Annotated in this window: 50 protein-coding genes and 1 tRNA gene (2 of these 51 running past the window's edge); 30 read left to right on the forward strand and 21 right to left on the reverse strand. The window is 71.3% G+C overall.

The annotated features are described in order from the left end of the window. Positions 1-985, reverse strand: the 5' portion of a protein-coding gene (locus tag ACZ5L9_RS16275; RefSeq protein ID WP_464529455.1) for an arylsulfatase. It extends 1,367 nt beyond the left edge of the window; only the first 985 of its 2,352 coding nucleotides appear in the window; its start codon is at positions 983-985; its stop codon lies off the left edge, out of view. Positions 986-1,117: 132 nt separating this feature from the next. Here ACZ5L9_RS16275 and ACZ5L9_RS16280 point away from each other — a divergent pair. From ACZ5L9_RS16280 to ACZ5L9_RS16290, 3 genes are all read left to right on the forward strand, one after another. Then, positions 1,118-1,191 (forward strand) — tRNA-Pro (locus tag ACZ5L9_RS16280). A gap of 199 nt (positions 1,192-1,390) precedes the next feature. Then, positions 1,391-1,945 (forward strand): hypothetical protein, encoded by a 555-nt coding sequence (locus tag ACZ5L9_RS16285; RefSeq protein ID WP_464529459.1) that lies wholly within the window; start codon positions 1,391-1,393, stop codon positions 1,943-1,945. Next, a complete protein-coding gene (locus ACZ5L9_RS16290; protein WP_464529463.1) occupies positions 1,939-2,607 on the forward strand; it encodes a potassium channel family protein in 669 nt (222 codons plus the stop codon). The genes ACZ5L9_RS16285 and ACZ5L9_RS16290 overlap by 7 nt, the downstream gene beginning before the upstream one ends. A gap of 935 nt (positions 2,608-3,542) precedes the next feature. On the opposite strand, the gene ACZ5L9_RS16295 is transcribed toward ACZ5L9_RS16290, so the two are convergent. The 4 genes from ACZ5L9_RS16295 to ACZ5L9_RS16310 form a co-directional block, all read right to left on the reverse strand. Continuing rightward, complete coding sequence (locus tag ACZ5L9_RS16295; protein WP_464529466.1) at positions 3,543-4,199, reverse strand: HIRAN domain-containing protein; 657 nt, start codon at positions 4,197-4,199, stop codon at positions 3,543-3,545. A 174-nt stretch (positions 4,200-4,373) separates the two neighbouring features. Further along, on the reverse strand, positions 4,374-4,583 hold the full coding sequence (locus ACZ5L9_RS16300) for a hypothetical protein (RefSeq protein WP_464529468.1): 210 nt from the start codon (positions 4,581-4,583) through the stop codon (positions 4,374-4,376). 260 nt (positions 4,584-4,843) lie between these two features. After that, the gene (locus ACZ5L9_RS16305) at positions 4,844-5,224 is read right to left on the reverse strand and encodes a hypothetical protein (RefSeq protein WP_464529470.1); all 381 of its coding nucleotides are present in this window, start codon (positions 5,222-5,224) and stop codon (positions 4,844-4,846) included. A gap of 431 nt (positions 5,225-5,655) precedes the next feature. Next, positions 5,656-5,793: a hypothetical protein gene (locus tag ACZ5L9_RS16310; RefSeq protein ID WP_464529472.1), complete on the reverse strand. Its 138-nt coding sequence runs from the start codon at positions 5,791-5,793 to the stop codon at positions 5,656-5,658. A 594-nt stretch (positions 5,794-6,387) separates the two neighbouring features. Between ACZ5L9_RS16310 and ACZ5L9_RS16315 the strand changes: the two genes are divergently transcribed. Next, the gene (locus ACZ5L9_RS16315; protein WP_464529476.1) at positions 6,388-7,128 is read left to right on the forward strand and encodes a GNAT family N-acetyltransferase; all 741 of its coding nucleotides are present in this window, start codon (positions 6,388-6,390) and stop codon (positions 7,126-7,128) included. Positions 7,129-7,278: 150 nt separating this feature from the next. Here the strand turns inward: ACZ5L9_RS16315 and ACZ5L9_RS16320 are convergent, their stop codons facing one another. Beyond that, a complete protein-coding gene (locus ACZ5L9_RS16320; RefSeq protein WP_464529481.1) occupies positions 7,279-7,758 on the reverse strand; it encodes a hypothetical protein in 480 nt (159 codons plus the stop codon). A 287-nt stretch (positions 7,759-8,045) separates the two neighbouring features. Here ACZ5L9_RS16320 and ACZ5L9_RS16325 point away from each other — a divergent pair, with 287 nt between their 5' ends. Together ACZ5L9_RS16325 and ACZ5L9_RS16330 are read left to right on the forward strand one after the other, a co-directional pair. Beyond that, on the forward strand, positions 8,046-8,807 hold the full coding sequence (locus ACZ5L9_RS16325; RefSeq protein WP_464529484.1) for an ABC transporter ATP-binding protein: 762 nt from the start codon (positions 8,046-8,048) through the stop codon (positions 8,805-8,807). A gap of 6 nt (positions 8,808-8,813) precedes the next feature. Further along, positions 8,814-11,318, forward strand: coding sequence for an ABC transporter permease (locus ACZ5L9_RS16330; protein ID WP_464529486.1), 2,505 nt, complete (start codon positions 8,814-8,816; stop codon positions 11,316-11,318). Between the two features lie 132 nt (positions 11,319-11,450). Here the strand turns inward: ACZ5L9_RS16330 and ACZ5L9_RS16335 are convergent, their stop codons facing one another. From ACZ5L9_RS16335 to ACZ5L9_RS16370, 8 genes are read right to left on the reverse strand one after another with little or no spacing between them, the layout of a single operon-like run. Beyond that, positions 11,451-12,884 (reverse strand): amidase, encoded by a 1,434-nt coding sequence (locus ACZ5L9_RS16335; RefSeq protein ID WP_464529489.1) that lies wholly within the window; start codon positions 12,882-12,884, stop codon positions 11,451-11,453. Further along, positions 12,881-14,593 carry a CocE/NonD family hydrolase gene (locus ACZ5L9_RS16340; protein WP_464529492.1) on the reverse strand — a complete coding sequence of 571 codons (1,713 nt, stop codon included), beginning with the start codon at positions 14,591-14,593 and terminating at the stop codon, positions 12,881-12,883. The genes ACZ5L9_RS16335 and ACZ5L9_RS16340 overlap by 4 nt, the downstream gene beginning before the upstream one ends. Before the next feature lie 4 nt (positions 14,594-14,597). Further along, positions 14,598-15,056, reverse strand: a complete 459-nt coding sequence (locus tag ACZ5L9_RS16345; protein WP_464529495.1) for a DUF3237 domain-containing protein — start codon at positions 15,054-15,056, stop codon at positions 14,598-14,600. Positions 15,057-15,079: 23 nt separating this feature from the next. Further along, entirely contained in the window at positions 15,080-15,898 is an 819-nt protein-coding gene (locus ACZ5L9_RS16350) for an ABC transporter ATP-binding protein (RefSeq protein ID WP_464529499.1), read from the reverse strand. Further along, positions 15,895-16,887, reverse strand: a complete 993-nt coding sequence (locus ACZ5L9_RS16355; protein WP_464529504.1) for an ABC transporter ATP-binding protein — start codon at positions 16,885-16,887, stop codon at positions 15,895-15,897. Before ACZ5L9_RS16355 ends, ACZ5L9_RS16350 begins: the two co-directional genes overlap by 4 nt. Further along, entirely contained in the window at positions 16,884-17,807 is a 924-nt protein-coding gene (locus ACZ5L9_RS16360) for an ABC transporter permease (RefSeq protein WP_464529508.1), read from the reverse strand. Before ACZ5L9_RS16360 ends, ACZ5L9_RS16355 begins: the two co-directional genes overlap by 4 nt. After that, positions 17,808-18,761 (reverse strand): ABC transporter permease, encoded by a 954-nt coding sequence (locus ACZ5L9_RS16365; RefSeq protein WP_464529511.1) that lies wholly within the window; start codon positions 18,759-18,761, stop codon positions 17,808-17,810. It lies immediately after the preceding gene. After that, positions 18,761-20,434: an ABC transporter substrate-binding protein gene (locus tag ACZ5L9_RS16370; RefSeq protein WP_464529513.1), complete on the reverse strand. Its 1,674-nt coding sequence runs from the start codon at positions 20,432-20,434 to the stop codon at positions 18,761-18,763. The genes ACZ5L9_RS16365 and ACZ5L9_RS16370 overlap by 1 nt, the downstream gene beginning before the upstream one ends. A gap of 158 nt (positions 20,435-20,592) precedes the next feature. Between ACZ5L9_RS16370 and ACZ5L9_RS16375 the strand changes: the two genes are divergently transcribed. The 8 genes from ACZ5L9_RS16375 (at position 20,593) to ACZ5L9_RS16410 (ending at position 30,630) form a co-directional block, all read left to right on the forward strand. Beyond that, a complete protein-coding gene (locus ACZ5L9_RS16375) occupies positions 20,593-21,183 on the forward strand; it encodes a TetR/AcrR family transcriptional regulator (RefSeq protein WP_464529515.1) in 591 nt (196 codons plus the stop codon). Positions 21,184-21,378: 195 nt separating this feature from the next. Further along, positions 21,379-21,942, forward strand: a complete 564-nt coding sequence (locus tag ACZ5L9_RS16380) for a PilZ domain-containing protein (RefSeq protein WP_464529517.1) — start codon at positions 21,379-21,381, stop codon at positions 21,940-21,942. After that, entirely contained in the window at positions 21,939-23,705 is a 1,767-nt protein-coding gene (locus ACZ5L9_RS16385; RefSeq protein WP_464529520.1) for a putative bifunctional diguanylate cyclase/phosphodiesterase, read from the forward strand. The genes ACZ5L9_RS16380 and ACZ5L9_RS16385 overlap by 4 nt, the downstream gene beginning before the upstream one ends. A 39-nt stretch (positions 23,706-23,744) precedes the next feature. Next, on the forward strand, positions 23,745-24,782 hold the full coding sequence (locus ACZ5L9_RS16390; protein ID WP_464529522.1) for a hypothetical protein: 1,038 nt from the start codon (positions 23,745-23,747) through the stop codon (positions 24,780-24,782). Positions 24,783-24,842: 60 nt separating this feature from the next. Beyond that, positions 24,843-25,709: an HpcH/HpaI aldolase/citrate lyase family protein gene (locus ACZ5L9_RS16395; RefSeq protein WP_464529525.1), complete on the forward strand. Its 867-nt coding sequence runs from the start codon at positions 24,843-24,845 to the stop codon at positions 25,707-25,709. Positions 25,710-25,785: 76 nt separating this feature from the next. Further along, the gene (locus tag ACZ5L9_RS16400) at positions 25,786-28,230 is read left to right on the forward strand and encodes a phosphoketolase family protein (protein WP_464529529.1); all 2,445 of its coding nucleotides are present in this window, start codon (positions 25,786-25,788) and stop codon (positions 28,228-28,230) included. Continuing rightward, positions 28,227-29,315 (forward strand): acetate/propionate family kinase, encoded by a 1,089-nt coding sequence (locus ACZ5L9_RS16405; protein WP_464529532.1) that lies wholly within the window; start codon positions 28,227-28,229, stop codon positions 29,313-29,315. The genes ACZ5L9_RS16400 and ACZ5L9_RS16405 overlap by 4 nt, the downstream gene beginning before the upstream one ends. Positions 29,316-29,430: 115 nt before the next feature. Then, a complete protein-coding gene (locus ACZ5L9_RS16410; protein ID WP_464529535.1) occupies positions 29,431-30,630 on the forward strand; it encodes a S1C family serine protease in 1,200 nt (399 codons plus the stop codon). Positions 30,631-30,637: 7 nt separating this feature from the next. On the opposite strand, the gene ACZ5L9_RS16415 is transcribed toward ACZ5L9_RS16410, so the two are convergent. Then, on the reverse strand, positions 30,638-32,452 hold the full coding sequence (locus tag ACZ5L9_RS16415) for a S53 family peptidase (RefSeq protein WP_464529538.1): 1,815 nt from the start codon (positions 32,450-32,452) through the stop codon (positions 30,638-30,640). Between the two features lie 193 nt (positions 32,453-32,645). Here ACZ5L9_RS16415 and ACZ5L9_RS16420 point away from each other — a divergent pair, with 193 nt between their 5' ends. From ACZ5L9_RS16420 to gcvP, 14 genes are all read left to right on the forward strand, one after another. Beyond that, positions 32,646-33,878: a hypothetical protein gene (locus ACZ5L9_RS16420; RefSeq protein WP_464529542.1), complete on the forward strand. Its 1,233-nt coding sequence runs from the start codon at positions 32,646-32,648 to the stop codon at positions 33,876-33,878. Positions 33,879-34,025: 147 nt separating this feature from the next. After that, positions 34,026-34,817: a spermidine synthase gene (locus ACZ5L9_RS16425; RefSeq protein WP_464529545.1), complete on the forward strand. Its 792-nt coding sequence runs from the start codon at positions 34,026-34,028 to the stop codon at positions 34,815-34,817. An 87-nt stretch (positions 34,818-34,904) separates the two neighbouring features. Further along, positions 34,905-36,260, forward strand: coding sequence for a hemolysin family protein (locus tag ACZ5L9_RS16430; protein WP_464529547.1), 1,356 nt, complete (start codon positions 34,905-34,907; stop codon positions 36,258-36,260). Further along, positions 36,257-37,342, forward strand: coding sequence for a hemolysin family protein (locus ACZ5L9_RS16435; RefSeq protein ID WP_464529551.1), 1,086 nt, complete (start codon positions 36,257-36,259; stop codon positions 37,340-37,342). The genes ACZ5L9_RS16430 and ACZ5L9_RS16435 overlap by 4 nt, the downstream gene beginning before the upstream one ends. Before the next feature lie 28 nt (positions 37,343-37,370). After that, the gene (locus tag ACZ5L9_RS16440; protein ID WP_464529555.1) at positions 37,371-37,985 is read left to right on the forward strand and encodes a CDP-alcohol phosphatidyltransferase family protein; all 615 of its coding nucleotides are present in this window, start codon (positions 37,371-37,373) and stop codon (positions 37,983-37,985) included. Beyond that, on the forward strand, positions 37,982-38,857 hold the full coding sequence (locus ACZ5L9_RS16445; protein WP_464529557.1) for a DUF881 domain-containing protein: 876 nt from the start codon (positions 37,982-37,984) through the stop codon (positions 38,855-38,857). Before ACZ5L9_RS16440 ends, ACZ5L9_RS16445 begins: the two co-directional genes overlap by 4 nt. Next, positions 38,854-39,186 (forward strand): small basic family protein, encoded by a 333-nt coding sequence (locus tag ACZ5L9_RS16450; RefSeq protein WP_464529561.1) that lies wholly within the window; start codon positions 38,854-38,856, stop codon positions 39,184-39,186. The genes ACZ5L9_RS16445 and ACZ5L9_RS16450 overlap by 4 nt, the downstream gene beginning before the upstream one ends. After that, positions 39,179-39,913, forward strand: coding sequence for a DUF881 domain-containing protein (locus ACZ5L9_RS16455; RefSeq protein WP_464529564.1), 735 nt, complete (start codon positions 39,179-39,181; stop codon positions 39,911-39,913). The genes ACZ5L9_RS16450 and ACZ5L9_RS16455 overlap by 8 nt, the downstream gene beginning before the upstream one ends. Before the next feature lie 47 nt (positions 39,914-39,960). Then, positions 39,961-40,347, forward strand: a complete 387-nt coding sequence (gene gcvH / locus ACZ5L9_RS16460; protein WP_464536898.1) for a glycine cleavage system protein GcvH — start codon at positions 39,961-39,963, stop codon at positions 40,345-40,347. 95 nt (positions 40,348-40,442) lie between these two features. Next, a complete protein-coding gene (locus tag ACZ5L9_RS16465; protein WP_464529566.1) occupies positions 40,443-40,937 on the forward strand; it encodes an FHA domain-containing protein in 495 nt (164 codons plus the stop codon). A 10-nt stretch (positions 40,938-40,947) separates the two neighbouring features. Next, on the forward strand, positions 40,948-41,706 hold the full coding sequence (ftsR, locus tag ACZ5L9_RS16470; RefSeq protein WP_464529568.1) for a transcriptional regulator FtsR: 759 nt from the start codon (positions 40,948-40,950) through the stop codon (positions 41,704-41,706). A gap of 32 nt (positions 41,707-41,738) precedes the next feature. Beyond that, on the forward strand, positions 41,739-42,206 hold the full coding sequence (locus tag ACZ5L9_RS16475) for a bifunctional nuclease family protein (protein ID WP_464529570.1): 468 nt from the start codon (positions 41,739-41,741) through the stop codon (positions 42,204-42,206). Between the two features lie 193 nt (positions 42,207-42,399). Further along, complete coding sequence (locus tag ACZ5L9_RS16480) at positions 42,400-42,999, forward strand: MerR family transcriptional regulator (RefSeq protein WP_464529573.1); 600 nt, start codon at positions 42,400-42,402, stop codon at positions 42,997-42,999. A gap of 102 nt (positions 43,000-43,101) precedes the next feature. Continuing rightward, positions 43,102-45,942 (forward strand): aminomethyl-transferring glycine dehydrogenase, encoded by a 2,841-nt coding sequence (gene gcvP, locus ACZ5L9_RS16485; protein WP_464529577.1) that lies wholly within the window; start codon positions 43,102-43,104, stop codon positions 45,940-45,942. 259 nt (positions 45,943-46,201) lie between these two features. Here gcvP and ACZ5L9_RS16490 read toward each other — a convergent pair whose 3' ends face one another. The 5 genes from ACZ5L9_RS16490 to ACZ5L9_RS16510 are packed head-to-tail and all read right to left on the reverse strand — an operon-like array spanning position 46,202 to position 53,921. Then, positions 46,202-49,120: an AAA family ATPase gene (locus tag ACZ5L9_RS16490; protein ID WP_464529580.1), complete on the reverse strand. Its 2,919-nt coding sequence runs from the start codon at positions 49,118-49,120 to the stop codon at positions 46,202-46,204. Continuing rightward, a complete protein-coding gene (locus ACZ5L9_RS16495; protein ID WP_464529582.1) occupies positions 49,120-50,337 on the reverse strand; it encodes an exonuclease SbcCD subunit D in 1,218 nt (405 codons plus the stop codon). The genes ACZ5L9_RS16490 and ACZ5L9_RS16495 overlap by 1 nt, the downstream gene beginning before the upstream one ends. Before the next feature lie 10 nt (positions 50,338-50,347). Further along, positions 50,348-52,831, reverse strand: a complete 2,484-nt coding sequence (gene pepN, locus ACZ5L9_RS16500) for an aminopeptidase N (protein ID WP_464529585.1) — start codon at positions 52,829-52,831, stop codon at positions 50,348-50,350. 55 nt (positions 52,832-52,886) lie between these two features. Then, entirely contained in the window at positions 52,887-53,168 is a 282-nt protein-coding gene (locus tag ACZ5L9_RS16505) for a Fe-S cluster assembly protein HesB (protein ID WP_464529587.1), read from the reverse strand. A 39-nt stretch (positions 53,169-53,207) separates the two neighbouring features. After that, positions 53,208-53,921: a peptidylprolyl isomerase gene (locus ACZ5L9_RS16510; RefSeq protein WP_464529589.1), complete on the reverse strand. Its 714-nt coding sequence runs from the start codon at positions 53,919-53,921 to the stop codon at positions 53,208-53,210. Positions 53,922-53,957: 36 nt separating this feature from the next. Between ACZ5L9_RS16510 and ACZ5L9_RS16515 the strand changes: the two genes are divergently transcribed. Continuing rightward, positions 53,958-54,842, forward strand: coding sequence for an LLM class F420-dependent oxidoreductase (locus tag ACZ5L9_RS16515; RefSeq protein WP_464529591.1), 885 nt, complete (start codon positions 53,958-53,960; stop codon positions 54,840-54,842). A gap of 13 nt (positions 54,843-54,855) precedes the next feature. After that, positions 54,856-55,251 carry an MmcQ/YjbR family DNA-binding protein gene (locus ACZ5L9_RS16520; protein ID WP_464529593.1) on the forward strand — a complete coding sequence of 132 codons (396 nt, stop codon included), beginning with the start codon at positions 54,856-54,858 and terminating at the stop codon, positions 55,249-55,251. A 42-nt stretch (positions 55,252-55,293) separates the two neighbouring features. On the opposite strand, the gene ACZ5L9_RS16525 is transcribed toward ACZ5L9_RS16520, so the two are convergent. After that, positions 55,294-57,312, reverse strand: partial view of a CocE/NonD family hydrolase gene (locus tag ACZ5L9_RS16525; protein ID WP_464529595.1) — the 3' portion only. 171 nt of this gene lie beyond the right edge of the window; 2,019 of the gene's 2,190 nt are visible here — the last part of the coding sequence; its start codon lies beyond the right edge, outside the window; it ends in the stop codon at positions 55,294-55,296.

Consider the following 57,312-nt stretch of genomic DNA (forward strand, 5'->3'; position numbering starts at 1 on the left):
TGTACTCGCTGAAGCCGGCGTAGACCTCCGCCATGCGGGCGAAGAGTCGCTTCTCGTCCTCGCCCAACGAGTCCCACGGCTTCACGTGGTCCATCGGCTGGGCAGCCTCACCGGGCAGCGGGTTGATGTCGGAGTAGGCGGTCCCCTCGGGGAGGATGCCGCGCTCGATCATCCGCGGCAGCACCCACTCGCGGTAGGCCTCGTAGCCATCGTCGAAGGCGCCCTCGTACTTGGCGATGTACTCCTGCGGCGCGTGGTGCGGGGCGTGGTTGGCACCCGGGCAGAACCACAGGTACCACGGCTTGTCCGGCGCGGAGGTCCTGCTGTCGGCGATGTAGGAGATCGCCTTGTCGGCGAGGTCCTTCGAGAGGTGGTAGCCGTCCTCCGGCCCGTAGGGCTGGTCGACGTAGTGGTTGTCCTCGGCCAGGCTCGGATACCAGTTGTTGGTCTCGCCGCCGATGAAGCCGTAGAACCGGTCGAAGCCCCGGGCGAGCGGCCAGTTGCGTCGGGTGGCGCCGACCGCCCACTCGTCCAGCGGGACGTTGTGGTTCTTCCCGACCCAGTAGGTGTTGTAGCCGTTCTCCCGCAGGACCTCGCCGATGGTGGCGTTCTCCATCGGGACGTGGCCGGTGTGCCCCGGGAAGCCCTGGGCGCCCTCGGCGATCTGGGCGAAGCCGTTCTGGTGGTGGTTGCGGCCGGTGAGCAGGCACGACCGGGTCGGGGAGCAGAGGGCAGTGGTGTGCCACTGCGTGTAGGTGAGGCCCTTGTCGGCCAGGCGCTGCATCGTCGGCATGTTGATCCGGCCGCCGTACGGCGACCAGGCCGCCAGCCCGGTGTCGTCGTACAGGACCACCAGCACGTTGGGGGAGCCGTCCGGCGCCGGCGACTCCCGGAACGGCGTCCAGTCGGGGACGGAGTCCCGGACATCGAGGTTGACGACTCCGCTGAACTGCTTGACCACGAGACCCTCCTGGGGCGACGACACGAGGTCTCCACGCTCACGCCGCCTCGCGTCGACCTGGATCCCCCGGAGCGGGTGAGGCAGCGGTAGACGGGCCCCGATTCTGAGTCGCCAGGGGCCTGCGATAGTCTTCGCGTGCTCTCTTTGGAGAGTGTTCGGGCTGTAGCGCAGCTTGGTAGCGCACTTGACTGGGGGTCAAGGGGTCGCAGGTTCAAATCCTGTCAGCCCGACAGGTAAAACAGCAGGTCAGGGGCCGTCCGCGAGGGCGGCCCCTGATGTGTTCCGTGGGTCGTGTCCCAATTCGTACCCCACCATCGCCGCCACGCACGCGACGTAGTGCGCTCATATCAGCCCCGCCGGAGGGGGATCTGCGGGTGTCACGGCGTGTCCCTGCCTCGCCGAGTGCGCGGGGCGCTCTAGCGTCCGGCTGTGGTCATTCTCGTCTCGCACTGGTGGGTGTCCGATGCTCCAACGTGGCTGAGTGCCATCGGCACGGTGGGCGCGCTCGGGGTCGCGATGGCGGTGCTGTGGCGCGAGCAGACGGATCGGCGGCGGCGCAGAGAGTTTGAGCGCCGCGCGCAGGCCCGACGGGTGTCGATCGGTGTACCCACGACGTCGGTCACACCGGGATACTTCGACAGCGAGTTCATAGACACCGCCGTCCGGCTGACGATCACGAACGGCAGTGACGAGGCAATCTCAAACTGCCGAGCGCGCTACCTCACCAAGATCACCGCCGCCGATGGTGCTCTACTGCCCGACGAAATCGGGACGATCCCCGCCGGGCGCTTGCTGCCGGGACAAGCCTCGGACTTCTCCCACGGCTTCAATCTGCCCACGCCGCTCCGACCCGACATCTTGGGCGGCGCAATGGCGTTTCTCATCTCGACCGCCGAACTGCGCTTCACCGACGCCGCCGGTATCCGCTGGCACCGAGACGCCGAGCACACGTTGCGCGAGGTCAAGGGAGCGGATCCGTGGTGACAGAGACGCGGCCCGCCGTCGAACGGTGGGAACGCCGCACGGAGATCCCGCTCATGCTGCTGGCCCTCGCGTTCCTCGTGGCCTACGCGTGGCCCGTGCTGGACCCGCGCATCAACCCCGACTTGCGGACGTTCCTCTCGGTCGTCTCGTGGACGGTGTGGGCGGCGTTCGCGCTGGACTTCGCTATCCGGTTGTTCCTCGCCCACGATCGCAAGCGCTACGCGGCCAAGCACTGGTACGACGTGGCCCTCGTGGTGCTGCCGATGCTGCGGCCCCTTCGGCTGTTGCGGCTGCTGGCGCTCATGCGGATCTTGGACCGCTCGGCGGCACGCAACCTCGCCGGGCGGGTGTTGGTGTACGTGTCCGGGGCTGCGGCGCTCGCCGTGTTCCTCGGGGCTCTCGCCGTACTCGACGCCGAAGAGAAGGTGCCTAAGGCCAACATCAAGACGTTCGGCGACGCGCTTTGGTGGGCAGCCACCACCGTGACCACCGTCGGATACGGCGACCATTCCCCGATCACGCTCCAAGGGCGGCTGGTGGCGGTGGTCTTGATGGTGATCGGGATCGGCGTCGTCGGGGCCGTCACCGCCTCGGTCGCGACGTGGATCCTCGGCAGGGTGGCTGATGAGCGAGCCGAGCGCGAGCGCCCCACCGACGAGTGATTAATATGAAGGCGAGTTGAATAAATGACCAAACAGACCGTTCCGTCCGATAGCGGCGATTCCGACAATAAACGCGTAGCATCAGGAATGATGATCCTGGCGTGCGCTGCGGTGCCGCTCGTCGGCCTATATGCGGCGTTCGTGACTCTTCGTCGGTCACGCCCGCGTGCTGCGCTCATCTATTTCATTTCGTCCATGTGTGGAATTATCCTTTGGGTTGCGTGGACGTCTCGCCATTAAGGCGTGAGCGAGCACGAATTGATATCGCTCGAATTGATTGCGATATGTGGCCGTCGCTAATTTATATCGCTGGAAACGATGGTGCGCCGCGACGGCGCTCATTTCTCGACCTTTCCGGTTCCGTGGCAGGTGGGGCAGGTGATCGTTTCGGGGGCGGCGGGTGCGGTGGCCCGGGGCGCGGGGCGCGGATACGTCTTGCCGTCGAGCCCGGTGGGAGGTGTCGCAAGATGCGACACGTCCCGCGACGCCGTCGCCGGGTGAACCCCCGCAGCCGATGCGGTGGCGCGAGAGGACAACCCCCACGCGGCGAGCGACTGGGAGGCGGCGCGGCGCTGTTCTCGGGGTAGTGTCCGGGATTACCCATCGCCGGGCTGTTCGGCGATCTACGGCCCGATTCTGTGGCTCTCGGGCCGATATCCGAGGCACGGGTGGCACAATCGCGCCATGGCGAAAGGCCACACCAACGCGTGGAAGCAACGCCGAGCCCGGTGGGCGCAACGGCTGTCCTATCCGTGCCGCCGATGCGGAGAACTGATTACCCTCGGGGAATTGTGGGACCTGGACCACACCACGCCGCGTGCGCTCGGCGGATCTGACTCCGGCGCTCGCCCGGCCCATCGATATTGCAACCGGGCCCACGGGGCGGAATTAGCGAAAGCGCTGCGGTCCCGCGTTGAGCGATAGCCACCCGACCGCTATATCGAGACGAGTGCGGCGAGATCGGCAGCCGAGCCGATCAGCAGGAAGCACGAATCGTCGTCGCGACCCGGTCCCGGGCCCCACAGCGATACCCCGGCAAGTGCCTCGCCAGCGTCCATGCGCTTAGCCAGCGCCGCGGCCCGAACACGCTGCACATAAGCGAATGGCTTCCTCGCACCCGGCGCGTGCAGGGCGATGGCGTTGCGGTCGTGCGGGTTATCCGGCTCGCGGCGCAATTCCACGGGGCGGCCCTTGCGCAGGTCCGCGGTGCGGAAGGTCGGGGCGTTGTGCTGCGCACCTCGCGCGTAGGTGGCAACCAAGCCGAAAGCCCGGAGCCCCGGACCCTTCGGGTTGAGCAGCGCACCGCCGGAGAGTGGCGACCAGATCGCCAGCCGGTCGCCCGCGTCGACCAATCGCAGCGTCGGCAGCCCTTGCGCATCCCGGGACAGGTATCGCGCCTCGGAATCCTTCGGCGCATAGTCGCTGCGGCGGACACTCGACTGCGGCGGAGGCTCTAGCTCTGGGTCGCCCTGCCACTCAGCCGCAGCTGCCTGCGCCTCGGCGAGAATCTCGTTGGTAGTGGCGGAGATGAACGCCGTCGACTCAGCCAGCCAGCGCCGCCGCCACTCCTCATCCGTCTCCTGGGTGGGCACACGCTCAACCTAAGGGCGCGGCGGCGCGCCCTTAGGGGAACGATTGGGTCAGCACGACGACACTCAACGGCGAAGAACCACACCACTTCCCGGGACGTCACCCTGCCCCCGGGGAGGTATTTGCTCCAGAGGCGCGCTCCCGTGGCCACGATGGCCTCTCAAAAACAGCCGCGCCTACGCTTTGCTGATCTGTTCGCGGCACTCGCTGATCGGTTGGCGGTCCCGTCTGACGGATCGTTGGTTGAGGGTGCTCGCGGTCGCGGCGATCAGGACCGCCACTGCGGACACGATCGCGATGAACCAGTCGCCGTTGTTCCTCGCAGCGAGGATGATCTCGAGGATGATCGTGGCGATACCGACGGGCACGCGGATCCATAGACTCACGGCGGGGATTGTGTCACGGCATCGAGGTCTGGGGTTCGTCGTGAGTCGTCGCGCTCCCTTCGTGTCTTTCGCGCTGGGTTTGGGTCCGTCCCCGGTGGTAAGTGCCAGCCGTTGCGTCGCCACCGGTCGAGCGTGGCGGTCACGTCCACGATGGCAGGGGTGGTGATGGTGGCGACACCTTCGGCGGGTAACGCGGTGAGCGACTGGTCCTCTTCGGCCTCGGTGTCGGCGGGGTCGTCGCCTTAGGAAGCGCGCTGCACCTACGACTTGTCGATCTCTCCGCGAGGGCGGGAACTGCTCCACCACCAGATCATCAGTGTCGCGAGGCCGACGGTGATCGTCATCGTGGAGACGGCCTCGATGGTGTGGGTCGAGACCGGACCGCCCTTCATCCCACCGCGAACGAGGGCTTGCAGGGCGGCGAGGATCGGGAGGATCCCGAGTGCGGTGATGACGATGCCGATGCGGTAGAGGTTGCGGTCGCGTCGGCGTTGGAGCCGCCCGGCGACGGCTGGGCTGTTGAGGATCGCTTTGATCTTGGGATCGGCCCACTGGTCGGCGAGGTCGCGGAGGATCAGGAAGACCAGCAGGATCAGGACGGCGATCGGGGCGACGATCAGCATCACGATCAAGTTCTCCACGGGGCGGGAGTCTATGGCGTGTGGGGGTGGGGCTCCTCATGACGGCGATGCGGGTCAGGTGGCTCGAGCTGGCACTGCCGAGGCCGCTCGCAGCGAACAGCGCCAAGTCGAGGCTGCCGTGGTCACCAATACCGAGGCAGGAAGCCCGGAGGCCGCAGCCGGTAGGGCTGGACGGCGTTGGTCACGGGCTGCGCTGTTGGCCGCGATGCTTCCGGTCGCACAGAGGCGGCAACAACGGCTCGTGTGACCGGTGTGGGGTTGGCGACAGCGCGTGCCACCGGTCCCGCTTGCCGGGCCAGGTCGGCGCGGATGGCGTCGAGTCGCGGGGTCTTGCTCGTGCCTCGGGTGCGGGCCGTCTCGTCGGTGATGGACTCCCGCACCCGGGCTTGTTCTCTGCGAAGCCACCTGAGCCGGATCGCGTGGTCGGAGAGTTAGGCGTTGGGGTGTGTCGGGCCGTATTCGCGCACGATCGGCACGTCTGGCCACTGCATGCGTTCGCCGGGGTTGAGCATCGTGTGTCCCGCGATCACCGGGTACTTGCCACCGCTGTCGATCAGGTAGATCCCCATGACCCCGAAGCCGTACCCCATTCCATACCCCAGTTCGTCCCGAAACCGGGGCAACCGTCAGAGTCCGTCGGGGTCTGATTCACGCTCGACACGGACGCCTGAGACCGTCAACGGGCACTTTGCCTGTCGCTGGGGGTCAAGGGGTCGCAGGTTCAAATCCTGTCAGCCCGACCGGACGAAAGCACAGGTCAGAGGGCACTGTGAGCACTGGAGACCAGGCTCACGGTGTCCTCTGCTTCTGTCGCCGACACGAGTTGTGACACCAGTCGCGCGCGTCCGCGCAGGAGATGCTGCCCTGGCGAGCGCGTCCTCGGGGCGAGCATTCCGACCCGACGAAAGGGCTTCAGGACGGCGCCATCGCCTTCTGGAACAGCCCCCGGGTGGTGGGCCAGGAGACAACGAGACGGAGGCCACGATGTCACCTACGTGTGCATTCAGCCCTGGTTTCCTTGCACGCCTCCGTCCCGAGGCAGCCTTCGGCCTGATCGCAGATCCTCTCCCTGTTCCGACAGCGCGTCGGGCTCAGCCAGCTCGGCGGACACGGGCGGGGATGGCGCTCCTCGGCGCCACGTCGGCGCTGGCTAGCCTGGCCCCATGGCCGTGCCGCGGGAGCTGACGTCGGTGGGCGCTGTGCGCGATGCGGTAGCGGGCGACGCGCTGCTGCGGTGGGCCGCCGGCACCGGCGCGGCCGGGGTGCGAGTGTTCCGCCTCGGCGCCGCGGCCGCCGTCGCCGCGCCCGCGCTCTCGGGCCGGGACCGACTGGCCCTCGCCGGTCCGCATCAGGAAGCCGCCGAGCTGGTCGGTGCCGTGCTGCCTCAGCTGGGTCCGACCTACCGTCCGGTGGGTGACGAGGCCATGGTGCGCCGGGTGGTTGAGCAGGTCCCGGGGTTGGAGCTCGTCGACTCCTTCGGTTGGATGCAGACCTCGGCGCTCACCGACGGTGGCGACGGTGCCGTCTGGCTCACCGCCTCTGACGAGGACGACGTCGAGGCCCTGCTCGACGCGGCGTTCCCCGGGGCCTACGCGCGCCCCGGTCGCCACGGGGTACGACGCTGGGCCGGCGCCCGTGACGGGGCCGGGACGCTGATGGCCTGTGCCGCCGATGCGTGGAGCGCGCCCTGTGTCGGCTTTCTTGCCGGGGTAGCCACCGCGGAGCGGGCGCGCGGGCGCGGCATCGGTGCGGCGGTGTGCGGCCTCGTCCTGGACGCGCTGGTCGCCGAGCACGGAACGGCGGCGCTGATGGTCGACGGCGGGAACACGGCCGCCGTGCGTCTCTACCGCCGTCTCGGGATGACGTGGCGGCCGTTCGCGGCGGCGCGGGTCGTCGGCGGCTGAGGCGAGAAGGCTTGACCGTCCGGGCAGTCGCACGCTGGCGGGTGAGGCGTCGCCGAAGTCGCGCCGAGCCGTGTCGGCGCAGCGTCGGGGTTGTCCGCTCGGGGCGCCGACGAGCGCCGCCGTGGCTGTCCTGGGCATCGGTTCGCTCGCCTAGGCGATCTGGTCCCACATCCCGGCCTCGGTGTAGAGCCGAGCGACCTCGTCCAGCTCGACCAGAGCCTCGTCCGCGCCGGTCACGACAGGGCCGGCCACCCACCAGTCCGCGCCAGGAAGGCCAGCGGACAGATAGGCACGCGCGCCGGGGTCCTGTGGCTGGTAGACCTCGCGCGCTCGGGCGACGACCTCGCCGTGCGCGGGCTCCCACAGCCTGATCCCGTCGACGTCACTGCCGAGCACGACGGCGTCGTACCACCGCCAGAGCACGACGCCGACGCCACCGGGTCCGGTGACCATGGCAACGCGATGCCCCGGCTGGACCCGCTCGGTCCGGGGTGCGGGAAACATCGGGGCGAACGGGACCCAACGGACGTCGCCGTCCACGCGCACCTCGCACTCCGCTTCGCGGACGCGCAGGACGAGGCCGGAGTACAGCTGACGATCAGTCGGATCGGGGCGGGTCTGATGATTCATGGGGCACACCTCTCGTGGGGTGGACCTCCTGCTGCTGCACGCGGTCAGTCAGCACAGGAGGCGCAACGGTCAACGCGGGACACGAACACGGTTTGTCGCACCTCCTCTCGATCTCGAAGCTGAACACTGCCACGTCGATCGGGTGACGGCCACCGATTTCCTCGACCCCCTGTGAGAGGCGCTTGCGTCCAGAGCCTTGGCCCGAACCGGGGGAGGGACGGGCCTCACCCGCCGTGTTCGATCGTTGCTGGCGCGACACGCGTGATGAGGACAGGACGAGGAGACCGATGCCCCCCGCTCAGGCCCCCCAGCAAGCCCCAGCTCGGTCCGCGGCTGCGCGCGCAGTCGACGCGACGAAGACCTACGGCACCGGTGAGGCCGCGGTCCACGCCCTCGCGGGCGTGACGGTCGACTTCCCCGAGCATGAGTTCACCGCGATCATGGGCCCCTCGGGCTCTGGGAAGAGCACGCTGATGCAGTGCGTCGCGGGTCTCGACCGGCTGACGTCGGGATCGGCCTACATCGGCGACACCGACATCTCGAAGCTGAACAAGACCCAGCTGACGCTGCTGCGGCGCGACCGGCTGGGATTCATCTTCCAGCAGTACAACCTGATTCCCTCGCTGACGGCGAAGGAGAACATCCTCCTCCCGCTCACCCTGGCCGGGACCAAGGCGGACGACGCGTGGTTCGGCGAGATCGTGCGGACCGTCGGCCTCCAGGACCGGCTCGGCAACCTGCCGAGCCAGCTCTCCGGGGGCCAGCAGCAGCGGGTCGCCGTCGCGCGGGCCCTGGTGCCGAAGCCGGACATCATCTTCGCCGACGAGCCGACCGGAGCCCTCGACTCCCGTACCGGCATCGAGATCCTGACGTTCATGCGCCGCGCCGTCGACGACACCGGACAGACGATCGTGATGGTCACCCACGACCCGCACGCCGCGTCGTACGCGAACCGGGTGCTCTTCCTCGCCGACGGGCAGATCGTCGACTCGATGGAGGCGCCGACAGCCGATCGGGTGCTGGACCGGATGAAGCGGTTCGAGGGCTGAGCCCGCATGATCAAGCTCGTCCTCAGCAGCGTGCGGCACAACCTCGGGCGCTACCTCGCCACCCTGGTCGCGATCATCGCCGGCGTCGGCTTCTTCGTCGCCGTCAGCGTGATCTCCGACGGCATCATCTCCTCCCTCGACGGCAACGTGGACGCCCAGTACGGCAACGTCGACGTCGCCGTCGTGCCCGATGACACCGCGACGGTGGGGAGCACCGGCGCCGCGCCCGAGCCGCTGAAGCTGCCGCAGCCGGCGGTCGACCGTCTGCTCGCTCTACCCGGTGTCGAAGGCGGCGCCGGCATCCTGACCGCACCGGTGGCGTTCCAGGCCGCGGACGGCAAGCCGTTCGCGACCTCGGCGACCGGGCGGCTCTGGATCACCGACAAGGAGCTCGATCCCCTCACCCTCACCGAGGGCAAGGCGCCGGAGGACAGCGGTCAGATCGCCGTCGACCGGGGAACGGCGCACGACCACCACCTCGAGGTCGGTGAGTCGTTGACGCTGCTGACACTCGCCGGGAAGCAGAAGGTCGAGCTGGTCGGGATCACCGCGTTCGGCGACACCGACGCCCTCGACACCGGAGGCACCGTCTCCATCAGCGAGCCCGACGCCTTCGCCTGGCTGAACGGCGGCCAACAGGAGTACGCCTCGTACTACCTACGCGGCGAGGACGCGAGCAGCCTGGCGGCCGAGGCGGGCACCGTGGTCCCGGACGGGTTCACCATCCAGACGGGTGCGGAGTTCCGTCAGGACCAGCGGGATGCGAGCGGCTCCTTCGCGCAGGGGCTGAAGAGGGCGCTGCAGGCGTTCGCGGTCCTGGCCCTGCTGGTCGGTGGTTTCGTCATCTACAACACCTTCAGCGTCATCGTGGCCCAGCGCCTGCGCGAGCTCGCCGTACTCGCCGCCATCGGTGCCACCCCTCGACAGCTCAAGCGCTCGCTGCGGCTCGAGGGGGTGGTGCTGGGGATCGTCGGCTCGGTGCTCGGCGTCGTCACCGGATATCTCCTGACGCTGGCGCTGGAGGGAGTCCTGAAGGCAGCCGGCAACACCCTGCCGGGCGGCCTGTCGGTGAGCACGTCCACGATCCTCAGCGGGCTGCTCCTCGGCACGATCATCACCGTCCTGTCCGTGATGGTCCCGGCCCGACGCGCCGGGCGCACGGAGCCGATCGAGGCGATGCGGGAGGCGGCCACCGAGTCCGCGTCCCTCGGACGGACGCGCGGCATCGTGTGTGTCGTCCTCGGTGTCCTCGGGCTGGCCGCCATGCTCGCCGGCTCCAGCCTGGTCGCCATCGGCCTGGGCGTGGTCGCCTTCGTGGCCTCGGTCTTCGTCGGGGCGCCGTACCTCGCCCGGCTCGGCGCACGCGCCTCCCGACCGCTCCTCGAGCGGTTCGGCATCGAGGGTCGGCTCGCCGTCGACAACTCGGTCCGGAGCCCGAAGCGGACCGCCACCACGGCGAACGCCCTCCTCATCGGCGTCTTCCTGGTGACCCTGGTCGCGGTGGCCGGGGCGAGCATCCGTGACTTCGCGATCCAGCAGGTCAACGACCTGCAGTCGGCCGACTACGTCGTGGTCAGCAAGGGCGGCACCATCGACCCCGCCTTCGTCGCGAAGCTGCGCGAGGTCAAGGACGTCAACGAGGTCGTCGCGTTTCGGCGTGAACCCGTCACCATCGACGGCAAGGCCTCGGTCGCGTCCGCCGGCGACGTCGCCCAGATGGCGAAGATCGCCAGCATCAAGGTGGAGAAGGGGAGCCTCGACGACCTGACCACCGGCACCATCGCCGTCCTCGACACCGGTGAGGGCAAGGCCCCGGCCGTCGGGAGCACCGTGGTGGTCGAGGACAGCCGCGGCAAGGACGTCGACCTGCGGGTGGTCGCGGTCCTGGCCCCGACCCAGGACACCGGTCAGACGGGGAGCATCATCGACGGGCACACCTTCGACTCGCTGGTGGGCGACGTCGCGCCCACCGTCGCCTTCGTCGACATCGCCTCGGGTGCGCAGGGCAGCACGAAGGACGCGATCCAGAACCTCGCCGACCTCCGTCCCGACATCACCGCGCAAGAGGGCAACGCGGTCGGCAAGCTCATCCGCAGCGTGTTCGACTTCCTGATCAAGGCCGTCACCGGACTGCTGCTGATGAGCGTGATCATCGCGCTGATCGGCATCATCAACACGATGTCGCTCTCGATCCTCGAGCGCCGCCGGGAGCTCGGGCTCCTGCGGATCATCGGCATGACGGACAAGCGTGTGCGGCGCATGGTCACGCTGGAGTCGGTGCTGATCTCGTTGCTCGGCACCCTGGGCGGCATGCTGGCGGGGCTGGTGGTCTCGCTGCTGCTCGTCGTGTCGTTCAACCGGCTGAGCGAGGCGACGATCACGCCGAGCATCCCGTGGCTCGAGCTGCTGGTGATCCTGGTGCTCGGCGTGGCGCTCGGTGTGCTGGCGGCTCTCCTTCCGGCTCGGCGCTCGACGAGGATGGAGGTCCTGGAGGCGATCGCCGCGAGCTAGGAACCATGCCGGGAGGCTCGTACGCCGGGACACGGGAGCGCCACATGAGTGAGTGGGTGACGCTCCCGCGGCCGGTGTCGGCTCCGGAGCGACCGCGCCGTGGTCGCCGGAGCCGAGAGCGGGGGACGAACGCTAGGCGCCCGGTGCCGGGCGAGGGTCGATGGGCGTCATCGCACCCAGCGCCGCCTCGAGGTCACGACCCGCGGCCAGGCACAGCTCCTCGCCGTACGCCGGCCCGACCAGCTGTACGCCGTCGGGCATGCCGGCGGTCTCCGTCAGCACCGGGACCGCCAGCGAGGGCAGGCCCAGCGCGCTGAGCGAGACCAGCATGCGGTGCTCGTGCCACAGCTCATCCACCGCGTCGGGACCGGCGACGTCGCGTCCGACCGTGAACGGCAGCTGCGTGGTCACCGGCGCGACGAGCACGGGGTACCGCTGCTGGAACAGGCTCCATGCGGAGCGCAGCTCCACCCGCCGACTCAGGGCGAGGCCCAGGCCGACGAAGTCCAGGATCCGGGTGTGCTCGGCCATCTGGAAGGAGTGGTCACGGGTCGCCTGGGAGGTGTGCTCCGCGATGCCGGCCTGCTCGGAGAAGAGGAAGGTGACGAGGTCGGAGACGGCGAGCTCGCGCCAGAGCACGGCCGCCTCCATCAGGTGCGGCGGCTCGACCTCCTCGATCTCCCAGCCGGCGTCGGCGAGCGCGTCGGCGGCTCGGCGTACCGCCGCCTGCACGTGCGGGGCGGTGCCGCCGCCCCCGGGATCGGTCACCACGGCGGCACGGCGCGCCGCGCCTCGGTGCGGGTCGCGCTCGATCGGGAGACTCAGCGGGTCGACCACGCCGGCACCGCGCATCACCTCGTAGGCGAGTGCCACATCCTCGACGGTGCGGCCCAGCGGACCCTCGACGGAGAAGAGCTGTCCGCTGACCGGGAAGACGCCCGGGCCGGGGGACCACACCGGGATGCGACCCGGCGTCGGCTTGAGGCCGACCACGCCGTTGACGTGGGCGGGCAGCCGGATCGAGCCGGCGAAGTCGTTGCCGACGCCGAGGGGGCTCATGCCGGTCGCGATGGCGACGCCCTCCCCGCCCGAGGAGCCGCCGGGGGTCCGCTCGGGGTTCCACGGGTTCACGGTCGCGCCGAACAGGTCGTTGTCGGTGTGCCAGCGCATGCCGAGGTCGGGCATGTTGGTGCGGATCACCGGGACCGCACCGGCCGCACGCAGGCGTGCCACGTCGACGGCATCCTGGGCGGGTACGGCGTCCTTGAGCAGCGGCAGGCCGTTGGTCGTCGCCGACCAGGTCAGGTCGACGTTCTCCTTCACCGAGAACGGGACGCCGTGCAGGGGGCCGAGCTCCTCGCCGCGGCCGAGCGCCGCGTCGGCCTCGTCGGCTGCCGCGAGGGCACGCTCGTGGAAGACGACCGTGGCCGCGTTGACGGCCGGGTTCACCTCGTCGGTACGGGAGAGGAACGACCCGACGACCTCACGGCTGGTGGTCTCGCCCGAGCGGATCGAGGCGGCGAGCTCAGTGGCCGACCGGGCCCAGAGCGGGATGGTGCTGGTCATGATGACTCCTTCTGGATGCACAGGTGCAGCCGCGCGCCGCGCGGTCCGCCGAGGGTGGTGCTCTGGGTGTTGGCCACGCTGGTGGTCTGCACCCAGCGGTTGCCGCCGCGGCCCCAGTGCGGGACGAACTCGGGTGCGTCGCTGCTGGCGAGGGTGAGGCGCAGCCGGTGCCGGGGGAGCAGCCGGTACCCCACCTGGCCCATGTCGATGGCGACCTCCTCGCCGTAGCCGGCCGCGAGCACGGTGACCTGTCCCCGGGCCACGAGATGGGCGCTGCCGTCGGGGGCGACGTCGACCAGCCGGGCGAACAGGTCCATCTCGGGGCCCTCGGAGGAGACCGTCGCGCTCAACGCGACCGGCCCGACGAGGTCGACCGGATCGGCGGCCGGCTCGGCGGTGAAGACGAGGAGGTCGGAGCGCTCGGCCAGCGCACGCTCGTCGGGATGGTGGGCGAGGAACGAGAAGGCGTCCGCCGCCGGGGAGGGCACCGGGTCGGCCGGGTCGTGCTTCCAGGTCGCGATCTCCGGCTCCCCGGGAGCGGGCTGGAGCGAGCCGCCCGGCGCCGTACCCAGGGCTGCGTCCGCCCCCGCGGCGTACAGGATGACCTCGGTGCCGCCCGGCGGCGGCCACGTCGAGCCCTCGCGGTAGTCCGGATCGGCGTTGGCGAGCTGCCAGCGCACGCGCGGGATGTCGGTGGGACGTCCGCTGCCCCGCAGGAAGACGTCGAAGAACTCGATGGCCGGGTCGAGGTAGCGTGGCAGCATCTCCTCGACCTCCTCGGTGGTGCGCTCGCGGTCACCTCGCTCGCCCGGTGCCTCGAAGTGCGAGTTGTTCTCGTGGTCGATCGCCTCGATGCGCAGGTACTCGTTCAGCGCCCAACCGGGGCGGCGCTGGATCTCCGCGTGATCGGCCCACTGCCACGGCGCGCAGTTGTCCCACCAGCCGACCGTCATCAGGACCGGAACGGGTGCGGCGTCGAAGGGGCTGCCGTCACGGAAGCGGCGCAGTCGCACCGGGTGCGGCTGCCACAGGTCGTAGGACGCCGGCCGGGTCCCGACCGCCGCGATCACCTTCTCCACGGTGTCCTGGTAGGGCAGGTGGGTCCAGTCCATCGTCCACTCGAGGGTGTCGGGGCCGTAGAAGTAGGTCAGCGGGTACATCCGATGGATGCCCATCTCGACCTCCCGGGTGGTGGTGCCGGGGATGTCGGCGGCCAGGTCGCCCAGGCGCGTGCCGGTCACGCGCGGGACGAACGCCCGTAGCGCAGGATGCCCGCTGGAGACGGCCGCCCACTGGGTGTAGCCGTAGTAGGAGTCGCCCCACATCCCCACCACACCGTCGGACCACTGCTGCCGGCTGATCCAGTCGAGGGTGTCGTACCCGTCGTCGGCCTCGTTGACGAACAGGAGGGTCTCGCCCTCGGAGCGGAACTTGCCGCGCACGTCCTGCACCACGACCCGGTAGCCGCGACCCAGGAAGTACGACGCGATCTGCGGCATGAACGTGTACTCGCCGTTCTTGTCGTACGGCAGGCGGGTCAGGATCGTCGGGCCCGGCGTCGCGTCGCCCTGCGGCAGGTACACGTCGGTCGCGAGGCGTACGCCGTCGCGCATCGGCACCATCACCTCGGTGGCCAGCGCACTGTGCGGGCCGGGGCCGATCCGGGTGATCTCCGGCGCCCCGGACGTCGTGTCCATCGGTTCGCTCATGTCCTCACCCGAGCTGGTAGAAGCGGATGCAGACCATGCCGTCCTCATCGCGCGCGATGCCCGCGAAGACGGTCGAGGTGAGCCACAGGTGGTCGGCGGCGTCGGTCCGGAAGATCGGCGTGGTGCGGTAGTAGTACTCGCTCTGCTCGACCGGCTCGCCGGCGCGCAGGCGGCCCTCGACGTCGGCGCCGGCCTGCCAGATCCCGCGGTTGTGGATCTCGATCACGGCTCCGTCCTCGGCCTGCAGCAGGTAGCGCGCGTCCAGCTCGGTGACGTCGCCGCGGGTGACCGACCAGTCCCCGCCGTACGGGAGGACCGACCCGGTGAGGCGCGGGCCGGCCACCGTGCCGCCGGTGATCGGGGTGAACCACCGCTCCTCGGGCGCGTCGGTGATGCGGAGCGGCTCGGCGATCTGCACGCGGGCCTCGAAGGCGAAGGTCAGGATGGGATCCGGTGAGGGCATCGTGGTGCTCCTTGGTTCGTGGGTCAGGGCTGCACCGCGCGGGCGCGCGGCTGCCAGCCGGGTCGGGGGATCGAGTCGATGAGACGGCGGGTGTAGGCGTCGCCGGGGGCGTCGAAGACCCGGTCGGCCGGGCCGCTCTCCACGACGCGCCCGTCGCGCATCACCACGATGTCGTCGGCGATCTGGCGTACGACGCCGAGGTCGTGGGAGATGAAGAGCAGGGCGACGCCGGTGCGCTGTCGGGTATCGAGGAGCAGGTTCAGGATCTGCGCCTGGATCGACACGTCGAGCGCGGCGACCGCCTCGTCGAGGATGAGCAGCCGGGGCTCGGGGGCGAGCGCGCGGGCGATCGCGACGCGCTGCCGCTGGCCGCCGGAGAGCTGCTTGGGCCGAGCTTGAGCGTGGGCGGCGCTGAGTCCGACCATGTCGAGGAGCTCGGCGACGCGGTGCCGTCGTTGCTCGGCGTCGAGCTCGAAGTGCAGCCGCAACGACTCGTCGAGACAGGCGCCGACGGACTGGCGGCGGTCCAGCGACTGGTAGGGGTCCTGGAAGACCATCTGCACGGCCCGTGCCCGGCGGCGCCGCTCGGCGGTGCCGATCCGCCGCGTCTCCCACGGCATGCCGTCGACGACGACACTGCCGCCCGTGGCGTGCTCGAGGCCGGCGACGATGCGGGCGCAGGTCGTCTTCCCGGAGCCGGACTCGCCCACGATGGCCAGACAGCTGTCGGCCTCGAGGGTGAAGCTCACGTCGTCGACGGCGAGCACCTCGTGGCGGCCGGCGCCGCGACGTACCGGGAAGGCCTTGCGCAGGCCCGTGACCTCGAGCAGGGGAGTGGTCATGCTGGTGCTCCTGAGGTCTGGTCGGCGTGGTGGCACGCCACCAGGCCCTCGGCGATGCGGGTCAGCGCCGGGTCCACCGCGAGGCACTCCTCGGTGGCGAGCGCGCAGCGGGGCGCGAAGGAGCAGCCCGCAGCGACCTCCCACGCGGAGACCGGCCGGCCCGGCACGGTGGGCAGCCGGACGCCGCGCGCGGCGGCACTCGGCCGCGCGGCCAGGAGCGCCCGGGTGTACGGGTGCCGCGGGTCGGCGTGCAGCTGCTCGGTGGGTGCGTGCTCGACGATCCGGCCGGCGTACATCACCGCGGTCCGGTCGCACACCGCGGCCGCGAGCTCGAGGTCGTGGGTGATGAACAGCAGGGCGAGCCCGCGCTGGCGGCGCTGCTGGTCCAGGATGGCCACCACCTCCTCCTGGGTGGTGACGTCCAGGGCGGTGGTCGGCTCGTCGGCGAGGATCAGCTTCGGCTCCACCGCGAGCGCGGCGGCGATCATCACCCGCTGGAGCAGGCCGCCGGAGAGCTCGTGGGGATACTGCCGCAGGCGCCGGGACGAGTCGGAGACGCGTACGTCGTCCAGCAGCCGGACCACGGTGCGCTCCGCCTCGGCACGTCGCATCCGGCGGTCCGCGACCAGTGCCTCGCAGAGGAAGTCGCCCACGCTGCGCACCGGGTTGATGTGCGCCCGGGGGTCCTGGAAGATCATCGCGACGTCGCGGCTGCGCAGCCGGCGCAGGCCGGACCGCGACAGCCCGGGAACGGACGTGCCGTCGAGCTCGATGTCGCCGTTCATCCGGGCGCCCGGTGGCAGCAGCCGCAGGATCGAGCGGGCCGTCATCGACTTGCCCGAACCGGACTCGCCGACCAGGCCCAGGGCCTCGCCGGCGCGCAGCTCGAGGTCGACCCCGCGCAGGATGCGGCGGCGCTGGCGGCCGGTCGCCACGTCGAGGTGCAGGTCGCGCACCGAGAGCAGCGGTGTCGTGCCGGTGCCGGTCATGCCTGCTCCCCGATCTCGAAGTGCTGGGCCAGGCGCTCGCCGACCACGTTGACGGCCACCACCGCGATCACGATCGCCGCAGCGGCGTAGAGCGACTGCTCGGGATGGCCGCCGAGGATCGACGGCTGGCCGTTGGACACCATGACGCCCCACTCCGCAGACGGCGGCTGGACGCCCAGGCCGAGGAAGGAGATCGCCGCGAGGTCGAGCAGCGCGTAGCCGAAGCCGACCGCACACTGCACCAGGAGCAGCGGGGCGATGTTCGGCAGCAGGTGGCGCAGGCAGATGGACGGGCCGGAGGCTCCCTGAAGGCGCAGCGCCTCGATGTAGGGCAGGTTGCGCTCCTTGAGGGCGGCGGCGCGCATCACCCGGCCGACGACCGGCAGGTACGCGATCGACAGCGCGATCACCGGTGCCAGGAACCCGGGGCCGAACAGCGTCGTCACCACGATCGCCAGCACGATGCCGGGGAAGGCGAACAGGATGTCGAAGACGCGGGAGACGACCGAGTCCACGATGCCGCCGCGCCAGGCGCAGAGCACGCCCAACGTCGTACCGGCCGCAGCGGAGAGCGTCATCACCAGGAGCGGTCCGGCCAAGCTGGGCCGGGCGCCGTAGATGAGCCGGGACAGCAGGTCGCGGCCGGTGTCGTCGGTGCCGAGGAGGTGGGTGCCGGACGAGCCGCCGTACAGGTTGAGGACGTCGACCGCGGTGGGGTCGTGGGGGCTCATCAGCGGGCCGAGGATCGCGACCAGTGCCAGCAGGACGCAGACCACGATCGCGACCGTGCCGAGCGGCCCGACCGCTGCGAGCGATCCCAGCCAGCCCAACCCGCGACGGCGTACCAGGGGACTCCGGGAGCCGGTGGGGCCGGGTGCCGTCGGCCGGGTCGCGGCCGAGGGGGTGTCCATCTCGATCATCTAGTGCTCCGAGGGTGCGAGGCGCGGGTCCATGGTGACGTTGAGCAGGTCGACCAGCGTGTTGATCACGACGAACGTCGCGACCATCAGCAGTGCGATGTCCTGCACGACGGCGAAGTCCTGCTTCTGCGCCGCCAGCACCAGCAGCGAGCCGATGCCGCTCACACCGAACGCCTGCTCGGCGATCACCGTCCCCGCGACGAGTCCGGCCACGGTGAGCCCGGAGACCGTCAGCACCGGCGCCGCCGCGTTGCGCAGCACGTGGCGCTTGATGATCAGCGGGCCTGGGATGCCCCGGCTGCGGGCGGTCTCCACGTGCTCGGAGCGCAGCTCGGTGGCGACCGCAGATCGGGTGACCCGGCCGAGGTAGGCGACGTAGGAGCAGGCGAGGGCCACTGCGGGCAGGGTCAGGTGGTGCAGCCGGCCGAGGAACCCCGATCCGGCGCCGAACACCGGGAACCAGGTCAGCTTCGTGGCGAAGATCCAGATCAGCACGATCGCCGCGATGAAGGTCGGCACGGCCATCATCAGGCTGGTCACCGCCGTCACCGCCGTGCTCGCCGTCCGGCCCCCGAGGGCGGACAGCAGGCCCGAGCCGACACCGGCCAGGACGATGAGCACGGCGGCGAAGACGACGAGGAACAGCGTGTTCAGCAGTCGCGAGGCGATCAGGTGCGAGACCTGGTCGTCGAACGCGATGGACCGGCCCAGGTGGCCGTGGAGGAGGCCGGAGAGCCACCGTCCGTAGCGCACGAGGAACGGGTCGTCGAGGTGGTACTCGGCGCGGATCGCGGCCAGCGTGGCCGGACTCGGGTTGTGGCCACCCGCCAGCAGTGCGGCCGGATCGCCGGGGCTGAGGTACAGCGCCCCGTAGATCAGGAAGCTCGACACGAACAGCGTGGCGACGAGCCCCACCAGGCGACGCAACACGAACCAGCCGATGGCCGGGGACATCAGGCGCCGCCCACCGCGGCCGCCCACGGCGAGCCGATGTAGGCGAAGGAGGCGGGAGCGCCGGTGATCCTCTTGTTCATGAAGAGCCGGTTGTACGTCGTGGCCAGGCTGATCTGCAGCTCGGCCGGGGCGAAGATCTTCTGCGCCGCGACGAAGTCCCGGGCCGACTTCTGCGGGTCTGTCGACTGCTGGCCCTCGGTGATCAGCCGGGTGACCGTCGGGTCGCTCCAGCCGGTCCAGTTGAACAGACCGTCCTTGAGCACGAACCCGGGGGCGTAGTAGTACGCACCCGGCACCTCGACGTACCCGGTGGCCAGGAGGAGATCGATGCCGACTCGCTTGGAGGGGTCGTAGAACAGCGAGCTGTACGCGGTGGGCTGCATCTGCTGGATCTTCACCGTCAGCCCGATGGTCTTGGCGTCGGCCTGGACGATCGTCGCCGCCTGCAGGAACGTCTGGTTGCCCGACGGGATCGCCAGCACCAGGGTCTTGCCGGAGGCGTTGGCTGCGGTGACGAGCCTCTTGGCCTCGGTGAGGTCGGTGGTGGCGTTGTCGGGCAGCGCGTCGTAGCCGGCCTGGTAGGTCGCCTTCGCGGCGTCGCCCTGCCAGACCAGCGGCGGGGTGAAGGTCTTCTGCGGCGTACCGGCGCCCTGCAGGACGCTGTTGATCAGGCTGTCCTTGTCGATCGCGAGATCGAGGGCCCGGCGAACGTCCGGATCGGCGGCGGGCCCGGTGGCCGCGACCGGCCCGATGCTCAGCGACTCGGTCGAGGGGCCGTAGTACAGCGTGCCGGCCGAGGAGTTGCGCAGCGCCGAGAGGCTGCCGAGCGGGACCTGGTAGGCGCCGTCGACCTGCCCGGCCAGCAGGGCGCTGGTCAGGGTGCTGTCGTCGGTGAAGAAGACGAAGTCGAACTCCTTCGCCTTCGCCTTGGTGCCCCAGTAGCTGTCGTTGCGCTGCACGACGATGTCCTGACCGGAGTTCCACTTCTCGAACGAGAAGGGGCCGGTGCACATCACACCGCCCTGCGGGGTGCCGTACGCCGCCCCGGCCTTCTGCACGAACGCCTTCTCACTGACGGCGCTCGACACGCTCGCGAGGGTGTTCAGGAACTGCGCGTCGTGCTGGGAGAACGTGATGGTCACCTGCAGCGGTCCGGTGGCCGTGATGCCCGTGACGTAGCGGAAGAGCTGGCCGCCGACGGGCCGGTTCTTCGGGTCGAGGTTGCGCTGCAGGCTGTAGACGACGTCGTCGGCGGTGAGCGTGGAGTCGTCCCAGAACTTCACCCCGGAGCGGATCGTCAGGACCAGCTTCTTCGGGTCCGGCTGGGTGTAGCTGGCCGCGAGGCCGGGCTTGACCGAGAAGTCGGGCTGCAGCTGCAGCAGCGGCTCGCACATGTTGAGCACGACGGCGTTGGAGGAGTAGTCGCCGGTCTTGACCGGGTCGATGGTGGTCGGCTCACCGGTCTCCAGACCCCAGCTGACCTTGTCGATGTCCTCGCTCGCGGCGGGGGTGGTGTCGGTGAGCGTGACAGCGGCCGCCGTGCCCGTGCTCTTGGCACCGGCCGTGCCTCCGCCTCCGCCGCATGCGGCGGCACTCATCGCGACCACGCCGGCCACGGCGACGGCGCCGATCCGGCTCGCAGCGCGGGTGCGGACTGTTGCACCTCGGTTCATCGGAACTCCTCCCACCACTTCGCGTCGCACCGGTTCGTCAGGAATCCTGTGCTTTGGTTGTCCGAGTCTGAGTGCGTGAACCATAGTTAGTCAATACCGACTAGAAAAGATTTGCTGCCGGGCGGCTACGGTCCGACATCGGGAAGAGGAGGCAGAAGGTGGGAAGACCGAGCATGGCCGAGGAGCGCCGCGAGCAGGCCCTGCGCGCCTTTGCGGCGTGCGTCGCGCGCGCCGGGTTCGCCGGCACGTCGCTCGAGGACGTCGCGGCTGAGGCGGGCCTGGCGCGCGGGCACGTACGTCACTACCTGGGCAACCGGCACGACCAGGTCGTGGCCCTGTGCGAATGGGTCAGTCGAGCCGACCAGGCCGAGTTCTCGAAGGTGCGGCAGGCCGAGGAGGGCCCGGCGCGGGTCGAGGCGGTGATGGACTATCTCTTCGACCCGACCTTCTACCAGCCCGGGGAGGATCTCGACGTCTTCCTCGCGCTGTTCGAGGAGGCGCGCCGCGACGACGAGCTGCGCAAGGTCTTCCTCGACGGCTACATCGACATCCTGGACACCACCACGGCGGCGCTGAGCGTCGCGCAGCCGGAGCGTGCGCCTGCGGAGCTGGAGGACATCTCCTACCTCATGCTCTGTGCGGCCGTGGGCAACGCGCACCTCGCCCAGATGGGCGTCGCGTCGGCCCGGGCACGCGGTCTCGGGTCGCTGTGTCGACGCGCGGTGCGGATGATGCTCGGTCGACCCTGACGGCTGCACAGCGGCGGCACGGCGGCATGCTCACCCGCCCGAACCCGACCCAGCCCGGCTCGGCCAGAACGGCGTTCCTGTGCTTTTGCTGAAGCCCACGCCTCACCTGCCGATAAAGGCGACGTGTCATCGCGTCCACCTATCGGCGTCGAGGTCGTGCTGGAGCGCGGCGGCGATTCCTGGTTTGCTGCCCGGGTGTCGTCCTATGACGGCGACCGTGTGGTGCTGACGCTGGACGACGCCGAGGAGGCACCGGCCTCCGTCTCCGAGGCCGTCATGTCGTGGACGACCGAGCGTGGCGTCTTCCGGGCCCCGGGCTCCGTGACGCTCGAGGGCACGCGCGCACGGGTCGCGCTGCACGCGGCGGCCACGCGGACACAGCGCCGGGAGTACGTCCGGCTGCCGATGGACACGCAGATGACGCTCGCCCACAGCAACGGCGTCGCCCGCGGCACGCTCATCGACCTGAGCGAGGCGGCGCTGCGGATGCGGATGCCCGACACGGGAAAGGCCGTCATCGAGCCCGGCGACGAGGTCCGCTCGGCCTTCACGATCCACCACACCGGCTTCATGCTGCGCGGCACGGTGCTGCGCGAGCAGGCGAGCGGTGTGCCGAACACGATCGACGTCGTGGTCATGCTCGACATCCCCGCCCGCACGGCCAACGACCTGCGCCGCAACGTCGTCTTCGAGCAGATCGAGCGCCAGTCCGACCTGTATGGCGCGCCGACCGACGAGCCCCGCCGGGACCTGCGGTGAGCGTCGGGCTGCCCGAGGGGTTCCGCGCCTGGCTGGTCCACGCGCGCACCGCCCCGACGATCGCCACCGTCACCGTCCAGGCCCGTACGACGGGCGGCTTCTTCTTCACCGGCGGCCTCTTCGTCGTGCTCGGGACCCTGCGCCCCGTCGTGTGGTCGGGAGCCGCCATCGACGCGATCCGCTCCATCGGGATCTTCGCCGTCCTGGTCGGGGTGCTGCTGGCGCTGGTCGGCTACCGGCTGCCGCGGTTCTGGTACCACGGGGTGGTGGCGCTGGGGACCGGGCTCATCACCGCTCTCGTGCTGCTGGGCCACGGGGGTGAGGCGTCGGTCGCGCTGGCGGTGCCCTACGTCTATGTCGCGCTCGACGCCGCGTTCTTCTTCGCGTTCGCGGGGCTGATCGGCCAGTGCGCGTTGATGACGCTCTGCGCGGCGTACTCCATGCACCACGTCGGGCTCCCGCCCGCGGCGATCGTGCTGATCGTGGGCATCGCCATCGTCGCGGGGACCGTCGTCGCGTGGCTCGCCCGGGCCGCCAACCTCGCCGAGAAGGACCCGCTGACCGGGCTCGGCAACCGGCGCGCCTTCGACCGTCGCCTCGAGGACGACCTCGCCCGCACGCAGCACGAGCACAGCAGGCTGGCGCTGATCCTGCTCGACCTGGACAACTTCAAGATCGTCAACGACAGCTCCGGGCACCAGGTCGGAGACCAGCTGCTCCTCGCCTGCACGGAGCGCTGGCGTGAGCTGCTGCGCGACGAGCAGCTGCTCAGCCGCTATGGCGGGGATGAGTTCGCGGTGATCCTGCCGGGGCACACCCTCGGCCGGGCCGCGGACATCGCCGACCAGCTGCGTGAGATCGCCCCGGCCGGCATCACCATCTCGGCCGGCGTCGCCGCCTGGTCGGAGGGCGACACCGCCTCGGTCCTGCTCGGTCGCGCCGACGTGGCGCTCTACGAGGCCAAGTCGGCGGGTCGCGACCAGACGGTCGTCTACGGCGATCCGACCCGTGGCGCCAGCGAGCTCGAGGCTGCCATCAGCTCGGGCGAGCTCGTCCTCAACTACCAGCCCGTCGTACGCCTCTCCGACGGTGTCGTCGTCAGCGCCGAGGCGCTGGTCCGCTGGCAGCACCCGCGCCGCGGCCTCGTCCCACCGATGGACTTCATCCCGCAGGCGGAGCGCACCGGCGCGATCCACGCGCTCGGCGCCTGGACGCTGCAGAAGGCCTGCTCGGTGACGTCGTTCTCGTGTGACACGCGCGGGGTCGGGGTCAACGTCTCGGTGCCCGAGCTGCGCAACCCGGGGTATGCGGACGCGGTCAAGGAGATCCTGGTCGTGCACGGGCTGCGACCCGACCGGCTCACCCTCGAGGTGACCGAGGCGCTCTTCGACGAGGACGACCCCCAGGTCGTGCGCACGCTCGAGGCGCTGCGCAGCTTCGGCATCCGGGTCGCGATCGACGACTTCGGCACCGGCTACTCCTCGCTGAGCTGGCTGGAGAAGTTCCCGATCGACGTGGTGAAGATCGATCGCTCCTTCGTGCAGGCGATCGACCCGTCGCGTGAGCGCCAGCCGGTGCTCTCGGCGATCATGGCCATCTGCGGCTCGCTCGGCGTCTCGGTGATCGCCGAGGGCGTCGAGACCGAGGAGCAGGCCGCGGTGCTGCGCGAGCTGGGCGTCGACTACGCCCAGGGCTACCTCTTCGGCAAGCCGATGCCGTTCTCGCACCTGCCGGCCGAGCCGGCGATCACCGTGACCCGCTGAACCGCGGCGCGTCGGGCCGCGGCGTCGTAGGGTCGGGCCATGGCTATCCGGAGGCGTCCGAACCCGGCCCGTACGCTCGCCCTCGCCGCAGCGGTGGCGCTGGCGGGTGCCCTGCTGTCGGTGACCGCCCCGGTAGCGGCCTCGACCGGGCACCCTGCGGGCAACACCACGGCGAGCGGTCTCAACGCGTGCGCCTCCGACCGGGACGACGACTCGGCCGCGTGCCTGGCGGGAGCGATCGCGGACTACGACCGGGCGCGGGCCGCCGAGGGGATGGGCCCGATGACGCTGCCGGCCGGGTACGCCGCGCTGACGGCGCCACAACAGCTCCTGACGCTCACGAACATCGATCGCGTCGACCGCGGCCTGCCGCCGATCGCGGGGCTCTCGGCGACCCTCAACGCCTCCGCCCGAGGCGGCGCCGCCTCCGCCTCCGACCCGGCACCGCCGAAGAACCTCACCGCCCACGGCGTCACGTCGATGCGGATGGGCAGCAACTGGGCATCGGCGCTCAACCCGCTGTGGGCCGAGTTCCTCTGGATGTACGACGACGGGCCCGGCTCCGGCAACGCCGACTGCCACCGCTCCTCCGATGCCGGCTGCTGGGGGCACCGCGACAACATTCTCGCCCCCTACAGCGGCAAAGCGCTGATGGGCGCCGCGACCGGGAGCACCGGCTCGGCGGCGATCTACGTCGACCGGACCCCGCAGTACACCGACGTCACGTACTCCTGGAAGGGCGGGAAGGCGGGTGCCGCTCCATCGGCGAAGCGCCACCACCTCGTCGTGGCCGGCAGGCCGGGCAGGATCACCGGGCGTCCGATCGTGGGCCGGACCCTCACCGCGCACCTCCCCGGGCTGCACGTGGACTCGGCAACCGGGCCCGCCCCGAAGGGCGTGAAGGCCCGGATCGCCTGGCTCCGGGACGGGCGGATCATCGCGAGGTCAACCGGCGCGCGGCACCGGGTCACCGGCGCCGACCGCGGCCACCGGATCACGTTCCGGGTCGTCTTCCGAGGCGCCCGCTACGCCAGCGCCCGGACCTTCACCTCGGGTTCGGTGAGGGTGCTGCGCTGACCCGTCCGGACGACTGGTTGAATTCGGTAGGTCTCCTCTACCCCCGAAGGACGTGACTTGATGAGCCAGGCCGCCCACGCCGAGCGCCGTACGAACCGCGAGGCCCGCCGCGTCGGCGGCCACGACGCCCGCTCCTGGCAGTTGGTCAACGCGCTGCGCCCCGAGGACTTCGATGCCGCCGAGCTCGGCCGCGCCGACCAGATCATCCTGGACATCGAGGACGCCGTCGACGGCTCGTTCAAGGAGAAGGCCCGGGCCAACGTGCTCGAGTGGCTCGCCGCCGGCGGGCGCGCCTGGGTCCGGATCAACGACGTGACCACCAGCGACTGGGAGCACGACGTGGCCGCGCTGGCCGGCGTCGAGGGCCTGCGCGGCGTCATCCTCGCGAAGACCGAGGCACCGGCCCAGGTCACCGACACCTTCCACCGCCTCGGCGGCCACACCGCCGTGATCCCGCTGATCGAGTCCGCGCTGGGCATCGAGGAGGCCGTCGCGATCGGCCGCGCCCCCGGCGCGTACCGCCTCGCCTTCGGCTCCGGCGACTACCGCCGCGACACCGGCGCGGAGAGCAACGCCCTGGCGATGGCCTATCCGCGGACCAAGCTCGTGCTCGCCTCGCGGATCGGCAACCTGCCGGGCCCGATCGACGGCCCCACCCCGTACGGCGTGCACGCGGTGCTCCGCGAGGCGGCCGCGGATGCGGTGGCGATGGGCATGACCGGCAAGCTGTGCCTCGACCTCGAGCACCCCGCGGTCATCAACGAGTCCATGTCGCCCTCGCCCTCCGACGTGGCGTGGGCGCTGGAGTTCCTCGCCGAGTTCGAGGCCAACGGCCGCGTCATCCGCGACGGCTCGGACAAGCCGCGCCTGGGCCGCGCCGAGAAGATCCGCGAGCGCAGCGAGGTCTTCGGCATCCAGCCGAGCTGATCGGCGCGGGGGCGGATCGGCGATCGAGGCCGCTCTGCCCCTTGTGCCACCGGCATCGGCCGGGTCGGATGGAGGCATGACGCCTCAGGAGCGCACGTCCGGACCGCTGACCGCCGATGAGCTCGACCGTCTCGACAGGTGGTGGCGTGCCGCCAACTACCTCTCGGTCGGGCAGATCTTCCTGATGGACAACCCGCTGCTGCGCGAGCCCCTGCGGTTCGAGCACGTGAAGCCGCGGCTGCTGGGCCACTGGGGCACCACCCCGGGGCTCACCTTCCTCTACGCCCACCTCAACCGCGCGATCGTGCAGCGCGACCTCGAGGCCCTCTTCATCGCCGGCCCCGGCCACGGTGGGCCCGGCGTGGTGGCGGCGACCTACCTCGAGGGCACCTACTCCGAGGTCTACCCCCACATCGGGCTCGACGAGCGCGGGATGAAGCGACTCTTCACCCAGTTCTCGTTCCCCGGCGGCATCCCCAGCCACGTGGCCCCGGAGACCCCGGGCTCGATCCACGAGGGCGGTGAGCTGGGCTACTCGCTCTCGCACGCGTACGGTGCCGCCTTCGACAACCCCGACCTGGTCGTCGCGGCCGTGGTCGGCGACGGTGAGGCCGAGACCGGGCCGCTGGCCACCTCGTGGCACTCGAACAAGTGGCTCGACCCGCGTCGCGACGGCGCGGTGCTGCCGATCCTGCACCTCAACGGCTACAAGATCGCCAACCCGACGGTGCTGGCCCGCATCCCCGACGACGAGCTGCTGGCACTCTTCCGCGGTTACGGCTACGAGCCGCACGTGGTCGCCGGTGACGACCCCGCCACGATGCACCAGCAGCTCGCCGCCACCCTCGACGCCTGCCTCGACCGGATCGCCGAGATCCAGGACCACGCCCGCAGCACCGACGACCCCACCCGCCCCGCCTGGCCGATGATCGTCCTGCGCTCGCCGAAGGGCTGGACCGGTCCGCGCGAGATTGACGGCAAGCCGATCGAGGGCTACTGGCGCTCCCACCAGGTGCCGTTCGCCGACGCCCACTCCGACGCGAGCCACCTCCAGGTGCTCGAGGAGTGGCTGCGCTCGTACCGGCCCGAGGAGCTCTTCGACGAGGACGGCGCCCCGTACCCGGACATCGCCACCCTGCATCCCGGTGGCGATCGCCGGATGAGCGCGACGCCGCACGCCAACGGCGGCCTGCTGCTCGAGCCGCTCGACCTCCCGGACTTCCGGACCTACGCCGTCGACGTGCCGGTGCCCGGGACCGGTGCGGTGGGGGCGACCGGCGTCCTCGGGCAGTGGCTGCGCGACGTCGTGCGCGACAACCCGGACAGCTTCCGGCTCTTCGCGCCCGACGAGAACTCCTCCAACCGGCTCCAGGCAGCGATGGAGGTCACCGACCGGGCCTGGAACGCCGAGATCATCAGCGACGGTCTGTGGGCCGACGATCACCTCGCGCCCGACGGCCGGATCATGGAGATCCTGTCCGAGCACACCTGCCAGGGCTGGCTCGAGGGCTATCTGCTGACCGGGCGGCACGGGCTCTTCTCCTGCTACGAGGCCTTCATCCACCTGGTCGACTCGATGTTCAACCAGCACGCGAAGTGGCTCAAGACCACCCACGACATCCCGTGGCGGCGCCCGATCGCCTCGCTCAACTACCTCCTCACCAGCCACGTGTGGCGTCAGGACCACAACGGCTTCTCCCACCAGGACCCGGGCTTCATCGACCACGTGGTGAACAAGAAGGCGGAGGTCGTCCGGGTCTACCTTCCGCCGGACGCCAACACGCTGCTCTCGGTGGCCGATCACTGCCTGCGCTCGCGCGACTACGTGAACGTGATCGTCGCCGGGAAGCAGCCCGCCCTGCAGTACCTCTCGATGGACGAGGCGATCGTGCACTGCACCCGCGGGATCGGGGTCTGGCACTGGGCCTCCAGCGACGGGGGAGTCGACCAGCTCGGCGAGCCGGACGTCGTGGTGGGCTGCGCCGGTGACGTGCCGACCATGGAGGCGCTGGCCGCCGTCGACATCCTGCGCCGGCACCTGCCCGAGCTCCGGGTGCGGTTCGTCAACGTCGTCGACCTGATGCGGCTGCAGTCGGCCAGCGAGCATCCGCACGGACTCTCGGACGCCGACTTCGACGCGCTGTTCACCACCAGCCGGCCCGTGATCTTCGCCTATCACGGGTACCCGACGATGATCCACCGGCTGACGTACCGCCGCCGCAACCACGCCAACATCCACGTGCGGGGCTACAAGGAGGAGGGCACCACGACCACGCCGTTCGACATGACGGTGCTCAACCAGATCGACCGCTTCTCGCTTGCGCTGGACGTGCTCGAGCGGGTTCCGGGGCTTCTGGATCGTGCCGGGGAGCTGCACGACGCGCTGAAGGTGAAGCTGGTCGAGCACAGTCTCTACGTCCGTGAGCACGGCGAGGACATGCCCGAGATCCGCGAGTGGCAGTGGAACCGCTCCGGGAGTGGACCGACGTCCGCGCGGGCGGGCCAGGAGTCCGCGCGGTGAGGGTCCTGGTCGTCAACCCGGGCTCGACCGGGCTGAAGACGGCCCTCGTCGAGGACGGCGAGACGATCCGTACGGCCGAGGTCGGCGTGGGCCTGGCCCTCGACGAGGTCGCCCGGGTGGCCTCGGGATGGATGCCGCTCGACGCCGCGGCCGTGCGCTTCGTCCACGGCGGGCCCGACCACCGCGAGCCGGTCCTCGTGACCGACGCCGTGCTGGCCGCTCTGGAGTCGGTGATCCCACTGGCGCCGCTGCACAACCCGACGGCGCTGGGGGCGGCGCACGCACTGGCCTCGGCCCATCCGGAGCTGCCGCTGGTGGCCTGCTTCGACACCACCTTCCACGCCACCCTGCCGGCCGAGGCGGCGACCTACCCGCTGCCGCGGGCGTGGACCGAGCGGTGGCGGCTGCGGCGCTACGGGTTCCACGGGCTGTCCCACGAGTGGGCCTCGGCGCGGGCGGCCACGCTGCTGGGTCGGCCGCTGGAGGAGCTGCGGGTCGTGGTGTGCCACCTCGGCGGCGGAGCCTCGCTGTGCGCCGTCGCGGGCGGCGTCTCCGTCGACACCACCATGGGCTTCACGCCGCTCGAGGGCCTGGCCATGCAGGTCCGCAGCGGCTCGGTCGACCCGGGGATGCTGCTCTGGCTCCAGCAGGTCGGTGGCCTGCCGCTCGACGAGCTGGCCGAGGGGCTGGAACGGCACTCCGGGATGGCCGGGATCTCCGGCACCTCCGGTGACATGCGCGAGATCGTCGCCGGCGTCGACCGGGGCGACGAGCGCTGCCGGGCGGCGTTCGACGTCTACGTCCACCGCCTCGTCCGCGAGCTCGGCGGAATGGTCGCCTCCGCCGGCGGGCTCGACGTGCTGGTCCTCACCGGCGGTGTCGGCGAGCACGATCCGAGGGTCCGGGCCGCGGTCGCCGAACGGCTCGGCTGGCTGGGCGTCCGGATCGACACCGGGCGCAACGCGGAGGCCAGCGGCGAGGACCGGGACATCGCCACCGACGAGAGCCTCGTACGGGTGCTCGTGGTGGCCGCACGCGAGGAGCTGGTCGCAGCCGCCCACGCCCAGCAGGTGCTGGCGGGCTGAGCGCTGGCTGTTCGCGAGCGACGAATTCTCAGACGTTCTGCTGTGGTGCTCTTCGCTGCCCCTCAGCCGGGCGGCCCAGGCTGGTGACAACGCCCCTCACCGCCAGGAGATCCCGATGCCCGGTCAGTCCAACCCCGCCGCCCACACCACCGCGGGTCCCGTCCGCCGGAGGCGCTCGCGTGCGCTCGTGGCGGCCGCGCTCGCCCTGCCGCTGCTCACGGTCCCGGTGGCCGCCCCCGCCGTCGCGGCCACCGTCGACGCCCGGTCGTACGACCCGTTCGGGCTCGGAGCGTTCGGTGCCTTGGGTGGCTCGTCGTACGGCTCCGTGTTCGGCGACCTCGGTGGCGCCGGGTACGGCGACCTCTACCAGGGCGGACTCGGCGGGGACGCCGGGGCGACGACGAGCACGACGCAGGACGCGACCGCCGCGACGACCGACCAGTCGACGGGCGTGGTGCTCATCGACACCGTGCTCGACTACGACGAGGGTGAGGCGGCCGGCACCGGCCTGGTCCTGACCTCCGACGGCACCGTCGTGACCAACCACCACGTCGTCGCCGGCGCCACCTCGATCACCGTCACGGTGCCGAGCACCGGCAAGAAGTACAAGGCAACGGTCGTCGGGTACAGCACCTCGCGCGACGTCGCCGTGCTGAAGCTCCAGGACGCGAGTGGGCTGGGCACCGTCACCACCGACCCGACGGTGAGCACCGGCGCGTCGGTCACCGCGGTGGGCAACGCCGAGGGCGCGGGCGCGCTGACCGCTGCGGACGGCGCGGTGCTGCGGCGCCGGACCACCATCGACGTCAGCGGTGACGACGGCACCACCGAGCACCTGAAGAACCTGATCGAGGTCTCCTCCGACGTGGTCTCCGGCGACTCCGGCGGTGCCCTGCTCGATGCCGACGACGAGGTCGTCGGGATGAACGTCGCGGCCTCCTCCGGCACCGCCGACGTCACCGGCTACGCCATCCCGATCTCGCGGGTCCTGCGGATCGAGCAGAAGATCCTCGCCGGCCAGGCCAGCACCACGATCACCATCGGCAACCGCGCCGCGCTCGGTGTGCAGGTCGCCACCACGAGCACCACCCCGGTGGTCTCCGGCGTGGTCTCCGGCGGCGCCGCCGACGGGGCGGGGATCGGCGCCGGCGACACGATCACCTCGGTGGGTGGCTCCTCGGTCGCGACCTTCACCGCGCTGACGAAGGCCCTGTCCTCCTACCAGCCCGGTGACCGGGTCACGGTCGGCTGGACCGACGATGCGGGCACCACGCACAGCGCGACGGTCACGCTCGGCACCGCCCCGATCGGCTGACCGGGGCTCAGCGCGCCCGGACGGACTTGGTGTAGCCGGTCTGCCACCCGCCGCCGCCGTACCGGACGCGGTAGGTCGCGCCGGCCGTGACCGGCAGCGACACGACGCCCTTGCTGTTGGTCCGGGTGCTGCGGATGGAGACCCACCAGCGGCCGCGACGCTGCTGCAGGTGGACCGGCACCGAACGGGCGACACTGCCCCACGGCGCGCGCACCGAGGCGCTGAGCATGCCGTGCCGTTGACGGAGCACCACCGTGGGCAGGAAGCGCGAGACCGTCAGGGTGTTGGACATCGAGGGATTCTCGTTGCCGTTGCCACCGAAGACGACGCGATAGCTCGACGCCGCCGTGGGCGCATCGGTGAAGACGACGTTTCCGCCGCTGTCCGTACGCGCGTTGCGGATCGTGCCGTAGCTGCCGTTGGCACGGCGCCGCTGGAGGGCGACCGGCACCGAGCGCACGCCCATCCCGGTGACCGTGTCGCCGAGGTGGTACGCGAGCTTCAGCGGGTAGCCGGTGCCGCCGGCCAGGCTCCCGGCGGTGGAGGTGCTGTAGGTCGGCACCGTGGTGCCGTCGGCGGCGAGCGCGGCCGGTCCCGCGGGAGTCCCGAGGCCGGTGGGCCCGTCCCATCCGCGGCCCGCGCTGCACAGCGAAGCGGGGGAGCAGGAGCCGGTCGAGCCCTGGGTGACGTCGACCAGCTGGTCGGTCGCGTTGTAGATCGACATCGGCGAGGTGTGGTTGCCGGCGAGGGCGTAGAGCGCCGTCAGGATCGGGGCCGCCAGCGAGGTGCCGCCCGCGTTCCACCAGTGGCCGCCGCGCCAGAAGAGCATCCCGGTGTCGGGATCGGCGAGGGCGGAGATGTCGGAGACGACCCGCTTGCCGCGGCACACGCTGCTGAGCTGCTGCTCGGCCTGAGGCACGGTGATCGACTGCAGCGACGAGCAACCGGAGCCGGCTCCCGACCAGGCGGTCTGCTGCCACACGCCGTTGACCAGCTTCACGCTGGTGCCGCCGGCAGCGACCACATTGGTCGCGCTGGCCGGGAAGAGCGCCCCGCCGCTGTAGCCGCTGTCGCCGGCCGCGGCGACATAGGTGACGTTGGGGTTGCTGTAGTAGGTGTTGCGCAGCGAGGCCGACGAGGTGGACTCGGGCGATCCGTACGAGAGCGAGACGTAGGTGGCGCCCAGCCGGGTGGCCGTCAGCGCCGCCTTGGCCATGTCGGTGATCCCGGCGGTGTTCGCGTCGACGAGCAGGATGTGGCACGTCGGGCAGATCGCGGTGACCGCCTGGACGTCGATGGCGATCTCGGTGACCCAGTCACTGTTGGTCGCCGGCAGCCTGCTGGAGCCGTCCTGGCCGACCTCGCGGAAGCAACCGTTGGCGGTGGTGCACGCCGGCAGCCGGAAGTTGGTGCGGAAGTACGTCATCTGCTTCTGGGTGTTCGGGTCGCTCCCGACGTCGACGATGCCGATCGTGTCGGTCGGCTCGAGGTCGGATGGGATCCGGTACAGGCTCGCCAGATCGCTCGGGGTGTAGCTGTCGCTCTGGTTGCGTCCGGCCAGGGGCGTCACGGTCTCCTCGTCGGCGGTCACGCTCTGCTGCGTGACGCGCTGGACCACCGCGTCGCTGACGGGCCGACTCCGGGCCAGGCAGGTGACCTCACCGGGAGCCGGTCGGGCGGGACACGCGGTGGCGGTGACCGGGGCGAGAGCGGGCTCGGCGAGGGAGCTGTCGGCGACGGCTACGGAGGGAGCGGCCAGAAGGCCGACCGTGGTGAGGATCGTCGACAGCAGCGCCAGGATGGGGAGGGAGCGACTCTTCATGGGCTGCGATCTGTCTAGGCAGGTTCTGCTGTATGGCGGATCTGGTGTGCTGAGATGCCCATCGGCCCCTAGGGTCCTGATGTGACCGGGTGGCTCGGGAAATGATTCGTTCGGGGCATATACGGGAGAACTACTGGGATATCCGGTCGGCCTGCCGATCGACGGGAGACATTCATGAGCGGGGGAGGGACGCGTGAGCGATTCGACGTCGGAGCATCAGCTCCCGGCGAACGGCTTCGTGCCGTCACCGTTCTGGGCTGATCCGGTCCCCGCCGCCGGTGCGGCCGCGAGCATCGCCCCGGTGGTCCCGGACGCTCCCGCCACCCCGGGCGCCCCGACCTCCTCGGAGGTCGTGGCCGAGGCGGTCACCCGCGACGACGCCGCGCTCACCACCGCGCTGCGCGAGCTCCTGCGCAACGTGCCCCCGCAGCGCAGCGAGCCGCCGTTCGAGCGCGCCGACACGACCGTCGAGCCGTTGGCGGGCGAGCCCGGGCAGGAGTCGGCGGAGCGCGATCCGCAGGCGGGGTCCGACGCTGGCGACGAGCTGTCGCTCGACGACCTCGACCTGGACCTCGACGACCTGGCCTCCGACGCCGAGGACGAGGACCCCGAGGCGCTCGGGGACGAGGAGTCCGACGAGGACGCCGCGGACGACGAGGCGGAGTCGGAGGCGGTGCTCGCCCAGCGCACCCGCTTCGACGAGCTCGTCGAGGAGCGCGTGCGCCGCGCCCGCTACGCGCACCACCTGACCCGAGCGGTCTTCACCCCCGGCGAGTCCGCGACCGCTGTGATCGTGGAGAAGCGCGCCGCCGTCTGGGTGCCGACCCTGACCTTCGTCGCGACGCTCGTCAGCGCCGCGGCCGCCGTCGTCCTGGCCACCCGCCTGCACGGTGACCCGGCCGACCCGACCGGCCACCAGCTGCTCATCGTGATGATCACCGTCTGCCTGCTCGCCGCCGCGTTCGGCATCCTGCTGCGGGCCGAGGTGCACTACGAACGGCTCCGGCCGCGCGGGCGCACGGTGCGCCACGACATCGCCGACGCGTACGAGATCGTCCGCGACGCGCCGCGCCGGCTGGTCCGCAACGACGCGCCGCTCGACGTGCTGCGCGGCGTCAGCGATCTGCTGCCGGCCGCCGAGCAGATGGTCGACGCGCTGGTGGAGTACGCCGCCGAGGGCGGTAGCCGGGTGCGCGAGCACCCGGCGTACGAGCGCATCCTGCGGATGCGCGCCGAGGTCGAGGCGCTCGAGGTGATCCTGGCCGAGCGCGAGGAGCGCGACCTCCAGGAGGAGCTCGGCCGCAAGCCACGGACCAGCGACGTCCGGGTCGTGAGCACCGACGGCACGCCGCTGCCGCGGCCCGAGCAGGTCGCCGACTACGCCGGTCTCGCCAACCTGGCCGCTTCGCTCGATCCGGACGACTGACACTCCCGACGTTTGGGAGCACCGCCACGGGGTAAAGACAGGTCGGGCACAGCACCTTGCGCCCGACCTGACTGGCCCGTGGCCGTCCGTATCTCGGGGGCGGGCGGCCGCGGGAGATATGGGGCCGATCTCTGGGAGGATCCGGGCGTGGAGATCCTGCCCGCGGACCGTCCCGACGCCTTCCTGCTGCGGCTCGACGGGATGGACCAGTCGCTGGTCGACCTGGCCGAGCCGACCCGGCTCGCCTTCGAGTACGTCCGGCGCATCGGCGACGTCATCGACGCGCACGCCCCAGCCGGCACGCCGCTGCGGCTGCTGCACGTCGGGGGAGCGGCACTCACCCTGCCGCGCTACGTCGCGGCGACCCGGCCGCGCTCGGCCCAGGTCGTCCTCGAGCCGGACGGCGGCCTCGTCGAGCAGGTCCGCGCGGAGCTGCCGCTGCCACAGCGCAGCGGCATCAAGGTCCGCATCACCGACGGGCGCGCCGGCATCGGGGCGGTGCGCGACGCCGCGATGGACATGGTCGTCGTCGATGCCTTCGCCGAGGGCCGGATGCCGGCCGACCTCACGCCCGTCCCGTTCTGGCAGGAGGTCGCCCGGGTGCTGGTGCCGGAGGGCCGCCTGATCGTCAACCTCGTCGATGACGCACCGTTCCGGCACGCCCGGCGGGTCATCGCCGGGATCCGCGCCCACCTGCCCGAGCTCGTGGTCACCGCCGAGCCGGCCACCCTGCGGGGCCGCCGGCAGGGCAACCTGGTCGTCGTCGCCGGTCGCGTTCCCGGGCAGGGGATCGCCGCCGCGCTGTCGGAGGCGGCCGCACGCTCGGGTGCGCCGTACCGGGTGCTCGACGGGGCCGCCACCAGCGACACCCTGGGCGGCGGCACGCCCTTCGAGGAGTCGGACGCCGAGGCGGGCCCGTCGCCCGAGCGCCGGCGCTGAGGGCGCGATCATGGCTGGGGCCGGTGCCGGTCGAGCCGCTAGAGTCGGCGCCATCATGGACGGCCAACATCAGCGAGGTCGGACCTCGTGCTGACCTCGCTCCTGCTCCTCGCCCTGGCGCTGCTGCTCGTCGCGGCCTGCGGCTTCTTCGTCGCCGCCGAGTTCTCCCTCGTCACCGTCGACCGCACCGCCGTCGACCAGGCGGTCTCCGCCGGTGACGACTCCGCGAGCGGTGTGCAGCACGCTCTGCGCACGCTCTCGCACCAGCTCTCCGGCGCTCAGCTCGGCATCACCATCACCAACCTCGGCATCGGCTGGCTCGCCGAGCCCGCGGTCTCGGGCCTGATCGACTCGCCGCTGCGCTCGATCGGGGTCAGCGAGAGCGCCATCGGGCCGATCGCCGTCGCGGTCGGTCTGACGTTCTCGACCATCGTCACCATGGTCTTCGGCGAGCTGGTCCCCAAGAACATCGCGCTCGCGCTCCCGATGGGGACCGCGAAGGCGACCCAGCGCCTCCTGCGGATCTTCACCACCGTCATGGTCGGTCCGATCCGGCTGCTGAACGGCACCGCGAACGCGCTCGTACGACGCGTCGGGATCGAGCCCCAGGAGGAGCTCCGCTCGGCGCGCAGCTCCAGCGAGCTCGCCTCGCTGATCCAGCGCTCCGCCGACGAGGGCACCCTCGACGCCGACACCGCCGAGCTGATGGAGCGCTCGGTCGAGTTCGGCACCCGGTCGGCCGGCGAGATCATGACGCCCCGGGTGCGGCAGCACAGCCTCGACGACGGCGAGCGCGCCCAGGCCGTGATCGAGCTGGCCCGGCGCACCGGTCACTCCCGCTTCCCGGTCCTCGACGAGAGCGAGGCCGTCGTCGGCACCGTCCACGTGAAGGCCGCCGTCGCGCTCCCCGTGCACGAGCGCGCCACGACCCGGGTCAAGCACCTGATGGCCAAGCCCATCCTGGTGCCTGACTCGCTGCGCCTCGATCCGCTGCTGGAGCTGCTGCGCAAGGAGAGCTTCCAGATGGCCGTCGTCCTCGACGAGTACGGCGACCAGGCCGGCATCGTCACCCTCGAGGACGTGATCGAGGAGATCGTCGGCGACATCGCCGACGAGCACGACACCCACGGCGCCCGCGCCCGGCTGCGCCGCGACGGCTCCTGGTCGATCTCCGGCCTGCTACGCCCCGACGAGGTCGAGGACCTCACCGGGATCGCCCTTCCCGAGGGCGAGGAGTACGACACCGTCGCGGGTCTCGTGCTCCGGCTGTTGGGCCGGATCCCGCAGCGCGGCGACGCCGCGTCCGTCGTCGTACGCGGCCCGATCGGTGCCGACGACCCCGACGAGCGCACCGCCCAGACCGCCACCCTCACCGTGGAGCACATGGACGGCCTGCGGGTCGACCGGGTCTCGCTTCGTGTCACCGGGGAGGGGCGGGCATGAGCACCCCTGTCGCCCTGGTCCTGACCTTCGTCCTGCTGGCGCTCAACGCGTTCTTCGTCGCCACCGAGTTCGCACTCGTCTCGGCGCGGCGCAGCCAGATCGAGCCGCAGGCCCAGGAGGGCTCGCGGCTCGCCCGGCGCACGCTCACCGCGATGGAGGACGTCTCCTCGATGATCGCCGGCATCCAGCTGGGCGTCACCGTCTCCTCGGTCATCCTCGGCGCCGTCGCCGAGCCGGCGGTCGCGCACGTCATCGCGCCGGCGCTGGAGGCCGTCCACGTGCCCGAGGGACTCACCCACCCGATCGCGTTCGTGATCGCGCTGTCGCTGGTCGCGTTCCTGCACGTCGTGCTGGGGGAGATGGTCCCCAAGAACATCACCCTCGCCCTGCCGGAGCGGGCCGTCCTCATCCTGGCGCCGGCGATGTACGCGGTGGTCCGCGTGCTGCGCCCGCTCATCGTGGTGCTGGACGCGATCGCGCGCGGCACGCTGCGGCTGATCCGCGTCGAGCCGGCGCAGGAGGTCGTCTCCGCGTACACCCGCGAGGAGGTCGCGGCGATGGTGGAGGAGAGCCGCGGCGAGGGCCTCCTCCGCCAGGACGAGTACGACCGGCTGGCCGGTGCGCTCGGGTTCACCGAGAAGACGGTGGCCGACGTGCTGCTCCCGACCGTCTCGCTGACCACCGTGCAGCGCGGCTCCTCCGGCGCGGACGTCGAGGCGCTCTGCGCCAGCACCGGCTTCAGTCGGTTCCCGGTGGCCGCCGCGACCTCGGAGGCGGGCGCGGAGCCGACCGCGGCGCCGGACCTGATCGGCTACCTGCACATCAAGGACGTGCTCGAGCCCGACGAGGCCCGCCGCCAGCGACCGGTCGACGACAAGTGGATCCGCCCGTTCGCCACCGTCACCCCCGAGGACCCGCTGCACGACGCCCTCGAGACCCTGCAGCGCCGCGGATCGCACATGGCACGGGTGGTCGACCAGCAGGGCGTCACGCTCGGCCTGGTCACCCTCGAGGACGTCATCGAGGAGCTGGTGGGTGAGATCCGAGACGCTGCCCACGCCGACGAGGTCGGCGCCTCCTAGGGGCGTGCGCTCCTTTACAGTGAGCGACGTGCAGGACAGCAGCACCCTCGCCGTACGGCCCGATCGCGTGTGGACCATCCCCAACGCGATCAGCGTGCTGCGCCTGGCCGGGATCGGGCTCTTCCTGTGGCTCGTTCTGGGCCCGGAGCTGGACGGTGCCGCCTTCGCGGTGCTGGTGGTCTCGGGGGCGACCGACTGGCTCGACGGCTACCTGGCGCGCCGGCTGGGGCAGTACTCCCGGATCGGGGAGTTCCTCGACCCGCTCGCTGATCGGCTCTACATCTTCGCCGTCGTCCTCGGCCTCGCGCTGCGGCACATCGTCCCGTGGTGGGTCGCGGTGCTGCTGCCGCTGCGCGACGTCCTGATGTGGGGCCTGATCCCGTTCCTGCGCAGCCGCGGCTACACCGCGCTGCCGGTCCACTTCCTGGGCAAGGCCGCGACCTTCAACCTGCTTTACGCCTTCCCGCTGCTCCTGCTCGCCGACGGCGACGGTGTGCTGGCCATGCTGTGCCGGGTGCTCGGCTGGTCGTTCGCGATCTGGGGCATCGGGCTCTACTGGTGGGCCGGGGTCCTGTACGCGCTGCAGACCCGCCAGCTGCTCCGGACCGTACCGCCGCTGCGCTCCCGCGGAGGCCCCGCGTGAGCCAGCAGACCACGCCCGGCGGCCCGAGCAGCGCACAGCTGCGGGCGGTGCCGCTGCTCGACCAGATCACCCGCCAGTCGCTCGACGAGGACTACCGGCACGTCGCCGAGCAGCGCGCCCAGCGCGGGGACGCACGACCCGCGCGACGGAGCGTACGCAGCGGCACCACCATCGCGGCCGTCCTGCTCTTCGGTCTGCTGGTCACGGTCGCCGCGGTGCAGACCTCGCGCAACTCCTCGGTGGACAACGAGAGCCGCGAGCAGCTCATCGAGCGGATCAACGCCCGGCACGCGCAGGTCGCCGACCAGCAGCGACGGATCGCCCTGCTCCGTGCCAGCACCACCCGGCTCGAGGCCATGTACGCCGAGCTCGGCCGCTCGCTCAACACGGTCAACGCGACGCGTCGCACGCTCGCCGCCGAGACCGGCTGGGCCGAGGTCAGCGGCGACGGCGTCCGTGCCCGGCTCGATGACGCTCCGAACGGCAACGCGAGCGGAGCCGTCCGCGACTCCGACCTGGCCGGCCTGGTCAACGGACTGTGGCAGGCCGGCGCGACCGCCGTCAGCGTCAACGGGCAGCGGGTCACCACGCTCAGCGCACTGCGCAACTCCGGTCCGGTGGTGCGGATCAACGACGTCTCGCTCTCGCCGCCGTACACGGTCCTCGCCCTCGGCGACACCGACACGATGCAGGCGAAGTTCGCCCAGACCACCTCGGGGATCCGGCTGGAGAGCCTCACCCGTCAGCTCGGGATGCCGTTCGACATGGAGAACGCCCAGTCCCTCTCCCTGCCCGCCGCGCCGGCCTCCATGTTGGTCCTGCGGCACGCCAGCACCGATCATGGTGCGATGACCGAGAAGGAGACGCCGTGATCGCAGCGCTGGGCCTGGTGGTCGGAGTGGTGCTCGGGCTGATCTTCCGCCCCGACGTGCCGGTCGGCCTCGAGCCGTACCTCCCGATCGCCGTCGTCGCGGCCTTGGACGCCGTCTTCGGCGCGCTGCGCGCGTTCCTCGACGGCATCTTCGACGACAAGGTCTTCGTGGTCTCGTTCGTCAGCAACGTCGTCATCGCCGCCGGCATCGTCTGGATGGGCGACAAGCTGGGCGTCGGGGGACAGCTGTCGACCGGCGTCATCGTCGTCCTCGGCATCCGCATCTTCTCCAACGTGGCGGCCATCCGAAGGCACATCTTCCATGCCTGAGCAGCACAGCCACCTCGCCACCGAGGACGCCGAGCCCACCGGGGGACGGCGCCTGCTCGACGCGCTCACCCACGTGCGCGGCGGTCGCGGCCAGGCGGTCGTGGCGGTGCTGCTCGCGATCCTCGGCTTCGGCGCCGTGACCCAGGTCAACAGCAACGACCACGACGCCACCTACGCCGGCTACCGCGAGCAGGACCTCATCGACGTCCTCAATGGTCTGGCCGGCACCACCCAGCGTGCGCAGGACGAGCTCTCCCGGCTGCAGGACACCCGCAACCGGCTGACCTCCGACACCCAGCAGCGCCAGGCGGCGCTCGACCAGGCCCAGAGCCAGGTCGACGTCCTCAAGATCATGGCGGGCCAGGTGCCGGTCACCGGACCCGGCATCCGGGTGGTCATCACCGAGAAGACCGGCGAGGCGAACGTCGACTCCTTCCTCGACCTGGTCGAGGAGCTGCGCTCGGCGGGTGCTGAAGCGATCCAGGTCAACGGCAAGGTCCGGCTCATCGCCAGCTCGTCGTTCGAGCAGGGCCCGGACGGGCTCTTCGTCGATCACCAGCTGCTCACTCCGCCGTACACGGTGGAGGCGATCGGCGACCCGTCCACGCTCGCCGGCGCCGTCACCTTCGCGAACGGTCCGCAGGACGAGTTCGGTGACGACGGCGCCGAGGTCACGGTCACCGAGCGCAACACCCTGAACCTGTCGGCGGTCCGCCCCACGCAGTAGGGTCGCAGCGACCGATCGTTGCCGATCACGAGGAGTGCGTCGTGACGCTGTACCCGCAGGAGCTCAAGTACACCAGCGAGCACGAGTGGGTGCGCAGCCCCGGCGAGCACGCCGGATCCGTCCGGGTCGGGATCACGCACTTCGCCCAGGAGGCGCTCGGCGACATCGTGTACGCGCAGCTGCCCGACGTCGGCACCCAGGTCGCCGCCGGAGGCGCCTGCGGAGAGCTCGAGTCCCATAAGTCGGTCAGCGACGTCTACGCCCCGCTCTCCGGCGAGGTGGTCGCGGTGAACGGTGGCCTGGACGCCACGCCGGGCCTGGCCAACGACGATCCGTACGGGTCCGGCTGGCTCTTCGAGATCGTCCCGTCGGCACCCGCGGAGCTCGACGGGCTGCTCGATGCGGCCGCCTACGAGGCGACCCTCCAGGCCTGACCGTCCGGGCCTGAACCGACGTGGCCGAACCTGATAGGTTCGGGATGACGTCACCCTCACCATCCGGTTGAGGGTCAGACGAGAGGATTACCCCGATGAACTGCCCCGCCTGTGGCCACGAGAACTCCGCCGACGCGCGGTTCTGCTCCCAGTGCGGTTCCGCGCTGGTCGCCGCCGCGGCCTCGTCGGACACCACCTCGACGATCCAGATCGTCGATCCCCGTACGGACACCTCCGACCGGGCGTTGAGCCCCGTCGATGCCGCCGCGGTCGACGGACTCCCCTCGGGTAGCGCGCTCCTCGTGGTGCAGCGCGGCCCGGGCTCGGGGAGCCGCTTCCTGCTCGACCGGGACCTGGTCCGCTCCGGTCGTCACCCCGAGAGCGACATCTTCCTCGACGACGTGACGGTCTCGCGCCGGCACGCCGAGTTCCAGCGCTCGGGTGACGGCTACACCGTCGCCGACGTGGGCAGCCTCAACGGCACCTACGTGAACCGCGACCGGATCGACAAGGTCACCCTCAACGATGGCGACGAGGTCCAGATCGGCAAGTACCGGCTGGTCTTCTACGCCGGTCACGGCGAGCGCTGAGGCTGTCGGCGTGACTGCTGAGAACCGTGCCGTCGAGCGCTCTCTCGAGGAGTCGCACGACGGTGCCGAGCTGCTCAACATCGGACAGGTGCTCGACCTGCTCCGCGGCGACTTCCCGGGGCTGATCAGCATCCCCAAGATCCGGCTGCTCGAGCAGGACGGCCTGATCACCCCGCACCGCACCGCCAGCGGCTATCGCAAGTTCTCCCACGCCGACGTGGAGCGGATCCGCTACGTGCTGCGGATGCAGCGCGATCACTACCTGCCGAAGAAGGTCATCGCCGAGCACCTCGACGCGATGGACCGCGGCCTCGAGCCGCCGGAGGCCGCGCCGGTGGTCCCGACCGTCCCGACGGTCCCGCTCGCCTCGGACGGCACGCCGAGCGCCGACTCGTTCCGCCGTACCGACAACCTCCGTCTCTCGCGCAAGGAGCTGGTCAAGATCGCCGAGGTCAGCGACGAGCTGCTCCGTGAGCTCGAGGACGCGCGGCTGATCACGGCGGTCCGCGGCTACTACGACACCGACGCCCTGGTGATCGCGCAGACCGCGAAGGAGCTCGCCGAGTTCGGCATCGAGCCGCGTCACCTGCGCGGCATGAAGGCCGCCGCCGACCGCGAGGTCGGGCTGGTCCAGCAGATCGTGGCCCCCCAGATGCGGACCAACGACCCGGCCGCGCGTGCCCGTGCCGAGGAGACCGCGGCCGAGGTCGCGGCGCTCTCCGTGAAGCTGCACGCGACCCTGGTCAAGGCCGGCCTGAAGCGCCCCTGAGCGCTCGCGATCCAGCGGGTAGGGTGGAACACGTGCGTGAGGTAGACGTCCTGGGTGTCCGTGTCGAGATGCCGTCGAACCAGCCGCTGGTGCTCCTGCGGGAGGTGACCGGCGAGCGCTACCTGCCGATCTGGATCGGAGCGGTGGAGGCGACGGCGATCGCGTTCGCCCAGCAGGGCGTGGTGCCACCGCGGCCGTTGACCCACGACCTGGTCAAGGACATCCTCGAGGCGACCGGCAACGAGCTCACCGAGGTGAGGATCGTCGACGTCAAGGACAACGTCTTCTTCGCGACGCTCGTCTTCGGCTCCGGCGTCGAGGTCTCGGCCCGGCCGTCCGACTCGATCGCCCTGGCGCTGCGCACCGGGACCCGGATCGTGGTCGCCGACGAGGTGCTCGACGAGGCCGGTGTCGCCGTGCCGGCGGAGCAGGAGGACGAGGTCGAGCGGTTCCGCGAGTTCCTCGATCAGGTCACGCCCGACGACTTCGAGGCGCTCTGACCCGAGGCCGTGCGCCTGCTGTGACCCTCAGGTTGAGGTTGAGGGTTGCGACACGCCGGGAGAGTCTTTGACCCGGGCCTGCTGTGGTCCTACCTTGAAGTGTCTCCGGTGTAACTCCACCGCTGTGGTCCACAGATCGCGGCGGCTTCCCCGTTTGGGGTTACGCTCACCGGAGTAGACCACGGAGGATCGCGTGAACGAGCACGAGCAGGAGCCAGGCCTCAGCGCCGAGGCAGTCCTGGCTGCGGAGCAGGCGGAGGAGCAGGGACTGCTCTTCGCCGATGATGTCTCCCCGCTGCCGAGCGATCTCGGATACCGCGGCCCCACCGCATGCAACGCCGCCGGCATCACCTACCGGCAACTCGACTACTGGGCGCGTACCGGCCTGATCGAGCCGAGCGTGCGCAGCGCCACCGGCAGCGGATCGCAGCGGCTCTACAGCTTCCGCGACATCCTGATCCTCAAGATCATCAAGCGGCTCCTGGACGCGGGCATCTCGCTCCAGCAGATCCGTACGGCCGTCACCCACCTGCGCGAGCGTGGCACCGAGGACCTGACCCGCGTCACGCTGATGAGCGACGGCGCGTCCGTCTACGAGTGCACCAGCAGCGACGAGGTCATCGATCTCCTCCAGGGTGGCCAGGGAGTCTTCGGTATCGCGATCGGCGGGGTCTGGCGCGAGATCGAGGGCAGCCTCTCCGAGCTGCCGAGCGAGCGCGCCGGTGAGGACGACGCGGCTCCGGTCGCGGGCGACGAGCTCGCGGCGCGCCGCGCTGCTCGCAGCGCAGGCTAGGCGCACCTCCTGAACTTTGATCCGGCTCCGGCCCGTCACGCGACGGTCCGGAGCCGGATCTGATTTAGCCTGAGGGTGCCAACGATCCATAGGGGAGTGTCTGTGTCCGAGCGTTTCGTCGACCGCCACATCGGAATCCGGGACGAGGACGCGGCGGTGATGCTCGAGCGACTCGGCTTCGACTCGCTCGACGCGCTGATGTCCGCCGCGGTGCCGGCCGGCATCCGCAGCGCCGCCGCGCTGGATCTGCCGGCTCCGCTCAGCGAGACCCAGGTGGCAGCGCTGGCACGGGAGATCGCCGCGTCGAACCGGCCCGGCGAGGCGATGATCGGGCTCGGTTACCACGGCACCATCACGCCGCCGGTGATCCGACGCAACCTGCTCGAGGACCCGAGCTGGTACACCGCGTACACGCCGTACCAGCCGGAGATCTCCCAGGGCCGGCTCGAGGCGCTGCTCAACTTCCAGACCCTGGTCGGCGATCTAGCCGGGCTCCCGACCGCCAACGCGTCGCTGCTCGACGAGGGCACCGCGGCCGCCGAGGCGATGACGCTGGTGCGGCGCGCCCGCAAGGGAAGCGCTGGGGCCTTCGTGGTCGACGCCGACGCGCTGCCACAGTCGATCGACGTCATCCGCACGCGGGCCGAGGCGATGGGCATCCCGGTCATCGTCGCCGACCTCGCGTCCGGCACCCTGCCCGAGGGGGAGGTGTCCGGCGTGCTCATCCAATACCCCGGCGCCTCGGGCGCGGTCCGGGATCCGCGCCCACTGATCGAGGCGGCGCACGAGCGCGGCGCCCTGGCCGTGGTCGCCGCCGACCTGCTTGCGCTGACCATGCTCGAGGCGCCGGGCGCGATGGGTGCCGATGTCGTGATCGGGTCCGCCCAGCGGTTCGGCGTCCCGCTCTTCTACGGCGGACCGCATGCAGGCTTCATGGCGGTCTCGGCCGGCCTCGAGCGTGCGATGCCGGGGCGGCTCGTCGGGGTGTCGATCGACGCGGAGGGACGCCCGGCGTACCGGCTCGCGCTCCAGACCCGTGAGCAGCACATCCGCCGTGACAAGGCGACCTCGAACATCTGCACGGCCCAGGTCCTGCTCGCGGTGACGGCCTCGATGTACGCGGTTTACCACGGTCCGCACGGGCTGGCCGAGATCGCACGTCGTACGCACGACCTCGCGGCCCGTGCCGCGGCGTCCCTGAGCGCGGCGGGGCTCGCGGTCGAGACGGAACGGTTCTTCGACACGTTCGTCGTCGCTGTGCCGGGCCGTGCTGTCGAGGTCGCCGACCGGGCCCGTCGGGTGGGCCTCCACCTGCGGGTCGTCGACGAGAACCGTGTCGGGCTGTCCTTCTCGGAGACCTCGACGGTGGCGACGCTGCGGGCGCTGCACGACGCGTTCGGCATCACGCCGGCCGCGGTCGACCCGGTCGAAGCGCTGCCGCGCGAGCTGGCCCGGACGACCCCGTACCTCACCCACGAGGTCTTCTCCGCGCACCATAGCGAGACCCAGATGCTGCGCTACCTGGCGCGGCTGGCCGGGCGCGACTACGCGCTCGATCGGGGGATGATCCCGCTCGGCTCGTGCACGATGAAGCTCAACGCCACCACCGAGATGGAGCCGATCTCGCTGCCGGGCTTCGCCGACCTGCACCCGTTCGTGCCCGCCGAGGACGCGGCCGGCTACCGGCGGCTGGTGGAGGAGCTGGAGGGCTGGCTCGCCGAGATGACCGGCTACGACCGGGTCTCCATCCAGCCGAACGCCGGCTCGCAGGGCGAGCTGGCCGGCCTGCTCGCGATCCGCGGCTACCACGATGCCCATGCCCGGGCGAACGGCGTGACCAACACCCGCGACGTGTGCCTGATGCCCGCCTCCGCGCACGGCACCAACGCCGCCTCGGCGGTGATGGCCGGGATGCGGGTCGTGGTGGTGAAGTCCCACGCGGACGGCACGGTCGACCTCGATGACCTGCGTACGCAGTGCGACGCGCACTCCGAGGACCTGGCCGCGATCATGGTCACCTACCCCTCCACGCACGGCGTCTATGAGGAGGGCATCACAGAGCTGTGCGAGATCGTGCACGCGCACGGCGGCCAGGTCTACATCGACGGTGCCAACCTCAATGCGCTGCTCGGCTACGCCAGGCCGGGGGAGTTCGGCGGCGACGTCTCGCACCTCAACCTGCACAAGACCTTCTGCATCCCGCACGGCGGCGGCGGACCGGGCGTCGGCCCGGTGGCCGTACGCGCGCACCTGGCGCCGTACCTGCCCTCGCACGGCATGCACCCCGACCCGACGAAGCGCGCCGGCATCGGTCCGATCTCGGCGGCGCCGTACGGCTCGGCGGGCATCCTGCCGATCTCGTGGGCGTACATCCGGCTGATGGGTGCCGCGGGGCTGACCCGCGCGACGGCGATCGCGGTGCTGTCGGCCAACTACGTCGCCGCACGGCTCGGGGAGCACTTCCCGGTGCTCTATCGCGGCGACTCGGGGCTGGTCGCGCACGAGTGCATCCTCGACCTGCGAGCACTGACCAAGGCGACCGGCGTCACCGTCGACGACGTCGCGAAGCGGCTGATCGACTACGGCTTCCATGCCCCGACGATGTCGTTCCCGGTGCCGGGCACGCTGATGGTGGAGCCGACCGAGTCGGAGGACCTGGCCGAGCTGGACCGCTTCATCGACGCGATGATCGCGATCCGCGGCGAGATCGAGCGGGTGGCGTCGGGGGAGTGGACCCCGGAGACGTCGGTGCTCCGCGGCGCCCCGCACACCGCGCGGGCCCTGGTCGGGGAGTGGGACCGGGCCTACACCCGCGAGGAGGCCGTCTTCCCCTCCGGGATCACACCCGACAAGTACTGGGCGCCGGTGGCACGCATCGACAACGCCTACGGCGACCGCAACCTCTTCTGCGCCTGCCCGCCCCCGGAGGCGTTCGCGGAGTGATCGGGTGGTCTGCCAGTGGGCCAGGATCTCCGCACCGAGGGCTCGAGCGGACCGACTCGGCCCTCCCACACCCTCGACTCGGCCGTAGGGCACCCTCGACTCGGCCGTGAGGCACGCTCGACTTGGCCCTCGGGCACGTGCGGCTTGGCCCTCCGGCAGGGTCGACTTGGACCTCCGGCGTGCCTGAGCCAGCCTTCAGGCACCAGAGTGAGCATTCGGTGGTGCGGGAGGGCCGAGTCGGTGGTGCGGGAGGGCCGAGTCAGCGCACGGCCAGCGTGGATCCTGCGCGTGACTTGGTGACCAGCAGCTGGGTGGGGATCCGGTCGCGCAGCTCGGCGACGTGGCTGACGACGCCCACGACGCGGCCGCCGTCGCGCAGACCGTCGAGGACCGCCATCACGTCGTCGAGGGTCTCGGCGTCGAGGGAGCCGAAGCCCTCGTCGACGAAGAGCGTCTCGAGCATCGCGCCGCCGGCCTCGTGGCTGATCACGTCGGCCAGCCCCAGTGCCAGGGCGAGGGAGACGACGAACGTCTCGCCACCGGAGAGTGTCGCAGGGTCGCGGGTCTCGCCCGACCAGTCGTCGCGGATCAGTAGTGCGAGACCGCCGCGGCGATCACCGGCAGCACGCGAGGCGGTGTGCTCAAGCTGGTATCGCTGGTCGGTCATCGTGGTCAGGCGCTCGTTGGCAGCTTCGACGACCTGGGTGAGCCGGTAGGCGACGACGTAGGCGGAGAGCGACATCTGGAGCTGGTTGTCGGCGCTCTTGCCCTCCGCGAACGCGGCGAGCTGCGTCGCGGTGGCGAGGTCGCCGCGCAGCGGGCCCCACGCGGAGAGTGCGCCGTCGAGCTCCTCGCGGAGCTCACCGAGCCGGGCCAGGGTCGTCGCACCCGCGGCCACGGCCGCCTGGGCACGCCCCATCGCCTCGAGCGCAGCCTCGTGCGCCGTGATCAGGGCCGGGAGATCCGGCAGGGCTCGGGTCGCCAGGGTCGCTGCCTGCGGCTCGGCGAGGATCGCCCCGACGACGGCCATCCGGCGCTCGTGGCGCTTGAGTCGTGCGGTCACCGTGTCGATCTCGTCCGCTCCGAGCGCAGCGGCCGCGGCGGAGTCGGCGTCCTCGAACCCGGCGTGGCTCAGGGCCTCGGCGAGAGCCTGCTCGCTCTCGGCACGCGCCGAGGCGGCCCGGTCCCGTGCATCGAGCCGCTCCACCAGGGTGGCCGCGGTGCGCGCGGTGCGCTCGCGCTCGGCGAGCAGGGCGGCGATGCTCGTCGCGTCGGTGTCCGCGAGCGCCTCGGCGAGCAAGGCGGCGAGCTCGACGTGCTCGCGGGTGAGGCCGTCGTGGGCCGTCCGGGCGGAGGCCGCCTGGGCGGTGACCTCGGTGAGGCGCTTGGCGTCCGTATCGGTAGCACGGAGCGCCGCGGCGAGATCGGCCTCGACCCCGGCCGCTGTCGCGGCCAGCGCCTGCGCGGCCGCGAGGTCGGTGCCGATCTCCGCGCGCTCGGCCTCGGGGCCCGCCTGCTCGCGGGTGAAACCAAGGCGCGTGGTCAGGTCCTGTACCTCGAGGCTGCGCAGGTGCTCGATCGCGCTGGCGTCGTCGGCGGCCTTCTGCGCGGCCTTCTCGGCCTCGGCATCCGGCGCGTCGGCCGACGGCGCGGCCTTGCGAGGATGCTCGTCGGAGCCGCAGACCGGGCAGCAGGCGCCGACCGCGAGTCCGCCGGCGAGCTCGGCGGCCATGCTGTCGAGCCGAGCGGCCCGTACGTCGAGCGCCTGCCCGCGCAGCTCGAGGGAGGTCGTGCGGGAGAGGGCGTGGGCCTCCTTGGCGTCTGCGACGAGAGCCGCGAGGCGATCGGCCTCGGCGTAGGCCCGTGCGCGGACGCTCAGCGCCTCGACGCGTGATGCCGCCGCGCGGGCCGCCTCGAGATCGGCGCGCAGTGCGTCGATCCGGGCGGGCGCCGCGGTGGCGCGCTCGGTGAGTGCGGCGACCTCCTCGACGAGCCGCTCGTGGGCGGCAGCGGCACGGGCGACGTCGGTCGCGACCCGGTCGCGGCGCTGTTCCTGGGGGAGGAGGGCACGGGCGGCGTCGACCAGGCGGACCTGCTCGCGGTGCGCGGTGGTCGCGTCGGTGAGCAGCGCGTCGGCCGGGGCTGCGGCATGGGCCGCCTCGTGCTGGGCGCGGGCACGCGCGGCGAGGGCACGGACCGGCATCACGGTGGCGGCCCGGCGAGCGGCCTCGACGCGCTCGGCGAGGGCGGTGATCTCGTCAGCCTCGGCGCTCAGGACGGCGTGCTCGGCGGCGGCCTCGTCGTGGCGCCGGCGGGCCTGCGTGAAGGCGCGGGCCTCCTCCAGCGTCTTGCGGGCGATGCCCTCGGCGGCGACGGCGTCGCCGGCCGTGGCGCAGCTCGTCAGGTGGTCGTCGTGGAGGCGCTTCTCGATGGTGTCGACCCAGCCGATCATCTCTCCGTCGCCGGCGGGCAGGCTCAGATCGCCGAGGTCCCAGCCGTTGGCGAGCGGCGTCTCGGTCGCCTCACTGAGTCGGCTGATCGCGTCGGCCACACGCTGGTTGAGGCTCTCGCTGCGCCGTCGGAGCTCGATGCGGTGGTCGCGGAGCCAGCGCTCGACGTCGGTGAACCGCTCGGTGCGGAAGAGCCGCTGGAGCAGCTGCTTGCGTTCCTCCGACTTCGCTCGGAGGAACGACTGGAAGCGACCCTGGGGGAGGAGCGCGACCTGCGTGAACTGCAGCAGGGTCATGCCGAGGAGGTCGGTGATGAGGTAGCCGGCCTCGTCGAGCCGGGTCGTCAGGGTGAACCAGGAGCCGCCGCGCTGTTCCTGGAGGACGACCGAGGCCTGCTCGGTGGTCACGCCGCTGCCGCGCTTCTTCGGCCGGTCCCATGACGGCGAGCGGCTGATCCGGAAGCGACGCCCGGCGAGGGTCGCTTCCAGGACGACGCGCGGCGCGGCGCCGGGGGCGGCCTGGTCGCAGCGCAACCGCTTCGCGGTGGCCCGATCGCCCGGGACGTCGCCGTAGAGCGCGAAGCAGACCGCGTCGAGCACGCTGGTCTTGCCGGCGCCCGTCGGGCCGGAGAGCAGGAAGAGCCCGGCCGAGGAGAGGTGGTCGAGGTCCACCGAGACGGTGCCGGCGAAGGGGCCGAAGGCGGTGACCTCGAGATGGTGCAGGCGCATCAGAAGAGCACCTCCGCCCATTCCTCTTCGATCGCCGCGGACGCCTCGCCGAGGTGCATGTCGACGTCGGTGTCCTCGCAGCAGGCATCGACCGCCCGCCCGAGCAGGACGAGCTCGTCGGCGCCGGCCGGCGCTCCGCGCAGCTCGGCGATGAAGTCGGCGACCAGGTCCCGGTCGCGCCGGGCCGGACCGTGCTGGTGCGACAGGCCGCCGATGACGGGAGCGGTCGAGGCGAAGCCGAGCATCAGGGTGTGCGGGAAGCGGCGGCGCAGCCGGTCCATCGCCTGCAGCGGCCGGACGGTGTCGGTGAGCGTCACCTGCAGCCAGGAGCCCTCGTGCTCGGAGAGCGCCGGGTCGGCGAGCAGCGTCTCGAGGTCGCCGCGCAGGGTCGCCAGCGGGCGTGGGACCGGTGCGTCGACGAACTCCGCTCGGCTCACGCCGTCGGCGTCCAGCTCGATCAGCCAGGAGCCCTTCCGCTGGCGGCCCTCGGAGAACGAGTAGGCCAGCGGCGAGCCGCTGTAGCGGACCGTCTCGCTGAGCGTGTGCCGACCGTGGAGGTGCCCGAGCGCGGCGTAGGAGACGCCGTCGAAGACGTTGGTCGGCACGATCGAGACCCCTCCGACCGAGATGTCGCGCTCGGAGTCGCTCGCCAGCCCGTCGGCGTCCTCGGCGCGCCCCGCGACGAAGGCGTGGGCGAGCACGATGGAGCGGGCGCGGCCGCGCCCGGCGAGATCGGTCCGCACGCGGCGCATGGCCTCGCCGAGCGCCGCCGCGTGCGAGCGTGCGGAGAGCTGCCACGGCTCGCGGACGGTGTCGGGATCGAGGTAGGGGATGCCATAGACCGCGACCTCGCCGTGCTCGTCGCCGAGCACGACCGGGGCGTCGACGCGCGAGGCGTCCGTACGGATGAAGACGCCGGCGGCGTCGATCAGCTCCGAGCCGAAGCCGAGCCGCTGCGCGGAGTCGTGGTTGCCGCTCGTCAGCACCACCTTGGCGCGGGAGGCGGCCAGGCGCGCGAGGGTCTCGGAGGCCAGCCGCACCGCGTCGACCTGCGGCAACGCCCGGTCGTAGATGTCGCCGGCCACGACGACCAGGTCGACCCGCTCACGCTCGACCACCTCGAGGAGGTGGTCGACGAAGACAGCCTGGTGGGTGAGCATGCCCTCCCGGTGGAAGGACCTCCCCAGGTGCCAGTCGGAGGTGTGCAGGATCCGCATGGCAAAGAAACTAGACGGCACCGCCGACAGTTTTGGGAGGCCACGCGGTCACCGTCGCAAGCTGGCGGGCCAGCTGGTCGGTGCAGTCGACCAGCACACGCCGCAGCGAGAGGTCCAGCCCGGGAAGATCGATCGCGGCGCGGGCGCGGGCGAGCGTCTCCTCGGTGACCGCGCCGGCGGGGAAGAACGCCTCCGCCGCCGTGGCCAGCACCCAGCCCGAGCGGGCGTTGACGGTTGCGGGCAGCTCCTCGAAGTAGCGGGCGACGTAGGGATCCGTCAGCTCGACAGGGCCGCGCCAGAGGCCGTGGCCCGCGGCGACCACGTCGTAGTTGGGCAGGTCCGTCTCGCCGGTGAAGACCGACCACGCGTACGCCTTCGCCTCCTCGTCCGGCAGCGAGCACAGCGCCCCGGTCAGCGCCACCCGGGCGTCGTTGGCGGGCTCGGCGTCGAAGGCCGCCTGCAGCTCGGCGCGGTCGATCGCGCCGAGCGTGGCGAGCCGGCCCAGGATCCGCCAGCGCAGGTCCAGGTCGAGCTCGATCCCGTCGGGCGTCGCCGCGAGCCACACCCGCAGCGCGTCCGCGTCCTCGGCCGAGCGGATCGCGGTGCGGAAGGCGGCGAGCTGCTCCTCCGAGCCGACGTCGGTCGCGGCCAGCTTGGCGTTGGCGGCCTGGTGCAGCCGGGCCAGGGAGCCGTCGGCCGCCAGCGGCACGACGTCGCGCAGGAGCCAGCCGAGCGTGCGCCGAGCGGTGTCCTCGGTGTCCTCCACGGGCAGGCTGGCCGCGGCGATGTCGATGACATCGGCCGGCGAGACCGCCGCGTTGTGGAAGCCGTTGCGCAGGTTGTTCCAGATGCCCGCGCGCAACCGCCCGTCCGGCACACCTGCCAGCTGCGTCTTGAGCGCCTCGACGGTCTCCTGGTCGGGGATCATCACCGCCCAGGTGTCGTCGTCGGGGTCCAGCACGATCGCCGCGCCGTCGAGACCATCCGCCGGGGTCCGCTCGCCGTCGACGGCGACCTCGTGGCGGTGCCAGCGGCCGTCGTCGTCGCTCACCGCGACCGTGAAGGCGTGCGTACGGTCCGCGGGATGCTCCGCGGGCGGCGTCCGCACGAGTTCGGCGGCGGCGCGATCGAAGGTGATGGTGTCGGGACCGGCGGTGCGCAGCCACTGTGCCGAGAAGCCGGACAGGTCGCCGGCGCCCGCCTTCTGCCATGAGCCGAGCAGGTCGTGCATGGTCGCGTTGCCGAAGCGGTGGGTGGTGAAGTGGTCGATGGCGCCGGCGAAGAAGACGTCGTCGCCGAGGGTGGCGGCGAGCTGGCGCAGGATCGCCGAGCCCTTGGCGTACGAGATGCCGTCGAAGTCCTGCAGCGCCGCCACCGCGTCGACGGCGCCGTTGCCGGCGACCGGGTGCGTGGAGGGCCGCTGATCGGCGACCAGGCCCCACTGGCGGCGCGCATAGGAGAGGTCGGCCCAGGCGTCGGAGTACTCGGTGACGTCGGCCGTCACGCGGTTGCCCATGTACTCGGCGAACGACTCGTTGAGCCACAGGTCGTCCCACCAGCGCGGGGTGACGAGGTTGCCGAACCACTGGTGGGCCATCTCGTGCGCGACGGTGGTCGCCCGCTGGATCCGGGTGCCACGGGTGACCCGCGAGGTGAAGATGAGCGGGTCGCGGAACGTGACACAGCCGGGGTTCTCCATCGCGCCGGCGTTGAACTCCGGCACGAAGGCCTGGTGGTAGTCGCCGAACGCGTAGCGGATGCCGAAGAGCCGGTGGTACTCGTCGAAGCACTGCTTGGTGAGGGTGAAGAGCTCGCCCGCGTCCTTGTCCAGGTCCTTGGCCAGGCTGGCGCGAGCCGAGAGACCGAGCGGGATCGTCCCCTCGGCGTCGCGGTGCTCGTCGCGGATCAGGTGGTACGGCCCTGCGACGAGCGTGACGAAGTACGTCGACAGCGGCTGGCTCTCCTGGAACTCCCACACCCCCGGCTCGACCTGCTCGCCCGGTGCGTTGCCGACGACGATCCACTCCCGCGGCGCCCGGACGTGCAGCGTGTAGGGCGCCTTCAGGTCGGGCTGGTCGAAGCAGGCGAAGATCGAGGGGGCGGCATCCATGAAGGCCATGCCGTAGACGTACTGGCGCCCGTCGGCGGGATCGGTCGAGCGGTGCAGCCCCTCGCCGTCGTTGCGGAAGCGCATGGTGGCCTCGACGACGAGCTCGTTCTCGCCGGCGGCGGTCTCGAGCGGGAAGCGCCCGCGCTCGAGGAGATCGACATCGAGGGGCGATCCGTTCAGCCGGATCGCGTGCAGCCGCAGCGGCTTGAGGTCGACGAACGTCTCGCCCCCGCCGGAGCGGAAGCGGATGACAGTCGTCGAGGCGTACTCGGTCTCACTGGTCGCCAGATCGAGGGAGACGTCGTACGCGAGCACCTCCAGCAGGGCCCGACGGGCCTCCGCCTCGGTGCGCTGAAGACTCTGGAACGGGTGCTGGGCGGTCACGTACGCAGCCTAACGAGCCCGTACGTGACCGCCACGGCAGTGGTCGTGCAGCGGCTCAGGCCTGCGGCCCGAGCGCGAACTCCACCCGGCCCTCGGGGTCGACGGCCGCGTCGAGGACCTTGTCCTCGAGCAGCTCGGCGGCGCGCGCGTCCAGGTAGACGGTGGCGCCGTCCTGCTCGACGATCTGGTCGCCCGGGCTGGCGTCGGGGGTGGCGGTCACCTCGAAGGTCTGGGTGGCCTCGTCGGAGGAGATCCGCAGCCCGGCGGAGTCGGGGGCCTGCGGGCGCTGGGTGATGTTCTTGACGATGGTGCTTGCGTTCTCGGTGAGAGTGAGCATGGGTCCCCGTTACCCCATGCCCCGGGCCTCACACGGGGGTCAGCCGATGGTGATCGAGGTGAAGGTCACAGTCGTCTTCGGCTTGCCGACGCCCTGTGCCTCGCTGTTGTCGGTGCCGGCCGCGCCGACCTTCGCCAGGGTCTTGATCGCGGCGGCGTCCAGCGTCCCGAAGACGGTGTAGTTCGGGTCCAGCTGGGTGTCGCCGAACACCATGAAGAACTGGCTGCCGCCGCTGTGCGGGGCCCCGGTGTTCGCCATCGCCAGCGTGCCGGCGGGGTACGTCTCGGTGCCCGTGACCTCGTCCGGGATGGTGTAGCCCGGGCCGCCCGAGCCGGTGCCGGTCGGGTCGCCGCACTGGAGCATCTGGAACCCCGGGACCGTGCCGAGCCGGTGGCAGCTGCTGTCGTCGTAGTAGCCCTGCTTCGCCAGCGAGACGAAGGAGTCGACCGTGCACGGCGCCGCGTCCGCGTCGAGCGAGATGCGCAGGTCGCCGACCGAGGTGTGGATCGTCGCCTGCACCGTGCCGGAGACGTCCGGCGTCGCCGGCGGCAGGCTGACGTCCTTGCCGGCCGAGCCGGCGGGATCGGTCGTGAAGTCGCAGGTGCCGGCCGCGGTCGCGGAGGCCGTGGCCGACATCGACGCGGAGGTGCTGGCGCCCGCGCCGTCGTCCGAGGCCGTGTCGTTGCTGCCGCAACCGGCGAGCAGGATGAGGGGAGCGACGGCCAGAAGGGCGTACGAGGCGCGCTGGAGCATGTCCCGAGCCTAGGGGTGAGGACTAGTGTCGCGAGCATGGACCTCGGCCTCCACTACGCGAACTTCACCAACCCCGATTGGCAGACCCAGCTGCTCCCGCGCTTCACCGAGTCGGCCAAGATCGCCGACCAGGGCGGCGCCGACCTCCTGACCGTGATGGACCACTGGTTCCAGATGGAGGCGTTCGGCGGCCCGTTCGAGCCCATGCTCGAGGGCTACACCGCCCTGGGCTACCTCGCCGGCATCACGGAGAACGTCCGGCTCTCGATGCTCGTCACCGGCGTGACCTACCGTCACCCCGGCCTGCTCGCCAAGACCGTCACCACCCTCGACGTGCTCTCCGGCGGCCGGGCGCTGCTCGGCATCGGGGCGGCCTGGTACGACCGCGAGCACGCCGGACTCGGCGTGCCGTTCCCGCCGCTCAAGGAGCGCTTCGAGCGGCTCGAGGAGGCGATCCAGATCGCCCGGCAGATGTGGTCGGACGACGACGGCCCGTACGACGGCACGCACTACCGGCTCGCCGAGACGATCTCGCTGCCGCAGCCGGTCCGCGGGTCGATCCCGATCATGATCGGCGGGGGAGGGGAGCGGAAGACGCTGCGCCTGGTTGCCCAGTACGGCGACGTCACCCACCTCTTCGCCCGCGAGGGCGTCGAGGGCATCAAGCACAAGCTCGACGTGCTGCGTCAGCACTGTGCCGACGTCGGTCGCGACTACGACACGATCGAGAAGACGCTGGGCGGTGGCGGCGGCATCGATCCGGTCCACGACACCGACGCGTACCTCAAGGAGATGGAGGAGTACGCCAAGCTCGGCATCACGCTCTACACGTGCACGATCGTGCCCGGCGTCGACGACCCGGTCGGCTACACCACCGAGCTGGTCGAGCGGGTCCTCCCGCGCCTCAAGCAGATCGGCTGACAGCGCCGCCGTCATGGCCACGCTCGACGACGTCCGCTCGGTCGCCTCGGCACTGCCCGAGGTGACCGAGGGCGCGCACGGACACGACCACCTCACCGGCTGGGCGGTCGGCGGCAAGGCCTTTGTGTGGGAGCGGCCGCTGCGCCAGCGCGACGTCGCCGACCTGGAGGCTGCCGGTGAGCGCGTCCCAGGCGGCGAGATCGTCGCCGTCCGGGTGCCGACGGAGGACAAGGAGGCCGTGCTCGCCTCGGTCCCCGGCGTGTTCCACGTGCCGCACTTCAGCGGCTACCCGGCGGTGCTCGTGGAGCTGGCCGCCATCGACGGCGAGGAGCTGCGCGAGCTGATCACCGATGCGTGGCTGGCCCGGGCTCCCAAGCGGCTCGCGAGGGCCTTCCTCGACGGCGCCTGATCCGCCCGGGGCCGACGCTTCCGGGGTCGCTGGTTCGGGGCGTCAGTGCCGGAACGCCTTGACCACGGCGACCCGCGGCCTACCGAGGTAGACCGCCCGCACCCGGTGGAGACCGGGGGCGAGCCGCGGCAGCCGGAAGGTCGCGTGCCGATGGACGAGGCGCTTCGTGGTGCTCATCCGGCCGTCGATGCTCAGCCGGATCCGACCGGGCGCCGTCGACGTGACGACCACGGAGCGGCCGTGGACGCGCACCCGGAGGTGGGCGGCGGCGATGTCGCCGCTCGCGCCGGGGGTCGCGACGTCGGGCCCGTCGACCGGGATGGCGACGCCGTCGTCGTACGCCTTGTCGCGCGTCGGCAGCACCAGCGCCGAGGGGTAGGTGGTCGAGGAGTGCACTGTGATCGGGGCGAGCGTGCCGGCGAGGTCGGGCAGGGTCGGCAGCAGGTGCGGAACGTCGAAGGACTGCACGGTCAGCTCGAGGCGGTGTCCGGGCTGGATGTCGGCGCCGGTGGGGAACAGCTCGACGTCGACCGGCACGACCTGCCCGGGCTCGGCGGCGGCCTGCGAGGCCCGGGTGAACGGGTGGTACGGCTGCAGCACCTTGCCGTCGAGGTAGCGCGTCCTGGCGGTGTCGAGGGCGCGCAGCGAGATCATCTGCCAGCCACCGGTCAGCCGCGAGACCGAGCCGTCGGGTGCGACGTCGTCGATGGCGACCGAGAGCAGGCCGTCGCCGGTCGGACTGGAGACGTAGAGCCGAGCATCGATCGGGCCGAAGATCGGCAGGTGCCGGGTGAGCGGCGCGGTGCGGAACGCGGTCGACATCTGGCTGTTGACGCTGTTGCTGTCGAAGCAGGTGCTGTTGAACAGCTGCAGCTCGCTGGCCAGGCCGGCGGTCCACTGATCGGTGGAGCGCGAGCACAGTCCGGCGACCGGGTTCGGCAGGACCGTCGAGGTCTGGTCGGTGGCGGTCGGCGCGAGGCCGAGCGTGCCCTGCCTGCCGAGGGAGGCGCTGCCGGAGAGCGGCTCGACGGTCGCGCTGGTGTCGGCGGGGTCGACCCAGCGGCCGGCGGTACGCCACTGGTCGCTGCCCTGCTCCCAGTAGGTGATCGGCGCGATCGTGCTCTTCGGGCTGTCGAGGTCGGGGTCGGGCAGCCCCTTCACGTAGTGGTCGAACCACCGCAGCTGGAGCTCGGACAGGGACCCGTGGCCCGCGTCCGCGACGCCTTCGCCGGAGGACCCTTGGAGGTGGTTCCACGGGCCGATGATCATCTTGGTCGGCACGCCGCGGCTCTGGAGGTTCTCGAAGAGCAGGGGAGTGCCGCGCTGGAACAGGTCGTACTCGCCGCCGACCAGGAACGTCGGCACGTCGACCTTGTCGATCACGTTGATGGGGGAGCGCTGGGCGTAGAAGTCGCCGTCGTAGGCGTCCTGCTGGCCGCCGAGCGCGCTCAGGATCGTCGGGCCGCTCCAGCTGGCCAGGTCGGTGAGATGCTGCACGAGAGCGGTCAACCCGGAGACCGGGTCGGTGGCGGTGACGGCCGGCGGGACGATGCCGGTCAGGGTGACCAGTCCGATCCACAGCGGGATGAAGCCGACGTCGATCTGGCCGCCGCTGGCGACCACGTCGCGGTAGACGTCGGCGGCCGGGACCTGCGGGAAGATCGCCTTGAGCCCGGCCGGGTGCTCCGCAGCGGCGAAGATCTGGTCGATGCCCATGTAGCTCGGCCCGGTCATCGCGGTGTCGCCGTTGCTCCACGGCTGTGCGTGCGCCCAGTTCATCACCTCGCCGTAGTCCTGGGTCTCGCGCGTGCAGAACGCGCACCAGGTGCCCTCGCTGGAGCCGGTGCCGCGGGCGTCGACGGTGAGCTGGGCGTAGCCGCGCTTGACCAGGTACGTCGGATCCGCGCCCGACAGCACGTCACCGACTCCCGGGACCTGGGAGGCCGACTTGTTGTAGGCGGTGATCGTCACGATCACCGGCACCTTGGTGGTGATCGCCTTGCCGTCGGCGCCGGCGGGGAGGGTGAGATCGGCGCGCAGCACGGTGCCGTCATCCATCGT

It is taken from the genome of Nocardioides sp. JCM 18998, assembly GCF_055391535.1.

What these genes read in the sequence shown, in the direction of transcription:
- ACZ5L9_RS16310 (WP_464529472.1), bottom strand. Translation starts at nt 5,793, where the DNA reads ATGGGGATCTACCTGATCGACAGCGGTGGCAAGTACCCGGTGATCGCG.
- ACZ5L9_RS16315 (WP_464529476.1), top strand. Translation starts at nt 6,388, where the DNA reads ATGGCCGTGCCGCGGGAGCTGACGTCGGTGGGCGCTGTGCGCGATGCG.
- ACZ5L9_RS16320 (WP_464529481.1), bottom strand. Translation starts at nt 7,758, where the DNA reads ATGAATCATCAGACCCGCCCCGATCCGACTGATCGTCAGCTGTACTCC.
- ACZ5L9_RS16325 (WP_464529484.1), top strand. Translation starts at nt 8,046, where the DNA reads ATGCCCCCCGCTCAGGCCCCCCAGCAAGCCCCAGCTCGGTCCGCGGCT.
- ACZ5L9_RS16330 (WP_464529486.1), top strand. Translation starts at nt 8,814, where the DNA reads ATGATCAAGCTCGTCCTCAGCAGCGTGCGGCACAACCTCGGGCGCTAC.
- ACZ5L9_RS16335 (WP_464529489.1), bottom strand. Translation starts at nt 12,884, where the DNA reads ATGACCAGCACCATCCCGCTCTGGGCCCGGTCGGCCACTGAGCTCGCC.
- ACZ5L9_RS16340 (WP_464529492.1), bottom strand. Translation starts at nt 14,593, where the DNA reads ATGAGCGAACCGATGGACACGACGTCCGGGGCGCCGGAGATCACCCGG.
- ACZ5L9_RS16345 (WP_464529495.1), bottom strand. Translation starts at nt 15,056, where the DNA reads ATGCCCTCACCGGATCCCATCCTGACCTTCGCCTTCGAGGCCCGCGTG.
- ACZ5L9_RS16350 (WP_464529499.1), bottom strand. Translation starts at nt 15,898, where the DNA reads ATGACCACTCCCCTGCTCGAGGTCACGGGCCTGCGCAAGGCCTTCCCG.
- ACZ5L9_RS16355 (WP_464529504.1), bottom strand. Translation starts at nt 16,887, where the DNA reads ATGACCGGCACCGGCACGACACCGCTGCTCTCGGTGCGCGACCTGCAC.
- ACZ5L9_RS16360 (WP_464529508.1), bottom strand. Translation starts at nt 17,807, where the DNA reads ATGATCGAGATGGACACCCCCTCGGCCGCGACCCGGCCGACGGCACCC.
- ACZ5L9_RS16365 (WP_464529511.1), bottom strand. Translation starts at nt 18,761, where the DNA reads ATGTCCCCGGCCATCGGCTGGTTCGTGTTGCGTCGCCTGGTGGGGCTC.
- ACZ5L9_RS16370 (WP_464529513.1), bottom strand. Translation starts at nt 20,434, where the DNA reads ATGAACCGAGGTGCAACAGTCCGCACCCGCGCTGCGAGCCGGATCGGC.
- ACZ5L9_RS16390 (WP_464529522.1), top strand. Translation starts at nt 23,745, where the DNA reads ATGGCTATCCGGAGGCGTCCGAACCCGGCCCGTACGCTCGCCCTCGCC.
- ACZ5L9_RS16395 (WP_464529525.1), top strand. Translation starts at nt 24,843, where the DNA reads ATGAGCCAGGCCGCCCACGCCGAGCGCCGTACGAACCGCGAGGCCCGC.
- ACZ5L9_RS16400 (WP_464529529.1), top strand. Translation starts at nt 25,786, where the DNA reads ATGACGCCTCAGGAGCGCACGTCCGGACCGCTGACCGCCGATGAGCTC.
- ACZ5L9_RS16410 (WP_464529535.1), top strand. Translation starts at nt 29,431, where the DNA reads ATGCCCGGTCAGTCCAACCCCGCCGCCCACACCACCGCGGGTCCCGTC.
- ACZ5L9_RS16415 (WP_464529538.1), bottom strand. Translation starts at nt 32,452, where the DNA reads ATGAAGAGTCGCTCCCTCCCCATCCTGGCGCTGCTGTCGACGATCCTC.
- ACZ5L9_RS16435 (WP_464529551.1), top strand. Translation starts at nt 36,257, where the DNA reads ATGAGCACCCCTGTCGCCCTGGTCCTGACCTTCGTCCTGCTGGCGCTC.
- ACZ5L9_RS16455 (WP_464529564.1), top strand. Translation starts at nt 39,179, where the DNA reads ATGCCTGAGCAGCACAGCCACCTCGCCACCGAGGACGCCGAGCCCACC.
- ACZ5L9_RS16465 (WP_464529566.1), top strand. Translation starts at nt 40,443, where the DNA reads ATGAACTGCCCCGCCTGTGGCCACGAGAACTCCGCCGACGCGCGGTTC.
- ACZ5L9_RS16490 (WP_464529580.1), bottom strand. Translation starts at nt 49,120, where the DNA reads ATGCGCCTGCACCATCTCGAGGTCACCGCCTTCGGCCCCTTCGCCGGC.
- ACZ5L9_RS16495 (WP_464529582.1), bottom strand. Translation starts at nt 50,337, where the DNA reads ATGCGGATCCTGCACACCTCCGACTGGCACCTGGGGAGGTCCTTCCAC.
- ACZ5L9_RS16505 (WP_464529587.1), bottom strand. Translation starts at nt 53,168, where the DNA reads ATGCTCACTCTCACCGAGAACGCAAGCACCATCGTCAAGAACATCACC.
- ACZ5L9_RS16510 (WP_464529589.1), bottom strand. Translation starts at nt 53,921, where the DNA reads ATGCTCCAGCGCGCCTCGTACGCCCTTCTGGCCGTCGCTCCCCTCATC.
- ACZ5L9_RS16515 (WP_464529591.1), top strand. Translation starts at nt 53,958, where the DNA reads ATGGACCTCGGCCTCCACTACGCGAACTTCACCAACCCCGATTGGCAG.
- ACZ5L9_RS16520 (WP_464529593.1), top strand. Translation starts at nt 54,856, where the DNA reads ATGGCCACGCTCGACGACGTCCGCTCGGTCGCCTCGGCACTGCCCGAG.